The sequence below is a fragment of the Prevotella ihumii genome (assembly GCF_900155655.1).
Classification (GTDB): domain Bacteria; phylum Bacteroidota; class Bacteroidia; order Bacteroidales; family Bacteroidaceae; genus Prevotella; species Prevotella ihumii.
Genome location: NZ_LT706987.1, coordinates 2,002,522 through 2,060,192 on the forward strand (window position 1 = coordinate 2,002,522; position 57,671 = coordinate 2,060,192).

At 39.6% G+C, this 57,671-nt stretch carries 46 protein-coding genes and 1 pseudogene (1 of these 47 running past the window's edge); 11 read left to right on the forward strand and 36 right to left on the reverse strand.

Annotation, left to right across the window (positions count from 1 at the left end; genetic code table 11):
• From CZ367_RS08990 to CZ367_RS09005, 4 genes are all read left to right on the forward strand, one after another.
• A protein-coding gene (locus CZ367_RS08990; RefSeq protein WP_077196586.1) for a peptidylprolyl isomerase crosses the window boundary here: on the forward strand, nt 1–2,127 show its 3' portion. 21 nt of this gene lie to the left of the window's left edge; 2,127 of the gene's 2,148 nt are visible here — the last part of the coding sequence; the start codon falls outside the window, past its left edge; it ends in the stop codon at nt 2,125–2,127.
• Nucleotides 2,128–2,478: 351 nt separating this feature from the next.
• Nucleotides 2,479–3,588: a glycerate kinase gene (locus tag CZ367_RS08995; RefSeq protein WP_077196587.1), complete on the forward strand. Its 1,110-nt coding sequence runs from the start codon at nt 2,479–2,481 to the stop codon at nt 3,586–3,588.
• Between the two features lie 205 nt (nt 3,589–3,793).
• Nucleotides 3,794–4,822, forward strand: coding sequence for a hypothetical protein (locus tag CZ367_RS09000; RefSeq protein WP_077196588.1), 1,029 nt, complete (start codon nt 3,794–3,796; stop codon nt 4,820–4,822).
• A 131-nt stretch (nt 4,823–4,953) separates the two neighbouring features.
• Nucleotides 4,954–5,865 carry a DMT family transporter gene (locus CZ367_RS09005; RefSeq protein ID WP_077196589.1) on the forward strand — a complete coding sequence of 304 codons (912 nt, stop codon included), beginning with the start codon at nt 4,954–4,956 and terminating at the stop codon, nt 5,863–5,865.
• Between the two features lie 250 nt (nt 5,866–6,115).
• Here the strand turns inward: CZ367_RS09005 and CZ367_RS09010 are convergent, their stop codons facing one another.
• From CZ367_RS09010 to CZ367_RS09020, 4 genes are all read right to left on the reverse strand, one after another.
• Nucleotides 6,116–7,078, reverse strand: a complete 963-nt coding sequence (locus CZ367_RS09010; protein ID WP_237581788.1) for a bifunctional methionine sulfoxide reductase B/A protein — start codon at nt 7,076–7,078, stop codon at nt 6,116–6,118.
• Nucleotides 7,079–7,310: 232 nt separating this feature from the next.
• On the reverse strand, nt 7,311–7,484 hold the full coding sequence (locus tag CZ367_RS15530; protein WP_154669324.1) for a hypothetical protein: 174 nt from the start codon (nt 7,482–7,484) through the stop codon (nt 7,311–7,313).
• Nucleotides 7,462–8,166, reverse strand: coding sequence for an ABC transporter ATP-binding protein (locus tag CZ367_RS09015; RefSeq protein ID WP_077196591.1), 705 nt, complete (start codon nt 8,164–8,166; stop codon nt 7,462–7,464). The genes CZ367_RS15530 and CZ367_RS09015 overlap by 23 nt, the downstream gene beginning before the upstream one ends.
• Nucleotides 8,167–8,207: 41 nt before the next feature.
• Nucleotides 8,208–9,584, reverse strand: a complete 1,377-nt coding sequence (locus tag CZ367_RS09020) for a DUF5687 family protein (protein WP_077196592.1) — start codon at nt 9,582–9,584, stop codon at nt 8,208–8,210.
• A 154-nt stretch (nt 9,585–9,738) separates the two neighbouring features.
• Between CZ367_RS09020 and CZ367_RS09025 the strand changes: the two genes are divergently transcribed.
• The 4 genes from CZ367_RS09025 (at nt 9,739) to trxB (ending at nt 13,549) form a co-directional block, all read left to right on the forward strand.
• Entirely contained in the window at nt 9,739–11,205 is a 1,467-nt protein-coding gene (locus CZ367_RS09025; protein WP_077196593.1) for an alkaline phosphatase family protein, read from the forward strand.
• Nucleotides 11,206–11,220: 15 nt separating this feature from the next.
• The gene (locus CZ367_RS09030) at nt 11,221–11,835 is read left to right on the forward strand and encodes a deoxynucleoside kinase (RefSeq protein ID WP_077196594.1); all 615 of its coding nucleotides are present in this window, start codon (nt 11,221–11,223) and stop codon (nt 11,833–11,835) included.
• 36 nt (nt 11,836–11,871) lie between these two features.
• Entirely contained in the window at nt 11,872–12,492 is a 621-nt protein-coding gene (locus CZ367_RS09035) for a deoxynucleoside kinase (RefSeq protein ID WP_077196595.1), read from the forward strand.
• 115 nt (nt 12,493–12,607) lie between these two features.
• Entirely contained in the window at nt 12,608–13,549 is a 942-nt protein-coding gene (trxB, locus tag CZ367_RS09040) for a thioredoxin-disulfide reductase (RefSeq protein WP_077196596.1), read from the forward strand.
• 96 nt (nt 13,550–13,645) lie between these two features.
• Here the strand turns inward: trxB and CZ367_RS16480 are convergent, their stop codons facing one another.
• On the reverse strand, nt 13,646–13,768 hold the full coding sequence (locus CZ367_RS16480; protein ID WP_262500735.1) for a hypothetical protein: 123 nt from the start codon (nt 13,766–13,768) through the stop codon (nt 13,646–13,648).
• Between the two features lie 118 nt (nt 13,769–13,886).
• Here CZ367_RS16480 and CZ367_RS09045 point away from each other — a divergent pair, with 118 nt between their 5' ends.
• The 3 genes from CZ367_RS09045 to CZ367_RS09055 all read left to right on the forward strand — a co-directional run bounded on the left by CZ367_RS09045 (nt 13,887) and on the right by CZ367_RS09055 (nt 20,411).
• Nucleotides 13,887–16,190, forward strand: a complete 2,304-nt coding sequence (locus tag CZ367_RS09045) for a transglycosylase domain-containing protein (protein ID WP_077196597.1) — start codon at nt 13,887–13,889, stop codon at nt 16,188–16,190.
• Nucleotides 16,191–16,772: 582 nt separating this feature from the next.
• Nucleotides 16,773–19,292: a ribonucleoside-diphosphate reductase subunit alpha gene (locus CZ367_RS09050; RefSeq protein WP_077196598.1), complete on the forward strand. Its 2,520-nt coding sequence runs from the start codon at nt 16,773–16,775 to the stop codon at nt 19,290–19,292.
• Between the two features lie 69 nt (nt 19,293–19,361).
• Nucleotides 19,362–20,411: a ribonucleotide-diphosphate reductase subunit beta gene (locus CZ367_RS09055; RefSeq protein WP_077196599.1), complete on the forward strand. Its 1,050-nt coding sequence runs from the start codon at nt 19,362–19,364 to the stop codon at nt 20,409–20,411.
• 154 nt (nt 20,412–20,565) lie between these two features.
• Here CZ367_RS09055 and CZ367_RS09060 read toward each other — a convergent pair whose 3' ends face one another.
• The 31 genes and pseudogenes from CZ367_RS09060 to CZ367_RS09220 all read right to left on the reverse strand — a co-directional run bounded on the left by CZ367_RS09060 (nt 20,566) and on the right by CZ367_RS09220 (nt 56,540).
• Nucleotides 20,566–21,675 (reverse strand): nucleotidyltransferase family protein, encoded by a 1,110-nt coding sequence (locus tag CZ367_RS09060; RefSeq protein WP_077196600.1) that lies wholly within the window; start codon nt 21,673–21,675, stop codon nt 20,566–20,568.
• 14 nt (nt 21,676–21,689) lie between these two features.
• Nucleotides 21,690–23,063 (reverse strand): DegT/DnrJ/EryC1/StrS family aminotransferase, encoded by a 1,374-nt coding sequence (locus CZ367_RS09065; protein ID WP_077196601.1) that lies wholly within the window; start codon nt 23,061–23,063, stop codon nt 21,690–21,692.
• A 13-nt stretch (nt 23,064–23,076) separates the two neighbouring features.
• Nucleotides 23,077–23,769 carry a sugar transferase gene (locus CZ367_RS09070; protein WP_077196602.1) on the reverse strand — a complete coding sequence of 231 codons (693 nt, stop codon included), beginning with the start codon at nt 23,767–23,769 and terminating at the stop codon, nt 23,077–23,079.
• Between the two features lie 9 nt (nt 23,770–23,778).
• Nucleotides 23,779–24,369, reverse strand: a complete 591-nt coding sequence (locus CZ367_RS09075; protein WP_077196603.1) for a hypothetical protein — start codon at nt 24,367–24,369, stop codon at nt 23,779–23,781.
• A 3-nt stretch (nt 24,370–24,372) separates the two neighbouring features.
• A complete protein-coding gene (locus CZ367_RS09080) occupies nt 24,373–25,593 on the reverse strand; it encodes a glycosyltransferase family 4 protein (protein ID WP_077196604.1) in 1,221 nt (406 codons plus the stop codon).
• A gap of 76 nt (nt 25,594–25,669) precedes the next feature.
• Complete coding sequence (locus tag CZ367_RS09085; protein WP_077196605.1) at nt 25,670–26,782, reverse strand: glycosyltransferase; 1,113 nt, start codon at nt 26,780–26,782, stop codon at nt 25,670–25,672.
• Nucleotides 26,783–27,078: 296 nt separating this feature from the next.
• The gene (locus CZ367_RS09090; protein WP_077196606.1) at nt 27,079–27,969 is read right to left on the reverse strand and encodes a glycosyltransferase family 2 protein; all 891 of its coding nucleotides are present in this window, start codon (nt 27,967–27,969) and stop codon (nt 27,079–27,081) included.
• Entirely contained in the window at nt 27,963–29,030 is a 1,068-nt protein-coding gene (locus tag CZ367_RS09095; RefSeq protein WP_077196607.1) for a glycosyltransferase, read from the reverse strand. Before CZ367_RS09095 ends, CZ367_RS09090 begins: the two co-directional genes overlap by 7 nt.
• Entirely contained in the window at nt 29,030–30,535 is a 1,506-nt protein-coding gene (locus tag CZ367_RS09100; RefSeq protein WP_077196608.1) for a hypothetical protein, read from the reverse strand. Before CZ367_RS09100 ends, CZ367_RS09095 begins: the two co-directional genes overlap by 1 nt.
• Complete coding sequence (locus CZ367_RS09105; protein WP_077196609.1) at nt 30,535–31,497, reverse strand: glycosyltransferase; 963 nt, start codon at nt 31,495–31,497, stop codon at nt 30,535–30,537. The genes CZ367_RS09100 and CZ367_RS09105 overlap by 1 nt, the downstream gene beginning before the upstream one ends.
• A gap of 20 nt (nt 31,498–31,517) precedes the next feature.
• On the reverse strand, nt 31,518–32,489 hold the full coding sequence (locus CZ367_RS09110) for an acyltransferase family protein (protein ID WP_077196610.1): 972 nt from the start codon (nt 32,487–32,489) through the stop codon (nt 31,518–31,520).
• Nucleotides 32,490–32,874: 385 nt separating this feature from the next.
• Nucleotides 32,875–34,101, reverse strand: coding sequence for a transposase (locus CZ367_RS09120; RefSeq protein ID WP_077195879.1), 1,227 nt, complete (start codon nt 34,099–34,101; stop codon nt 32,875–32,877).
• A gap of 100 nt (nt 34,102–34,201) precedes the next feature.
• Nucleotides 34,202–34,915: an acyltransferase family protein gene (locus tag CZ367_RS09125; RefSeq protein ID WP_077196612.1), complete on the reverse strand. Its 714-nt coding sequence runs from the start codon at nt 34,913–34,915 to the stop codon at nt 34,202–34,204.
• Nucleotides 34,916–35,040: 125 nt separating this feature from the next.
• Nucleotides 35,041–36,198 carry an EpsG family protein gene (locus CZ367_RS09130; RefSeq protein ID WP_077196613.1) on the reverse strand — a complete coding sequence of 386 codons (1,158 nt, stop codon included), beginning with the start codon at nt 36,196–36,198 and terminating at the stop codon, nt 35,041–35,043.
• 320 nt (nt 36,199–36,518) lie between these two features.
• Complete coding sequence (locus tag CZ367_RS09135) at nt 36,519–37,484, reverse strand: glycosyltransferase family 2 protein (protein ID WP_077196614.1); 966 nt, start codon at nt 37,482–37,484, stop codon at nt 36,519–36,521.
• Nucleotides 37,485–37,490: 6 nt separating this feature from the next.
• Nucleotides 37,491–38,330: a glycosyltransferase family 2 protein gene (locus tag CZ367_RS09140; RefSeq protein ID WP_077196615.1), complete on the reverse strand. Its 840-nt coding sequence runs from the start codon at nt 38,328–38,330 to the stop codon at nt 37,491–37,493.
• A gap of 220 nt (nt 38,331–38,550) precedes the next feature.
• Complete coding sequence (locus tag CZ367_RS09145; protein WP_077196616.1) at nt 38,551–39,627, reverse strand: glycosyltransferase family 4 protein; 1,077 nt, start codon at nt 39,625–39,627, stop codon at nt 38,551–38,553.
• Between the two features lie 55 nt (nt 39,628–39,682).
• Nucleotides 39,683–40,630, reverse strand: a complete 948-nt coding sequence (locus CZ367_RS09150; RefSeq protein WP_077195399.1) for an IS30 family transposase — start codon at nt 40,628–40,630, stop codon at nt 39,683–39,685.
• A gap of 142 nt (nt 40,631–40,772) precedes the next feature.
• Complete coding sequence (locus tag CZ367_RS09155; RefSeq protein ID WP_077196617.1) at nt 40,773–41,726, reverse strand: glycosyltransferase family 2 protein; 954 nt, start codon at nt 41,724–41,726, stop codon at nt 40,773–40,775.
• Between the two features lie 238 nt (nt 41,727–41,964).
• The gene (locus CZ367_RS09165; RefSeq protein ID WP_077196619.1) at nt 41,965–43,053 is read right to left on the reverse strand and encodes an acyltransferase family protein; all 1,089 of its coding nucleotides are present in this window, start codon (nt 43,051–43,053) and stop codon (nt 41,965–41,967) included.
• 4 nt (nt 43,054–43,057) lie between these two features.
• The gene (locus CZ367_RS09170; protein ID WP_077196620.1) at nt 43,058–44,287 is read right to left on the reverse strand and encodes a hypothetical protein; all 1,230 of its coding nucleotides are present in this window, start codon (nt 44,285–44,287) and stop codon (nt 43,058–43,060) included.
• A complete protein-coding gene (locus tag CZ367_RS09175) occupies nt 44,284–45,720 on the reverse strand; it encodes a lipopolysaccharide biosynthesis protein (protein ID WP_077196621.1) in 1,437 nt (478 codons plus the stop codon). Before CZ367_RS09175 ends, CZ367_RS09170 begins: the two co-directional genes overlap by 4 nt.
• A gap of 628 nt (nt 45,721–46,348) precedes the next feature.
• A complete protein-coding gene (locus CZ367_RS09180) occupies nt 46,349–47,461 on the reverse strand; it encodes an ATP-grasp domain-containing protein (protein WP_077196622.1) in 1,113 nt (370 codons plus the stop codon).
• Between the two features lie 15 nt (nt 47,462–47,476).
• Nucleotides 47,477–48,694: an ATP-grasp domain-containing protein gene (locus CZ367_RS09185; RefSeq protein ID WP_077196623.1), complete on the reverse strand. Its 1,218-nt coding sequence runs from the start codon at nt 48,692–48,694 to the stop codon at nt 47,477–47,479.
• On the reverse strand, nt 48,687–49,796 hold the full coding sequence (locus CZ367_RS09190) for a DegT/DnrJ/EryC1/StrS family aminotransferase (protein WP_077196624.1): 1,110 nt from the start codon (nt 49,794–49,796) through the stop codon (nt 48,687–48,689). Before CZ367_RS09190 ends, CZ367_RS09185 begins: the two co-directional genes overlap by 8 nt.
• 43 nt (nt 49,797–49,839) lie before the next feature.
• Entirely contained in the window at nt 49,840–50,031 is a 192-nt protein-coding gene (locus CZ367_RS09195; protein ID WP_077196625.1) for a hypothetical protein, read from the reverse strand.
• 12 nt (nt 50,032–50,043) lie between these two features.
• Complete coding sequence (locus CZ367_RS09200; protein ID WP_077196626.1) at nt 50,044–51,231, reverse strand: hypothetical protein; 1,188 nt, start codon at nt 51,229–51,231, stop codon at nt 50,044–50,046.
• Between the two features lie 13 nt (nt 51,232–51,244).
• The gene (locus CZ367_RS09205) at nt 51,245–52,786 is read right to left on the reverse strand and encodes an ATP-binding protein (protein WP_077196627.1); all 1,542 of its coding nucleotides are present in this window, start codon (nt 52,784–52,786) and stop codon (nt 51,245–51,247) included.
• 14 nt (nt 52,787–52,800) lie between these two features.
• Nucleotides 52,801–53,412, reverse strand: a pseudogene (locus CZ367_RS09210) (AAA family ATPase); the annotation flags it as partial.
• A 19-nt stretch (nt 53,413–53,431) separates the two neighbouring features.
• Nucleotides 53,432–54,976 carry an ATP-binding protein gene (locus CZ367_RS09215; protein WP_077196628.1) on the reverse strand — a complete coding sequence of 515 codons (1,545 nt, stop codon included), beginning with the start codon at nt 54,974–54,976 and terminating at the stop codon, nt 53,432–53,434.
• 19 nt (nt 54,977–54,995) lie between these two features.
• On the reverse strand, nt 54,996–56,540 hold the full coding sequence (locus CZ367_RS09220; RefSeq protein WP_077196629.1) for an ATP-binding protein: 1,545 nt from the start codon (nt 56,538–56,540) through the stop codon (nt 54,996–54,998).
• Between the last annotated feature and the right edge of the window lie 1,131 nt (nt 56,541–57,671).

Genomic DNA, 57,671 nt, shown 5'->3' on the forward strand with positions numbered 1-57,671 from the left:
AGAGGCAGAGGAGTCGCGCTGATAGTTATTATCGGCTTGGGTCTTTTTGCGTTCATTGCCGAAGAAGCTTTCCGCTCTTGTAATGGTATCAAGGGCGAAGCACGCCAGCAAGTAGGCGAAATCTTGGGCGAAAAAATCAATGTTCAAGACTATCAGAAGATGGTTGACGAGTATCAAGATGCTATTAAGTTCACAATGCAACGTGACAACTTGTCTGAACAAGAGCTTAATCAAGTGAAAGACCAAGTGTGGCAACAGTTGGTAAGCAATCGCATACTTGAGGCAGAAGCTGAAGAAGTAGGCTTGAAGGTAACAGAACAAGAGGTGCAAAACGTGTTGAACGAGGGTACAAACCCAGCTTTGGCACAGACACCATTCGTTAATCAGCAGACAGGACGCTTTGATGTAAACGCATTGAAGCAATTCCTTGATGGTTACAACAAGGCTAAGACTGCTAATCCACAGCAGGCTGAACAGATGAAGAGCATCTACAACTATTGGATGTTTGTGGAGAAGAACCTCCGTGCACAATTGTTGGCACAGAAGTTCCAAGGTCTTTTGGCAAGCTGCGTATTGTCTAACAAGGCTGAAGCTAAGCTCGCTTTCAACGACGAAAACGAAGAAGCACAGGTGCAACTTGCAGCTCTTCCATACAGCAATATCAAAGATGCTGACATCAAGGTTACAGACGAAGACCTCAAGGCTAAGTATGAAGAAATGAAGCCTATGTTCCGTCAGACTGTTGAAACACGTGATATAAAGTATGTAGACTATCAAATCTTTGCAAGTCAAGCAGACCGTAACGCTATCGTAAAGGAAATGAACGAGCTTCAGAAGCAATTGGCTACAGCTGCCGACCCAACTTCTTTGATTAGTAAGAGCGGTAGTCAGATAGCATACCTTGGTCTTCCAGTAAGCAAGGACGCATATCGGGAATACCCAGACATCGCTGAGAAAATCGACTCGCTCGGTGTAGGTACAACAGGCGTTATAGAAAACAAGGAAGACAACACACTCAACATTATCCGTGTGATGAGCAAAGCACAGTTGGCAGATTCAATCCAATTCCGCCAAATACAAGTTGCTGCTAACACACCAGCTGAGTCAAAGGCTAAGGCAGACTCTATTCAGAAGGCTTTGGCTGGAGGTGCTGACTTCGAAGCATTGGCTAAGAAGTATGGACAGACAGGCGAAAAGACTTGGTTCACAGGTCAGCAGTACGAAATGTCTACAACGATGAACCAAGACAACCGCACCTATATCAACGCATTGTTGAATGGTGAGGTGAACAACGTTCAGAATGTAGCATTCACACAAGGCAACGTCATTCTTCAGGTAGTTGATAAGAAGGCTATGAAGACTAAGACCACAGCCGCTATCATCAAGAAAGTTATCGACTTCTCTAAGGATACTCGCTCAAGGGCATTCAATAAGTTCTCTGAGTATGTAGCTAAGGGTACAACCCTTGCCGACTTGGAAAAGAACGCTGCTAAGTATGGCTACAAGGTTCAAGAGCAGCAGAATATCACCACAGCACAACACGACATTATGGGCATTCGTGCTACTCGTGAGGCATTGAAGTGGCTCTTTGCAGCTAAGGAAGGCGATGTTTCTCCACTTTACGAATGTGGTAACAACGACCACTTTATGGTAGTTAGCCTTACAAAGATTCACCCACAAGGCTTCCGCGAATGGAACGATGAAGAGGTGAAAGAAATATTGAAGCGTGAAGTAATCAAGGATAAAAAGGCTGAAAAGTTGATACAACAACTCAAGGGTGTCAACACTATCGCTGCTGCACAAGGTAAGGGCGCAAAGGTTATCCCACTCAATCAGGTTACATTTGCTGCTCCAGCATTCGTAGCTGCTACAGGTGCAGCCGAGCCAGCTCTATCTGGTGCTATCGCTGCAACACCAGTTGGCAAGTTCTCAAAGAACCCTGTAAAGGGCAACGCTGGTGTTTACGTATTCCAAGTAGTAAGCAAGACTAAGCGTGCAGGTGCTAAGTATGACGAAAACACTCAGATGCAGATGTGTATGCAACAGAATATGCAGCTTGCAAGTGGCTTTATGCAAGACTTGGTATTGAAGGCTAATGTAGTAGACAACCGCTACTTGTTCTTCTAAACCACCAATTATAAAATATAAAAAGCTCCTCTCGCACGGTTTTCAAAGCTGTGTAAGAGGAGCTTTTGCGTATCATAATAGGCTGGTTCTATAAATTACCACCGCATATAGTCATTAAATTTTTATGAAATACGTTTTATTATCTTTTGGCTTCTTTTTATATAAAACAGGCTGCGCCTCAACAATTCAAACAAGTTTGATTGCATTCGGCTTGCTCCGTTTTTGGTTCAAAATGTAAGTTCGTTCAGTCGTGTAGCTCGCTACACTCCTTCACTCTCTTGCATTTTGACCTCAAAAATAAGCTCAAAATCTAACAAAGCTAATTTATAGAACCAGCCAAAAGTCTGTGAAATGAAAATTATCCTTGCTTTCGATTCGTTTAAGGGGTCTATATCGGCTGCCGAAGCTGTGGAAGCGGCTCGCTGTGGGGTGCAAAAGGTGTACCCCGAAGCCACGATTGTGGGTCTTCCGCTTGCTGATGGTGGCGAAGGCACAGTGGCAGCATTGAGCCATTACCTTTCCACAACCCGTGTATCGTGCAGCGTTCACGACCCACTGATGCGCCCCATTACAGCCTCTTATGCCCGAAGCATTGACGGACGCACAGCAATTATCGAAATGGCAGCTACAGCAGGCTTACCATTGCTTCGTAATGATGAGCGTAACCCACTGAAAACTACCACCTTTGGCGTGGGCGAAATGATGCTCTCTGCCCTCAATAGCGGTTGTCGTAACTTAAAAATAGCCATCGGAGGCAGTGCTACCAACGATGCAGGAATGGGAATGTTGGCAGCTTTAGGAGCACATTTTTATAATGCTAACGATGAAGAACTTCTCCCCATAGGCGAAAACCTTGAACAAATAGCACGAGTAGACACGAGCGCATTGACCCCATTTACCGATGTTCAGCTTGACGTCATCTGCGATGTTACCAATCCGCTCTTTGGCGTTAAGGGTGCAGCCTATGTGTATGCGCCACAAAAAGGTGCATCGCCCGAAGCTGTGGAACGATTGGACAGCGGTTTACGCCATTTCTCTCGCTTTTTTTCTGTCAACCCCTACGAGGTTGGAACAGGAGCTGCGGGTGGTTTAGGCTATGCCTTGAAAACCCTTGGCGCAAATCTTTGTCGTGGTGTAGATGTGGTTTTAGAAGCCTCGCAATTGACTTCCCATCTGCACAATGCCCATCTCGTTATCACAGGCGAAGGCAGTATTGATAGTCAAACCCTTAACGGAAAACTCCCCTTTGGCGTACTTCAGTGTGCTCTGCGTCAAGGTGTTAAGGTGGCAGCCTTTGCAGGCCGTATCAAAGACATCGACCCATTGTTGGCAGCAGGTTTCAGCAGTATTCGCTCTATCAATCCCCCTGACGAGCCAATTGCCGTAAGTATGCAAACAGGGGTTGCGAAACGAAACCTTCAAACAGCAATTTCCGATTATTTAGAAACTTATCCTTTGTAGATAATCAATCTACCCTTTGTTTTTTATATTAACCCTATAAAGCAGCTTATTTTGTACAAAATGTCTATTCTTTTTCTATTTTTATCAAATTATTTTTGCTGATACGAAATAAATAGTTATATTTGTTTCAGCTTCTTCTATCAATCAAATATAAATTAAATCACGAACGTTGGGGGCTAAAAATCCTCATTGTAATCGATAAAAAATGGTTTCATTACGAAGATTTTTAGCGGTTATTACCTTTACAGTTGTAAGTTTGGGCATTCAGGCTCAAATGAAACAAACCTACTATCCAGATTTTAAGCCCAACGAGAGTGCTGTTTACGAGTACACCTACACACAGCGTTGTACCAATATTGATGATGGAGAAGACAATTTTGCCATCAATGCCTACTCATTATTGCAGGTTGACAATATCAATAACATCTTTCAGAAAGCCAAGTCGGGCGAAACCTACACCAATAAGTTTCGTCTCACCCTCCTTGAAGCTACCGCTTACACCTATACTTTCGAACTTGACATTATAACACCCTGTAACATCACAAAAGAATCTACCGACCAAGACGTGTGGATGCTCGATGTTATTGCCCAATCGCTCGAAAAAGTAAAGCCCCAGATTACCTTTCCACGCGATATGAGCAGTTTTATGATTACCAACAAGCGCGAAATAATCAAGCAGGTTGGTAGCGATTTATGGGTAGCAATGTTGCGCGATAAGCACTTCCCAATGCAGATGGAAGCCGAAATGCCCACCGAAGAAGAGATGATAGACCAAGTAACCGAGGAGTTTAACAAGGGCAATGCGCTGTTCGACGATATAGACATTCTCTCCCCTGGCTTTCGTGCCTTTATGCTGTTCTATTGTCAACCTTATGTCTTAGGCGATTTTACATTGGGCACACCCTTAGATGGGTCAAATAGTGACGACATCTATTTGCACCAAGAGGCAGAAATGGGCGACGATGGAAGCCTAAATTTTAGCAGTTCTAACGATTTTTATCGCATTGTAAATACCGAAGCTATCGATGTAGACACTACCAGGAAGGCGAAAGAAGGCATGATTTTTGAGAACGACAAAATGTTCACCAGCCATACCGACAATGTGCTCTGTACGGTAGAAATAAATATGAAATCGGACGCAGATACTTGGATTAGAAGCTATCGCGTAGGGTCAATGGCACGCTTCAAGTCCGCCATTTGGACGGGTATAGAACACTTAAAGCGCATCAAGTAAACCAACACAAAGCAGCATACGACTACTGCTTCGCTCTACCACTTTTTATAACTATATAGACTTATAGAACCAGCTTGCATTTAATTCACGGATTATTTTCGCAATTCCTTGCCATTGCGTACCTTTGCACTATGAATATAGGAAACAAACTTGAGCGCACGGGTTCAGCAGGTTGGCTTAGTCACGTTGTGGCACTTACGGTGATAATGATATGGGGTGGAACATTTGTCAACACCCGCTTACTCATCAATCGTGGCATATCGCCCGAAGAAATCTTTGTACTTCGTTCTGCCTTAGCCTACGTTTGCCTGTGGTTCATTTCGCCTAAAAAGTTGAGATGCAACACTTGGAAAGATGAAGCCATAATGGTGCTACTTGGCATTTTCGGCAGTTCGCTTTATTTCCTTACCGAAAACTATGCTATCAAGCTCACTGTGGTCAACGATGTCAGCTTTATTGTCTGCACAGCCCCCTTGGTAACAGTTATTTTGGCACTCCTTTTTTTGAAAAGTGTCAAGGCAAGTGTGCCCCTTATCTTGGGCTCGGTATTGGCATTAGCTGGTGTGGCATTGGTTATTTTCAATGGTCATTTTGTACTCCATCTCGACCCACTTGGCGACTTGCTTGCCCTTGCAGCAGCTACCAGTTGGGCTATCTATTCGCTTGTGATGAAAAACTTTTCTGCCCATTACCCCCCTGTCTTCATCACTCGCAAAGTGTTTTTCTATGGTTTGGTTACCATTGCTCCCGTTTTTCATGTTCACCCTTGGCAGTTCGATTTTGCCGACTTGCTTATCCCTGAAGTAGGGCTCAATCTGCTCTATCTCAGTGTAGTAGCTTCTTTCGTGTGCTTTGCTGCTTGGGGTTGGGTTATCTCCAAACTTGGTGCATTGCGTGCTTCCAACTACATTTACTTCAATCCCGTTACTACGGTCATAATGAGTGCCCTCTTCTTAAATGAGCATCTCACTACCATCGGCCTTATTGGTAGTGCAATGATACTTGCAGGTGTGTTTGTGGCAAATAAGGCTAAGGGGATTTAGAAGCCTTTTCTGCCCCCTGAGTTGGGAGGGGAGTGCATATTTGCTGTGGGTTAGCAGCGTGTAGGGGGTCGGTTCACCGAGTTCCGCTTATTGAGGAGTTATAGTCAAATGTTTTGTGGGGCAGAATTGGCGAATTGGTCAGACAAGTCAGACAAGTCAGACAAGTCAGACCCGTCTGACTCGTCCGACCCGTCCGACCCGTCTGACGAAACTACAATTTTTGTAAAGTATTGTTTAAAGCGAGATGGGTCTATTTCTCCTTTTTTTGCTTTGCCTTACGTGCATACTCAAAGAGTGATGAAGGCAGGTGGCAATAACCCGATGGATTTTTGTCCAAGTAGTCTTGGTGGTATTCCTCGGCTGTGTAGAAATTCTTTAGCGGTAGCAGTTCCACCTCCAAAGGAACGTTGTGCTTGCGTTCCTCGTTGTCGAACACTTTACGGATAATGGCTTTGTCGGCAGGGTCGGTGTAGTAGACGCCTGTGCGATACTGCGTACCTCTGTCGTGTCCTTGCTGATTGAGACTTGTAGGGTCGATAGACACAAAGTAGAGACCGATGAGGAAATCGAGCGAAACCACTGATGGGTCGTAAGTGATGTGTACTGCTTCGGCAAAACCTGTGCGGTCGGTACACACTTGTTCGTAAGTAGGATTTTTGATGTTGCCGTTAGCATAGCCCACTTCGGTAGCCACTACGCCTTCTACCTGCTTGATGTAGTGTTCTGTACCCCAAAAACAACCACCTGCCACGTATATTTCCTTGGTCAGAAGATGCTTATACGCTCCGTAACCCTCCTTGTCCATATCCTTTAAAGGGATAAAGCGCAGCGACGCACTATTGATGCAATAGCGAGTTCCGCCCTTGTCGGCAGGTCCGTCATCAAACACGTGCCCAAGGTGTGCATTGCCCGTCTTGCTTCTTATTTCGGTGCGTACCATTCCGTGCGAACGGTCGGTGTGTTCTACGAGCAAATCGTTTGATATGGGTTTTGAGAATGCTGGCCACCCACACCCTGAGTCATATTTGTCTGTCGATACGAAGAGCGGTTCGCCTGTGGTAATGTCTACATAGATGCCCGAACGAAACTCCTTGTCGTAAGCATTGGTGAAGGGTCGCTCTGTGGCAGCCTCTTGGGTTACAGCATATTGTTCTGGTGTCAACATTTTGCGTAATGTTGCATCGTCCAACTTCTTAAATTGTTTCTTTTCCATTTTGTTTTTTGTTAAGACAGAGTCGCGCAAGGCTGCCGACTCATTGTTTGTTGATGAATTTCCGTTGCAAGCTACTGTTGCAAAAATGCCTAAAACGATGGCTAAAATTTTTGTTATCCTATTCATAGTGGTAATGTTTAAATTGAGGGGGGGCTTTGTCGGGTTTTGTGAGGCTTTGTCGGACTTGTCGGACTTGTCGGACTTGTCGGACGGGTCGGACGGGTCAGACGGGTCAGACGGGGTCGGACGGGTCGGACGGGTCGGACTTGTCCGACTTTGCTGTTTTCCCCCAACTTTTCTGCTTTGTCAGACCAGTCCGACCAGTCCGACTCGTCCGACAATCCTCCGACAATCCTCCGACAATCCTCCAACAAAATCCTCCCTTATCCCTCGGTGAAATATTCATTAAGTACAGCCTCCGCCGAGCCATTTTGGTTGTGCAGGTCGTGTACAATCTTTCCTTTCTCCATCAAGATGATGCGTGTGCATATTTCTGAAACGAAGTTGAGGTTATGGCTCGATATAAGCACTGTTGTTCCAAACTCTTTGTTGAGTTGTTGTATGGTTTTGGCAATATTGATTTGCGATGATGGGTCAAGGTAGTTGAAAGGTTCGTCAAGTATCAATACCTTTGGATTGACTATCATTGCCGCAATGATGCCTATTTTCTGTCGGTTGCCTTCAGAGAAGTTTTTGATGTATTTTCCTACACCCAATATTTCGTCACGCATCAGCGGTTTGTAACGTTCCAAACGTTCGGCAAGTGTGGCATCGTCAATGTTATACAATTTGGCAATAACACCAAAAAACTCTTCAGGCGAATAGAAATCTATCAAGAAGCCCTTGTCTACATACGACCCTGTGTAGGCTTTCCATTCGGTGCTCTGCGTAACAGGTTTGCCTCCCGACCACACCTGTCCATCGTTGGCACGGATAAGGTCGAGTATGAGGCGCATCAACGTGGTTTTTCCTGCTCCGTTGTTGCCTACAAGACCTATCAGTTCGCCCTCGTTCAGGGTGAGCTGGTCTATGTCTATTACTATTTTATCATCGTATTGCTTTTTCAGCTGTTCTATTTTTATTTCCATATCTTTCTTGTTTGTTACCTTAATATATATAGCGTGTCAGTCTATTTGCGGTAGGTTTCAAAATATTTGTGTCTGTTCTTTTCGTAGTGTTTGGCTATGGCTGCAAGGATAGGACGATGAAGAGCTACACCTAAGAGTCCAACGCCTGTGAAGAGCCAATAGAGAATTGTGGCATCTAAGAATGCAATCAGCACCATTGGTAACAACAGGACGGCAAATGTGAGTCCGAACGCCTGAGCAGAGAAGTTAGCCCCCTGCTGGTTGAACATCGACTTATCGAACAAGTCCATACGCTTTGCCAAAAATACGTACAGCATCATTAGCAGGTTGCAGAAACCTACAATGAGCAAGAACAAACTGCCGATGAACGCCAAAGGTATGCCAAAAATAAAGTGAGTAGGCAAGACTATCGCTGTAGAAACTATCGCCAAGAGCACACTGCAATAATATTGTCGGCGGAAAAGTTGGGCTACATCAAACGGACGTGTCCACATACCTTCTATATAGTTGCCTATTACGCTCAATGTGTTTTGAAGATAGACGATGGGCAAGATGATAATTCCAAATATAAAGTTGTCCAATAGACTGATGTCTTGACCATTTTCAGCATACGTAGAACCGTGCATATAGTTTGAAGCAGCGAGGAGCAGCAGCAATATCCATAAGAAGCGGAAACGTGGCGAACGCAAGAAGGGACGAAACTCTAAAGCGTACAATGTGCTAAGACTATTGCCCTTTACACGTTCGGTGTGGCTCTTGCTCTCGTTATATCCACGGAGCGTAGTCATATACTTTGTTATCGTCACCAAAGCCACTGCCGCCAAGCCACAGAAGCCCAAGACAAAAGGCAACACAGGTAAGGCAAAGAAATTGACAGCGTATGCCGCAGACACCACCCAATAGATAATCCACATGGCCAACGTAGGCAAGCGGTCAACCCAACGATTTACCTTGTGCATAGCCGAGATAAACATACTGTTGGTCAACGACAAAAGGAGAAATATAGCCCCATAACCCATTGCCACCCAAGGCGAAAGCAACGAAAAAGCAATGATGACCAACGGCACCACCCAACCTATGGTAAAAATGTCGAAAACATTAGAGATGACTACAAACCAGTGCCATGATGCGTCGTCGACAGGTCGGGTCTTGAAATAAGCTGGCATTAGCACGGGGTCGTCTTTGAAGAAGTATTTCATCACAAGGTCGAACCCTGCCACTGCCACTCCTGCCACGGCAAGCACCATGGTCCAGTCTACACCGCCCAACATTTGGTGCAGCTCCTCCTGCGCAACAATAGCCCCAACGGTGAGCGAACCCAAAATAAGCACATAGAAATAGGTGAAGAGAAAGAAATTCTTCCACTTAAAGTTGCGTTTCTTTTGCAGCAACCAATGGTTGATGAGAAGTTTTAACATAGAATATTTGTAAATAAAGTTTCGCAAAAGTAACAATAATATAAGAAAATGGCAAAGAATTGAACATTATTTAGTATCTTTGCAAGGCTCATAAACGTTATTTATCAATAGCCAAAGAGCAAAGAAAGCATAAGCAATTTACAATCAAAAGGATATGAAAAAACTATACACGACAGCTTTAATCCTCGCACTCGCTATTGCGGCACATGCACAAGTGGCACGACCAAAGTTGGTGGTGGGACTTGTGGTAGACCAAATGCGATGGGACTACCTTTATTATTATTACAACGAATACGGCACAGGCGGACTGCGTCGCTTGCTCGCCGAGGGTTTTTCGTACGAAAATACCCACATCAACTATGCCCCTACGGTAACAGCCATTGGACACGCCTCTATCTATTCAGGCTCTGTACCAGCCCTTCACGGCATTGCTGGCAATCATTTTTGGGAAAACGACAAGCTCGTTTACTGCTGCGATGACCCTAAGGTGCAGACCGTTGGATCTAACAGCAAGGAAGGGCAGATGAGCCCACACAGAATGTTGTCCACCACGATAGGCGACCAACTAAAGTTGGCTACTAACTTTCGTTCCAAAGTGATAGGCGTTGCGCTGAAAGACCGTGCATCTATTCTTCCTGCTGGACACTCGGCAGATGCGGCTTACTGGTGGGATACCTCGGCAGGCCATTTCGTTTCGTCTACCTTCTATATGGATAAACTGCCTAAATGGGTGGACGATTTCAATAAGAAGAACCATACCGAACCTAAGTTTAACATAAAGATGTCGAACCTCGGTGTAACGATGACGTTTAAAATGGCTGAGGCTGCATTAGAGAACGAACGCTTAGGACAGGGCGACGAAACCGATATGCTTGCTGTGAGCATCTCTTCAACAGACGCCATAGGGCACGAATACAGCACACGCGGAACAGAAAATCACGATGTGTATATGCAGTTGGACAAGGATTTGGCACACTTCCTCAACGCCTTAGACCAAAAGGTGGGACGTGGCAACTACCTTCTCTTTCTTTCTGCCGACCACGGAGCAGCCCACAACTACAATTTCTTGAACGGCAAACGCATACCCGCAGGAGCTTTCGAATATAAGAAAGCTGTGAAAGACCTCAATGCCTTTCTTCAGCAAAAGCACGGCATACAACCTGTTATGGGCGAGGACAACTACCAGTTCTACCTTAACGATAGCATTATAGCTCAAGCTGGCAAGAAGAAACAAGACGTGGTAAACGATGCTGTGGAATATTTGCGCCAAGACCCACAATACCTCTATGTGTTTGACGAGGAACAAATAAGCACTACAACGATGCCCGACTTCCTTAAAACACGTATGCAACACGGCTATATACGCCATCGTTCAGGCGAAATAGGGGTGGTGACACGCCCACAATTCTTCGGTGCTAAAAACTCGCCCGACTATCGTGGCACATCGCACGGACAGCCCTTTGCTTACGACAATCACATACCTTGGCTGATGTATGGTTGGAACATCAAGCACGGCGAAACCAACACAGAGACAACCATCAACGACATTGCAGCCACCGTGTGCGCAATGCTCAAAATACAAATGCCTAACGGCTGCATCGGAAAACCTATATTAAGATAAGATAAAACCCTACCTATGCACATAGCAATAGCAGGTAATATTGGGAGTGGAAAAACCACACTGACCACAATGTTGGCAAAGCGTTACAGCTGGAAGCCAAGATTTGAGTCGGTAGAATACAATCCTTATCTCGATGATTACTACAAGGACATAAAGCGATGGTCGTTCGCAATGGAAATATTCTTCCTCAAAGAACGATTTAAAGACCTATTGGAAATTAGCGAAGAGCAAGTAAACGTGATACAAGACCGCTCCATCTACGAGGGGGTGTACGTGTTTACAGCCAACAATTACGCTATGGGAAACCTCGATGAACGTGATTACGAAACCTATATGGAACTCTTTGAGGATATGACCGATGCTGTGAAATATCCCGACCTTATGATTTACCTGCGGTCGTCAGTGAGCCATCTTGTGGCAAACATAGAGAAACGAGGTAGAGACTACGAGCAGAAAATGCCCTTGGAATACCTCGAAAACATCAACAAACGCTATGAAGACTTTATACAAAATCAATATAAAGGGCGAGTTTTGATAATAGATGTAGACCAATTGGACTATCAGCACAATCCAAAAGACTTCGGCTTTATCACCGATAAGATAGACCGTGAGCTTTTCGGACTTTTCTAAACACAATCAAAAAAAATCATAGAACAACATACAACTATGCATATAGCAATAGCAGGAAACATTGGTGCGGGCAAAACCACATTGACCAAGATGCTCGCCAAAAGATATGGTTGGACGGCTCAATTCGAACCCGTAGACAACAATCCTTATTTGGAAGACTACTATGAGGATATGAACAGATGGGCTTTCAATCTGCAAATCTACTTCCTCAACAAGCGTTTTCGTGACGTGGTGGCTATCTCTCGTTCGGAAGATACCATCATTCAGGACCGTACCATATTTGAAGATGCACGCATCTTTGCACCCAATCTGCACGATATGGGACTGATGAGCGACCGCGACTTTGACAATTATACCCATCTTTTCGACTTGATGCTCTCGTTGGTGAAGCTGCCCGACTTGCTTATCTATATTCGCAGCTCGGTTCCTCACCTTATCGACCACATTCAGCAACGTGGTCGTGAGTACGAGCAGACAATGCGCATCGACTATCTCCGTGGTCTGAACGAAAGATACGAAGAATGGATAAAATCGTACGATGGACAATTGATGATTGTGGACGGCGACAATACCGACTTTGCCAAGAACCCACAAGATCTCCAACGCATTACGGATATGATAGACGAACGCTTGTTTGGTCTTTTTCCATCAGTATAAGTGCACCAACAGACCTGAGATGGAGAAGAACGGATAGCACCAAGGTGCAAAAAACCTACCAACTGACGAATTGACAGACTTAATTAAAGGCACAAATTTTGTTAATAAACATATTATGGAAAAAGTAAAAACATTGATTATAGGTAGCGGTCCTGCTGGTTATACAGCCGCTATTTATGCTGGTCGCTCTAACTTGCAGCCAGTGCTTTATTGTGGTTTGCAACCAGGTGGACAGCTCACAACCACAACAGTGATTGAAAATTACCCAGGTTTCAAGGAAGGTGTAGATGCCAACACATTGATGATAGAGATGCGCGAGCAAGCTGTCAATATGGGAGCAGAGGTTCGCGACGGTGCTATTGTTAAGGCAGACCTTAGCAAGCGTCCATTCGTGTTAGAGGACGACCACGGCAATGTAATCGAGGCGAATACTGTTATCATCGCCACAGGTGCAAGTGCTAAGTATTTGGGCTTGAGCGACGAAGAGAAATACCGTGGTCAGGGTGTAAGTGCTTGTGCTACTTGCGACGGCTTCTTCTATCGCAAACGCACCGTAGCCGTAGTAGGTGGTGGCGACACAGCTTGCGAAGAGGCAATGTATCTTTCAAGCCTTGCAAAGAAGGTGTATATGATTGTGCGTAAGCCATTCCTCCGTGCATCGGAGATTATGCAAAGGCGTGTAATGGAAAAGGAGAATATCGAGATTCTTTTCAATACCAACACACTGGGTCTCTATGGTGAAAACGGCGTTGAAGGTGCACACCTTGTACGCTTCAAGGGCGAAGAAAACGAGGAGAAATACGACATCGCAATCGATGGTTTCTTCCTTGGTATCGGTCATCAACCTAACACCGAACTCTTTAAGGGTCAGTTGGATATGGACGAGCAAGGCTTCCTCATCACCAATGGTATGTCGGCAGCTACCAGCGTAGAGGGTGTTTATGCAGCAGGCGATGTGGCAGACCCTATTTATCGTCAAGGTGTTGTAGCAGCAGGAAGTGGTGCTATTGCAGCTATCGAGGCAGAGCGTTTCCTCCAAGCTAAGGGCGAAAAGTAAAACAACGACCAAGTTTTTTTTAGATGCAATTGAGGCGAGAAGGCTTCTCGGTTTAAGAGAGGCAGTCGCGCCTTTTTTGGTTGGGGGGAGGGCAGACTATTCCGATTGGTAGGACAAGTCGGACCTGTCGGACCTGTCGGACAAGTCGGACGGGTCGGACAAGTCGGACGGGTCGGACCTGTCGGACGGGTCTGATGTGCTCCCCCCTTCCTCCCCCAAAAAACCTATTCATTTATTTTGAACATTCGTCTAATTAACGTACCTTTGCACGTAAAGCGAACGTAAGTTGCACAGCGACAGGCTCTACAGTGCGTTCTAAACAAAAGCAAAGCAAGATATGACAAGACATCTCGTACATATATTTTGGGGAATATTACTTTTTTGCGTAGGTTTTACCACCATTTTTTTTGTGTCTGTATGGAATGGGTGGATAGGCTATATGCCTGATATGGAGGAACTTTCAAACCCTATTGATAAATTTGCCTCACAGGTTTACTCTGCCGATGCTAAACTCATAGGCACATGGAATCAAGATAACGCCAATCGTGTAGCCGTAGATTATAACAGCCTTTCTCCACACCTTGTTCACGCCCTTGTAGCTACCGAGGACGAGCGATTTTACGAACATTCGGGAATAGACTTTATTGCCCTTGGTCGTGCGGTGGTGAAGCGTGGAATTATGGGGCACGACAATGCTGGTGGTGGGTCTACCATTACCCAACAGTTGGCTAAACAGGTGTATTCTGAAAAGGCACACAGCACCATAGAACGCCTTTTGCAAAAGCCCATAGAATGGATAATTGCTGTAAAATTGGAACGCTATTTCACCAAAGAAGAGATTATTGCGATGTATTTCAATTACTTCGACTTCCTTCACAATGCAGTGGGTATAAAGCGAGCTGCCAATATCTATTTCAATAAAGAACCTCGCCATCTGAATGTTACCGAGGCTGCCACCCTTGTGGGCTTGTGCAAAAACCCTTCTATGTTCAATCCGCTTCGCCACGAAGAACGTTGCCGCAATCGCCGCAACGTAGTGTTGATGCAGATGACAAAGTGTGGCTACATCACCAAAGAAGAATTTAACGAACTCATAGAACGTCCCTTGGCAATCAACTACTCTAAGGCGAAGTATATAAAGGGGTCGGGCGACTATTTTCAAGCCTTCCTCCGTCAGTATATGATGGCGAAGAAGCCTGAACGCAAACGCTATCAGGAGTGGCAGCAACGCGAGTTTGTGCTCGACTCTGTAGCTTGGGAAACTGACCCTCTCTATGGTTGGTGCAACAAAAACACCAAGCGCAATGGCGAAAACTATAACGTAAATACCGATGGATTGCGCATCTATACCACCATCGATACACGTATGCAGCAGTATGCCGAACAAGCTGTGCGCAAGCACGTTGGCGGTTATTTGCAAGCAGAATTTAATCGTGCCAACCGATACAAGAAGAATGCGCCTTTTTCTGCCAACCTTTCGCGTAGAACCATTAAGGCTATACTCAACAGAGCTTGTAAGCAAAGTCGACGTTACCTCGCCTTGAAAGCGCAAGGCGCATCGGGCGAAGAGATTAAACGAAGCTTTCGTACCCCTCACGAGATGACCCTCTTCACCTATCACGGCACTGTAGATACGGTGATGACACCTATCGACTCGATACGTTATTACAAGTCGTTCCTGCGCTCAGCCTTTATGAGTATGGAGGTAAAGACGGGTGCGGTAAAGGCGTATGTGGGCGGTATAGACTACGAACACTTCAAGTATGATATGGTAATGGGTGGTCGCCGTCAGGTGGGTTCTACCATCAAACCTTACCTTTATGCCCTTGCTATGCAAAACGGAATGACCCCTTGTACCACTGCCCCTAACGTGCAGCGCACTTACGGCGGCTGGACTCCTCGCAATGGGTCGCACGCTCGCTATGGACAGCAAGTGCCGTTAAGATGGGGATTGCAGCAGTCTAACAACTGGATTTCGGCTTACCTTATCAATCTGCTTGGCCCTTCGCAGTTTGTGAATATCCTTCACGATTTCGGTTTCCACAATCCCGATATTGACAAGAACACCTCGCCTGTGCTCTGTCTTGGTCCTTCCGAACTCTCTGTGGGCGAAATGTGTAGTGCTTACACCACCTTTGCCAACCATGGTGTGCGCTGTGCACCGCTATTTGTTACCAAGATAGAGGATAGCCACGGCAATGTTATTGCTAAGTTCCAACCACTGATGAACGAGGTTATTTCGGAAGAAAGTTCTTATCAAATGCTCGATATGCTTCAAGCCGTTATCGAAGGTGGTACAGGTGGTCGATTGCGCTATCGCTACAACCTACACAGCGATATTGGCGGTAAGACAGGTACAACCAACAACAACTCTGACGGTTGGTTTATGGGCATCACCCCCGAACTTGTAAATGGCTGTTGGGTAGGTGGTGAAGACCGCGACATTCACTTCGATAACACGGCTATGGGTCAGGGTGCTACGATGGCACTCCCTATTTGGGCTTACTATATGCAACTCGTATTTGCAGATAAGACCTTGCATTATAACGACAACGCTAAGTTTGACATTCCTCAAGGCTATAACCCTTGCCAATCGGCTGACACCATTTCGGTGAATGGCATACAGGAGATATATTTTTAGGAATTAGGGAGAGTTAAGCTTTTTAGGAGTTAAGTTTTTTAGGAGTTAAGCGGAGTTAAAAGGAGTTATGCGCGTTCCTCGCTCGGAGTTAAAGCCAAATGCTTTGTGGGGTAATGTAGGGGCTCGATTTATCGAGTTCCGCTTACTAACTTATGATGAGTGGAACTCGATAAATCGTGCCCCTACACGCCCCTTACACGCTGCAGACTTTTAGTAAATAGGGTTTGTCGTTTTGGCGAATTAATTGGACTTGTCGGACGAGTCTGACTGGTCCGACTAGTCCGACTGGTCTGACTGGTCTGATTTGTCCGACTGGTCCGATAAAACCACAGATAGCAAAAATATGCTCCCCCCTCCTAACGAATATTGAGAAGTCGCATAGCAAATAAAACTGATGAAAGGGTATCCATAAAAACACCTTGAAATAATTTCAAAAATTTTCCATTTTGGATAACTTTTTTTATTATCTTTGCATCAAGTTATCCAAAATAGAAAACTTACAAATCAATAATAATCATATAATATGTTGATATTCAGATATTAAACATTCTTATTTGAATAACAAAGGTCTAAATTTAAGGTATGAAAGTTTCCAAAAGAGATGGTAGTGTAGAAAACTACAATCAAGAAAAAATAGTTTCTGCCATTACAAAGAGCTTTGCTTCGACTAACAATCTTGGACATAAAGAAGAGATTGAGGTAATGGCTATGGAGGTGGGAAAGTATGTTGTACAGAACGAGGACAAACGTGATGTGGAAAGCATACAAGATAAGGTGGAAAAAACACTGATGGCACACGGCTTTTATGATGAGGCTAAGAGTTATATCCTTTTTCGTTGGCAGCGTAACGAGCAGCGTAAGTACATCAAGAACATAGCCTTCAACATTGGCGACAATGGCATTGAAGAGGTGCTGAATGGCATCAGACAAGAGTTTCGTGGTGCTGAATACAGCGTAACCCTATTGTCAGACAAGTTTGTGAGCTTTTCTAAGCCGCTGATGAGCCAAAAGGAGAAGATGGGCGCATTGATAAAAGCTGCTGTAGAACTGACCACAGCCGAGTGTCCAGAGTGGGAAATGATTTCAGGGCGATTGCTTAGTTTTCAGATAGATAGAAGCATTGACGAGATAGAACGCAAGCTCGGCATCGTAACCTTCTACGACAAATTACGCTATCTTACAGATGAAGGACTTTATGGCAAATATATTCTTGACAACTACACGAAGGACGAAATTCTTGAAGCCGAAGGACTGATGCGTACCGATCGCAACTACCTATTTAATTATAGTGGTCTCGACCTCCTCAACAAGCGTTATCTTATTCGCACCTACGATGGACGAGTGGTGGAGCGTGTGCAGGAAATGTATATGGGTATAGCCCTTCATTTGGCAATGCCCGAAACCACAGATCGAATGTGTTGGGTAGGCAAGATATACGACCTATTGAGCAAACTTGAAGTGACGATGGCAACACCTACATTGTCGAACGCTCGCAAACCCCATCATCAACTTTCAAGTTGTTTTATTGATACCGTTCCCGACAGCCTGATAGGCATTTACCGTAGCTTAGACAATTTTGCACAAGTTAGCAAGTTTGGTGGCGGTATGGGAATGTACTTCGGAAAGGTGCGTGCTACGGGGGGCAGTATTCGAGGGTTTAAGGGTGCAGCCGGAGGTGTAATTCGTTGGATGAAATTGGTAAACGATACCGCAGTGGCAGTAGACCAATTGGGAATGCGCCAAGGGGCAGTAGCGGTGTATCTTGATGCGTGGCACAAGGATATACCCGAGTTTTTACAACTTCGCACCAACAATGGCGACGACCGAATGAAGGCACACGACATATTTCCTGCTGTGTGTTATCCCGACTTGTTTTGGAAGATGGCAGAAGAAAGTTTGGAACAAGACTGGTATCTCTTTTGTCCCGATGAGGTGAAACGTGTGCGAGGTTACGCCCTTGAAGATGCTTATGGCGAGGAGTGGGAGCAAAAGTATAAAGAGTGTATAGCCGATGTGCGCCTCTCACGCCGTGTTATTAGCATTAAAGATTTGGTGCGCCTTGTCCTCCGTTCGGCAGTAGAGACAGGTACACCTTTCACCTTCAATCGTGATATTGTGAACCGTGCCAACCCTAACCCACACAAGGGAATGATTTACTGCTCTAACCTTTGTACCGAGATAGCACAAAATATGGCTGCTATTGAGGAAGTTAGCCAAGAAATAAAGAATGAAGATGGAGATACCATCGTGGTAACGAGCGTAAAAGCAGGCGAGTTTGTGGTGTGCAATCTTGCCAGTCTGTCGTTGGGCCGTTTGCCTTTGGAAGACCGTGAAGCTATGTGCGACAAGGTGGCTACCGTGGTGCGAGCATTAGACAATGTTATCGACCTGAACTTCTATCCCGTCCCTTACGCCAAGATTACCAATCGCCGCTATCGAAGCATAGGTCTTGGAGTGAGTGGATACCATCACGCTTTGGCCATTCGTGGCATAAAGTGGGAGAGCGATCGCCACTTGGAATTTATGGACGAGGTGTTTGAAACCATCAACTATGCTGCCATTGCAGCCAGCACACAGTTGGCAAAGGAAAAGGGAAGTTATGCCTATTGCGAAGGAAGCGACTGGCAGACAGGGGCTTACTTTGATAAACGCAATTACACATCTGCCGATTGGGCAGCACTCCGCACAAAGGTGGCACAGCAAGGTATGCGCAATGCGTACCTATTGGCAGTAGCTCCAACAAGTAGCACCTCAATACTTGCAGGTACAACGGCAGGACTTGACCCTATTATGCAGCGATTTTTCCTTGAAGAGAAGAAGGGGGCTATGCTTCCACGTGTTGCCCCAGCACTTTCGGACAAAACCTATTGGATTTACAAAGATGCTTACCACATCAACCAACAATGGAGTGTGCGTGCATCGGGTATTCGTCAGCGACATATCGACCAAGCACAGAGTATGAACCTCTACATCACTAACGAATATACTATGCGTCAGGTGCTTAATCTCTATCTGTTGGCGTGGAGGAATGGCGTAAAGACTATTTACTATGTGCGCAGCAAGTCGCTTGAGGTAGAGGAATGTGAAAGCTGTGCATCGTAGGGGTGGTCAGACTTGTCCGCCCCGTCCGCCCCGTCCGACATTTCTTAAGAACAATAAAAATCATCAACAATGAACAACGATAAACTACAACGCAACGCCCTCTTCAATCCACAGGGCGATACCGACCTCCGTCTTCGTCGTATGATAGGCGGAAATACCACCAATCTTAACGACTTCAACAATATGCGCTATGTGTGGGTGAGTGATTGGTACAGGCAAGCAATGAATAACTTTTGGATACCAGAGGAAATCAATCTTGCGCAAGACATCAAAGATTATCCCAAATTGCCACAGGCAGAGCGCACAGCATACGACAAAATACTGAGTTTCTTGGTATTCTTAGACTCGCTTCAGAGCAACAACTTGCCTACCATTAGCGAATATATTACTGCTAACGAGGTGAATCTCTGCTTGCATATCCAAACTTTTCAAGAGTGCATACATAGCCAAAGTTACAGCTATATGCTCGATAGTATTTGCTCGCCCGAGGAGCGTAATGATATACTTTATCAATGGAAAACCGATGAACACCTATTGCGTCGAAACACTTTCATAGGCGATTGCTACAACGAGTTTCAAGAAAAACGTGATAAGTTTGCATTGATGAAAGCGTGTGTGGCAAACTTCATTCTCGAAGGCATCTACTTTTACAGCGGGTTTATGTTCTTTTATAACCTTAGTAGAAATGGTAAAATGTCGGGGTCGGCACAAGAAATACGTTACATCAATCGTGACGAAAACACCCATCTTTGGCTGTTCCGTAACATTATTGTAGAGTTGAAACAAGAAGAACCCGACCTTTTCACACCCGAACGTATGGCGGTGTATGAGGAGATGATGCGTGAAGGCGTACGTCAAGAAATAGCTTGGGGACAATACGTTATAGGTGACAGCGTGCAGGGATTGACCCAAAAGATGGTGGCAGACTATATACATTATCTTGGCAATCTGCGCTGGCGAAGTCTCGGCTTTGGCAATCTCTACGATCACAACCAAGCCGAACCTGCCGATATGCAGTGGGTGGCACAATACTCGAACGCAAACAAGGTGAAGACCGATTTCTTTGAAGCCAAGAGTACAGCCTACGCCAAGAGTACAGCATTGATAGACGATTTGTAAACAGAGAAAGAACTCTGGAAACGATATGCCGAGAATAAACAAGCCATAAGTGAGCTGTCTCACGAATTTTCTGTATCAAGTTCCGCTTAGCAAAAAAGCAACGTTGTATAAAAAGCAAACAGCCCGAACGAGAAAATCGTTCGGGCTGTTCGCTTTATTTCAGTTTGTGTCTTAGCCAGGCTTTGTAGGCCATATGCCACCATCGGGATAGGGGTCTGCCCCATATAGTTTCGGATGGGAAATCGATGGCGAAGTGGAGATTGCGATAGATTTCGACAAAGTATTGCGAGTAGACTGACTTACCGCTGAAAGCGAAACGTGTGTCGTGGAAACCGAAATTGCCACTTAAAACGATTTCGCGTTCTAACATTTTTCCGATACGATGGTCGGGGGGCATAAGGAGATATTCGGGTGCGAGGCCTAAATCTTCTTGCATTACGTACATTACGGCTCGGGCAAACTTGTACATATTGACGTGTTTGAGCGTCTTTATGGCTTGGGTTTTCTCGGCAGCCGTAAACCCTTGGCGCAACAGATAGTAATAGTCTATCATTTGGCGTAGACCTATGCCCTCGAAAAAGAAGTGGTGCATAAGGTGAGAAAGCTGAAAGACGAGGTCGAAATCCTTGGTCAGTGCGTTGATATAGCCTAAACCGTTGGGGAGGGTCTTACGATTTTTAAACTGTGCTGCCTTGTTGAGACTGAAGAATTTGCGCAGTCGGTACTCGTAAAAGAGGTTGCCCATAAAGGAAGGGAAGTAATGCAGTTCGACGGGTGTTTTTAGGAAGTAGGCTTGTATATGGTGGTAGCCTATCTCTGCTTTAGGGTCTAAGGAGCGTGCTATCTTGATGGTGTTGATAGGCTTGGTATTGGTCCATAAGTCTATGTCCCCAGGGATACGTATCCAAGGGTCTGGGTACATCAGAGCGTTGGCTTGTCCCTTCATTACGCAGGTATCAATATGATATTTGGTTTTGAATAGCTCGGTGGCTTTGGTGGCATCGGTGTACACCTGCTTATTGAGAAGAACTATCTGTTGGTGAAGCGCATAAAACTTCATCACGATAGTTGTGTCAGGCTTGTGGGGGCTGTTGCTGAGCTTTTCTATGCCAAGGAAGAGCACGCCTGTAATGGCTTGCTCTTTGCCAAAGCGGTACAAGCCCTCCCAGTCTATATCCTTGAGCGATGCGGGTTCGGGCGCATCGTCAGCAAGGCAGAACTTTAGGAAGTCGAAATAGTGGTATACTTTAGGGTCAAACTGCATCTTTATAACCAATTTTAAAGAATATTTGACTTGATAGCTTCGATGATAAATTGTGCATCTTCGTCGCTAATCATTGGACCAGAAGGAAGACAAAGACCTGTCTTAAAGAGTTCTTCACTTATGCCATTAATGTAGGCTGGAGAGTTTTTATAAACTGGTTGTAAATGCATTGGTTTCCAAAGAGGGCGACTCTCTATACCTAACTTGTCTAATGCTATGCGCATTGCCTCGACATTGGCGTTGGGTTCGCAGTCGGTATGTACCTGTCCTGTAGTGTGTACCACGCCTGCTGCTCCGCCTACTGCTCCTACCACCGCTTCTTTGTACACGTCTTTCTGTCCTTTCACCTTTAGTTCTGCATCTAATGTGATGGTGTTGAGCCAGAAGTTGGAGTCGCAGGTTTCGTCAGGATTGCCGTGGAAGGTTATGCCCTCTATGGCCTTAAATCCTTCTGCATAGAGCTTTGCAAGGTGTTGATGGTGAGCGATATGCTCGTTAAGAACGGTCATTTGTCCACGACCTATGCCTGCACAGATGTTGCTGAGGCGATAGTTGTAGCCTATCTCCTCGTGTTGATAGTAAGGAAAGGCCTCGCGTGCCTGTGTGGCAAAGAACATAATTCGGTTTTTTGCCTCTTTGTTAGGACAAATCAGTGCGCCACCGCCCGAAGTTGTTATCATCTTGTTGCCATTGAAACTCATTACGCCGTATGCACCGAACGTGCCTACTACTTGTCCGTTGTAGCGACTTCCCAAACCTTCGGCAGCATCTTCCACCACTGGTATGTCGTAATGTTGGGCCACTTCCAATATTTCGTTGATTTTTGCAGGCATACCATAGAGATAAACCACGATGATGGCTTTAGGTTTTTTGCCTGTTTTGGCTATTCTGTCCTTGATGGATTCTTCCAACAGTTGGGGACACATATTCCACGTATCTCGTTCAGAATCAACGAATACAGGTGTTGCGCCAAGATAGGTAACGGGGTGCGAGCTGGCACAGAAGGTGAAGCTCTGGCAAATAACCTCATCGCCAGCCTTTACGCCTAAATTGATTAACGCCAAATGGATAGCCGATGTACCCGAACATAGGGCTACAATCTCTTTTTCTTGCAAGCCTTCCAACGATGCCGTCCACAATTTTTCTGGCTCATTTTCGTGCGCCTCAATGGTTTGTGGATAGGTTTCGTTAGGGTATAACACCTTTACGGGGTCATTACCGAGCTTGTTTGTAACCTCTCCCTTTGAACTTACAAATCGCTTCAAGTCTTCTTCGAATGCGTTGACATTCGGACCTAATGGCACTACCCAATTGGTGTCAAATGCCTCTTGAATATATTTCATCTCGTTGCCCGACATGTGGGCAAGGCATAAGTATTTTCTTTCCATAATAATTACTTGTTTATATTATTTCTCCTGCATACTCCATCTTTTTTCCTAACACTGTGCAAATTATCATTTGAATATCTTTTAAAAATGAATAATGCTGCTTGTAGTATAGGTTGAGTTTGATTTTATGTGGGTAAATGATTTTATCATTGTAGTCTTCTACTGATGTGATGTAGTTAGGAATATCAATCTGAATAGATGGTGTTGTTCCATTCAATTGCTGAGATACTGTCGAAAGAATGTCTTCTTCGTTTCTAAATTTTAGACTTGCTGGTCCTGTTATACCAGGTTTAAGTTTTAAGATTTCTCTTTCTATGCCTTCCAATTGGTCGGCATAACCAGGGACATCTGGGCGTGGTCCTACAAAACTCATCTCTCCTTTGAGTACATTCCATAGTTCAGGAAGTTCGTCTAATTTATATCTTCTTAGCTTTTCGCCTAAAGGGGTTATTCTACACTGTTCTTCTGAAGCTATGGAAGTAGCATTCGAGTTTCTACTGGCAGTAGCTGCTTCTTTCTTGACAGTCATTGAGCGAAATTTATATACAGTAAAAAGTTGTGCGTCTTTGCCTACACGTTGTTGTTTAAACAATATAGGACCGGGCATCTTTATCTTGATAAGCAAAGCCACAATGATAAGTATGGGACTAAGAAGAATTAATCCTGTGAGTGCCATTATTTTATCAAAAAACCATTTCAGTATCATAACTCTAAATTATTTTCTTGGTAAATACGCTACTAAGTAATCACCATTTGGCAATGTTTCTATAATTTTAATTTCATTGATTGCTTCGGCTGACTTCATAGAAGCTGCATTATTAGGAGAAATAGAACCAAACATACGAATGTTTAATAATACGGCAATCTCTGTTGCACAAATACCCATCAGTTTATTTATTCCCCTTCTTCTATGATTAACGTCGGTGATGTAGCCACGATAGCATTTTCCCATAAATGTGCACCTAAGGAAAAAATAGCCTACGATATTGTTTTCTTCTAAAACAATATAAGCTAAGAACGACTTATCGCATACCAACTGTTGTAAATCTTTGTTAGCAAATTTATGTGGTTTGAAGTAAGTGAAGGCTTCAATAGGTTGATTTATAAAGAATTGTTCTAATTTTTCACAATCATTCTTTTCTAATGCTTTAACAATGTATTTGTTGCTATTCTTTTGCAAGATTGTTGGGATTTCTCTAAGTTTAGAATTGTATCTCATCTTAAAGAATAAGGAATTGATAGCTCCTACTAATATCCATAGTAAAGGAAATTTATCTCTGAGAATGTGAGCAATTTTATAAAGCATAGCTTACTTTTTTTCTAATGATTTGTAGACTTCTAACAAAGCATTCCAAACGTTTACTTGTTCGTACCTTTCTTTTATCATAGCTCTTGCGTTGTTAGCCATTCTTTTTCCTTCAGCTGTGTGTTCTACAAACCATTTCATTGTTGTATAAAGTGCCTTGTCGTTGCGTGGCTGAATAATTTTACCATTTAGTCCATCTTTAATAATTTCATTGCAGCCATTAATATCTGTAACTATGGAAGGACGTTGCATTGCACCAGCTTGCATAGGTACGTTAGGAAATCCTTCGCGATAGGAAGGGAACACTAATGCGTCTGAAGCATAAAGAAAAGGACGTACATCTGTTTGCCAGCCTACAAATACGATGTTTTCTGATGTTGTCAGGAAATCTTTGTCCTCTTTCGATAGTGGGTCTCCGTTTTCAAAATGACCTACTAATAACAGTTTTACGTTTTTAAAAGTTGAAGAAAAGGTATCATTAGAAAGTTTTTTGATACTTTCTGCAAGTTCGTGCATACCTTTATCATTTACAATTCGTCCAATAAAGACAAACAAGAAGTCGTCTTGCGCTACGTTTAATGATTGTCTTAACTCCTGTCGTATAGCTTCTTTGCTGTCCCATTGCGTAATTTTAAATGCAACAGGGTTTTGCTGCAAATCCTCTATTAGTCTATCTTCGCTAAAATATGTTGTATCAATGCCGTTGATATTTCCATTGAGAACTATTTCGAGTGGCTTTTTAGTGATATTATTCTCTTGTAAAGCGTGCAATACTCCTTTTCCTTCTGGGATTACTTTTGTAGCAAAGAGACATGATAACCGTTCCATTGACATAAGTATGAACCGTAATAAGCCAGTAGCACCTTGGTATCTTAAGCCTGTAACAGTATAGATACGATGTGGAACTCTGCATATCCACGCTGCAATCATTGATAATAAGCTGCCTTTAGGCGTATTGGTATGGACAATAAAGGGCTTCTCCTTTATAAAGAGGGTTATAAGGAGATAAAGGCAATATAGGTCGGAGAGCAACGAAATTTCCCTGTGCATAGGAACTTCAATGGTTCGAATTCCCTCGCGTTCTCCTACCATTGCTAAAACTCCCGTATTGTTAGAAACGCCAATAACTTCAAATTCAGAACTTAGAAATTTAAGTTGTCCTTTGATAAGTGAATCTAAACTTATATCTGAAGTCGTAACTCTTATTAGTTTCTTTTTTGCCATCTTTTAATTCTTATGACATTATATGCTTGTAGATATCGCAATACCCCTCAACGGTTTTAGATTTATCAGTATCAGTTTATTCAAAATTTCCAATTACTTTTTGATAGACTTGATTATAACCGTTTACCATCTTGTTGATATCAAATTCTAGTGCTCGATTATAACAGCGGTTGGCAACGTCATCATAATATTCCTTATTTCCTGCCAATTGATTAATTTCATTTGCCAAAGCCTTGGCATCTTCATGCGGAAAGAGAATACCATATCCTTTTGTAACCTCTTGTAAGCCATTTACATCAGAAGCAATAAAAGGTTTATGTGCACTCATACCTTCCACATTACTAAGACTCAAACCCTCCCAATGAGAAGACATAACGATAATATCGGCTGCTTTCAAAACAGTCGGTATGTCTGTTCTTAATCCAAGAAACCGAACTCTATCATCTACACCTAAAGACTTAGACAACTGTTGAATTTCTTCCAATCGTTTGCCAATTCCAGCAAACCAAACTTCAAATTTTTCTTTATCCAAAGAGGATAAGGCTTTAATAACAGTGTCTTGGTCTTTAGCATCTCTAAAACCAGCAACCATTAAAATCGCTTTCCTATTTCCTTTAAGTGTTAGAAGCTCATTATTAGGAGTAGCGTTGCAGATGGCATCAACGTCCACACCATTATTAATGGTGGAAATATGCTTATAGCGAGGTTTTGTTTTATCTATCCAATCACTTCCCATATATTCCCTCAACTTTTCTTCTGCAACTCGACTTATGCAAATTACATGGTTGTATTGTCCATACATCCAACTTTCAATCGGAGCATACCACTTCCATTCACGTTTACGATTAGAAGTTGTGTGTTCTGTAGATACAAGTTTTCTGTCGCGATATAAGTTGGCAATTGCAACAAATAACTGTGGTGAAGAATTGTGTGTATGAACAATATCATATCCTTTCATTATCTTCATCAGCTTTAATATATAAAGAGGATTGTATACACTATGTCCCAATGCATATATCTTCGTTTGTGGACTTTCCACTTTCAATCTTTGCAGTAATGGTGTTTCCGTACCATTAAAGATACATAAATCCACAGTATGTCCTAATGCGCACAATCTTGGAATCAAGTTAACAACCAAGGTTTCTGCGCCTCCTATTTCTAATGATGTAATGACTTGAAGGATTTTCATCTACTCATATTAAGTTAAAGAATTTAAGCTTTAAATGTCTCTTCTTGAATAGTTTTAATAATGGAAGAAAGAAGTATATTTTGTAAAAAGAATTTTATCAAAATACAATAAATTCATTTTGACAATACAAAAGCGGCTGTTTTGCGATACAAAACCTACGCTTTTACCGTGTAAAACAGCCACTTTTAGGCTGCGAAACAATAGGTTTTACAATAATATTGATAGACAACAAGTTAAGCAATAGTTACGCTTGTGAAAAAAGATTTACAACTATCAAGCCTTTTTCCACTTGTAATCTACTTCTTATTAATTCTTATTCGGTCTTTTATATGAAAAGCCCAACCTATTGGTAATAGTCCTACCCATAAAAGGTTTATTCTTTTTCTTATTTTCGATTTATCTCCAATACAAAAATAGAATCTCCAATAATTTATAGCTGCTTTTATTTTACTTTTAATTGGAATATGTAAATCTAACATTTCCCCATAACATATTGTCGTTGCAATTGGACTCTTCATCCTGATTTTGATAATTTTATCTGTAAGTCCCCCCTCAAGGTAATCGCGGTAATAGACTATCTTATTAAAGCAATGCAATTTGTATTTTTGTGCTATTCTAAACCAGACTAACTGTTCTGGACAAAAGCGTTCTCCTTTAATTTCAGGAAAAGGAAATTCACGCATTACGTCGGTTCTAAATACTTCTAATAAATCTCCTATTACGTGATACTTAAATCGAAGTGAAATAGCATCAGTATCAATTATTTCTGTTGGTAATCCGCTTCCTATTTGTTGTCCATTGTGATGAGCCATTAAGCCACAAACGCCAGCAAACGAATTATCGTTTTCAATCTCTTTATATTTTTCAGATATGGTTTCTAAAGCGTAAGATGGTAATGAGTCGTCACTATCAAGAATTAAGAAGAGTTCTCCTTTAGCTTCTTTCACTCCTCGATTGATAGCCGTATGTTTTCCACCATTGCTTTTTTCTATATAGTTGATTTTAAAAGAATTTTTTGCTTCATTATTTTTAATAATCTCGGCTACTACTTCTTTTGTATTGTCTGTGCTTCCATCATCTACTATTACCCATTCAAACTCTTTAATGCTTTGATAGCATAAAGATTTATAGAGTTTTAGCAAGAATGTTGCCCTATTGTATGTAGGTGTAAAAATGGTGATTAGCATATTTTATTTTGCTGAGCTTTTTCTATTATTCTTTTTATAATAGCCTCTGGTTTAAGGTATTGTTCGTAGTATGTTCTTGCTCCTTTTTCAAGTTGTTGTCTATATGCTTCATCATTATTAATTTGTAGCACTGCATCGTAAATATCTTCCACTCGCTCTACAAAGTGTACATTCTTTCCGTGTATTAATCCTTCGCCGGGCATCTCGCGAGTGAGTGGGGTAGAGATGATAGCTTTACCCATACAAAGATATTCTGCTAACTTCCAGCCGTGACATTCGCAGACGCTTGGTGTATTGAATACAAGTACACTTTCCTTTGTTTTCTGGATATAGTCGTCCATTGATAGTCGTTTGTCGTAGATGAAATCGGCATACAGTTCCTTATACTTAGGATAGTCAGGCATTTCTGCTAACACATCTGCCCCTTCTATATAAAACAAACCTCCCTCTATTTCAATATTTGCTTTCTGACAAGCTTTTAAAAATTCGCCACGATACATATTTGTATTCGTATCGGCAAATTTGTTATACCACAAGGTTGAGGCGTGGAATATATAGTTTGGTCTTATTTTGTTTATGGGTTTATACCTGTCAATAGGACGTCTACGAATATTTGTGTACAAGTAATCGCGTAAATAATCTTTAAATGGAATATTACTATATTGTCGTCCTTTAAGAAACATTGTAATACACTTTACAACGTTTCTTAGTTTAGAAGAGAGCGTAATACCAAACTCTGGTCCAATGGGCATTAACTTTGCGTATTGCTGAGCTTGTTCATACGTAGGATTTACCATTCCGTACACATCGCACCAATTGTATCTGTCGTCGAATATTTTAGCAACATCTTCAGTGTCAATAAAGATTTTATGCTCAATATCGTTATTTTTATATATAAAGGCAAAACCGCTGTTATAATCACTTCTGCTTTTATACGATAAGGCAGCAAAAGGTTTTACATCGTATATTATGTCTTTCTTATCAAATAAGCATAGAATGCCATATAAGTAATAAGACGCATAATTATGTTTTAATCGAGGATCTAAAATTATTTTTGTCATTATTTGGCAATATATTTGAAGAAGAAAGAGTCTGGTTTTCCTTTAAAGCTATCGCACATCCAACCCCATGAACCACAATTGAATGTTGATTTCAAATCATCGTTACGAGTTTTAGTTTGTTGCATAATGTACATATTCTTTACGTCAACAACTTTCTGATATTGGTTCAGTACAACTTGATTTTGATGTGTGTAAACGAAATAAGTAGATATGTATCTTAAAAATGGATGAATTTGAGCAGGCACTCCTCCCAATAAAAGTAGTATTACGATTGTACATCTCATTCTTTTTGAGGTTTCTACATCGTAATACCTTTTAATAAGCAGTAATGCTAAAATAAAGATTAAAGGCATATTGGTACGAAAACAAAAATCGTTGTGTAGACCTACTTGAAACCATCCAAACAGAATTACACTTCCTAATGCTATCCACAAGATAGGCTTATTCTGACAAACCTTGTATCCAATTGCAAAGAATATTATAAATTCGAATATCATATAAATTGCAAAGCCATAAACATCGCCTATCAGATTTGTTATAGGTCTTATGCCTTTGTGCGAACCATTTATATTGGCTGAAAAATAGAATGCCACGATAATAATTACCAAGAGTGCAATGATATTTTCGAATGAGAATATCTTTATCCAACTTTCTTTATTACTAAAATACGAATTGTTTTTAAGAAAAAGATAAAAAACAATAGGCGTTAAACCTATGAATGGGAATGGAGCATATAAGAAAATAAGAGCATAGATGAAAGGGATGTATTTGCTTTTTAAATTGTTGAATATAAGCATCATACATAGGAACAATGGAATGGTTTGATTGAAAGGATCGTAAAGAAGCTGTACGATGGGACCTGCGTGAAACGAGGTAGGTGAAGAATTAGTAGCCAATACCTTGAACATATAACCCATCCAGCCACTATCACCAAAGATAGGCAGATAGAGCAAGCATTCTACAATTTTTAAACCTGCAAATAAGTAGATGAAAGCAAAATAAGTAAGGCGTGCCTTTTTCATATATCTACTTACTTCTAAGTATAATGCAACGCTACCCAATGTCATCCATATTAGCTGTGCAGCAAATCCTACATCTAAGGAATGGAAAAGTTTACCAAATAAGGCAGGAACTGTCCAAAATGCGAGATAATAACACATATATAGATTTTGAGTCTTATCATAAATGGGCCATTCGTAATTTACAATATCACTAAATATGGCATTGCGTCCGAAATGGTCATTAGGTTGTACCACATAACCACCAATTCCGCACAATAGGTTGAGCAATAAGGCGATAAATATTACAAAACCAATATGCTTATAAGACAGTTTGAGATCTTTTCTATCGGTATTATTTTTATATTGTTTAGCAATAATCCATATCATACCACACACCACAGGCAGTGCGTAATAAATTTTACAGAAGCCCAATAAAAAAACAATAGTACCCAATGCTAACCAAAGGGTAGAAAAAAGCTGTATAGTATTATATTTTAAGCTCATTATTCTTCGTTATTTAGCAACGTTTCTTGTATATTGAATAGCGGGCGATCCTTCACTTCAATGTAAATTTTACCGATATATTCTCCAACAATTCCTAACCCTATTAAAATACAACCGCCAATAAACCAGAGTGATAACATCAGTGAAGCCCAACCCTGAACATTATTCTTAACAATGAGAGAATGGAGAACATACACAAAGATAACCAATGCTATAAGCAGAAACACAACGCCCATACCGAAAACCATTCTTACAGGTTTTACACTGAATGAGGTAATTCCGTCAATAGCAAAATTGAGCATTTTGCTCAGTGGATATTTGCTTTCGCCTGCTAAGCGTTCTGAACGATTGTAATAAACGCAATCTGTTTTATATCCTATCAAAGGTACTAAGCCGCGTAGAAAAAGATTACGCTCTCTGAAATTGCATAGCTTTTCTACGGCACGTTTGCTCATAAGTCTGTAATCGGCATGGTTATACACAGACTTGACACCCAATCGTTTCATAACGGTGTAGAAAGCAAGGGCTGTATTGCGCTTAAACCACGTATCTGTTTTACGTTCCTTTCTTACTCCGTATACGATGTCACAATTGTTCTTGCTAAACTTTGTAACCATCTCAGGTATTACTTTGATGTCGTCTTGTAGGTCGGCATCAATCGAAATTGTGATGTCCGAAATTTCTTTTGCCACCGTAAGACCAGCTACAAGGGCATTTTGGTGTCCAGAGTTTTTTGCTAAATTTACTCCACAAACCTTAGGTTCCTCTTTGTGGAACAGAGAGATCAACTCCCAAGTTTTATCTTTTGAGCCATCGTTTACAAACAATATGCAGCTATCCTTGTTTATCAGTTGTGTGGCCTCCATATCTGCAAGCAATTGCAGAAGTTGTACCTTTGTACTTTCAATAACTTCTTCTTCGTTGTAGCAAGGCACTACAATTATAAGTTTAGGTATTCTCATAACGTATGTAATGTTTTTTTTTATTTGTTATTCTTATGCTTTACAATTAAAGTAGTGATTGGATTTATCAAAAAATCTAATATGTATGATGTTGCAACTGATACAATGATTAAAACCAAAAATATAATTGGTGGATATTCAAAACCATAGATGAAGTTTGAAAACAGATAATAGCAAAACCAAGTATGTATCATCCACATATTGGTGGAATGTTTGCCTAAAACAGACAATACCTTATCTAAAGCCTTAGGACGCTTTAATGTAAGAAATAGCATTATGACTGCAGCTGCATAGAATGTTATTACAGCTCCTGTATAAAAATAACACCTGATAACAACAATAAGCGTTATGAGTAGGTAAGGAACATACCAAGCATATTGGTTAAAGATGTTCTTTACCTTATTTATCCAGTCATATTTTGACATTGTTCTGCCTATAACAAACGGAAACAATAAATAGAAATATTGGAAAACATTTGCTTGAAAGAATGTATAACGATTCATATAGGCTGAAGCCATATAGATGAGATAACACCCTCCTAATCCTATGTAAACATTAGTTTTATCAAGGAGTTTGAATAAGAATGGAGCTGAAAGCATTAATAAAATATATGGAAGTATAAACCAGCATTCTTGATTAAAGCTTGTTTTGATGGCAAATATATTATAGAAAATGTTTTCTATACTAAATACCATTCTGTTATCGTCCAAAACGGCAGACAACAAGCAGAAGACACTTAATATAATCCAATAACGAATAAATAATTTTGCTAACCGTGAATATTTATTTAAGTCGTCCCCTTGTTTTTTAATAACCACATTTAGCCCATATCCACTTAAAATAAGGTAGAATGGAACAGGGTTGTTCGCTCTTGCTATGGTGAGCCAAATGGTATTGTCATAAATATGAGAGTTTCTTATTGAAAAAAGATGGAAGAAGAGCATAATACATATAGCTACTCCCTTGAGTAATAAAGATTCTTTTTTATCCATTCTTTGTGCTAAATTTGAAGTTGCTTTGTATACATTTCAAACCATAACAAAGCATAAGGGTAATACCAAATACAACAATGGTTTCAATAGAAGAAATATTTATATGCAATATTCTTTTTATAATGAGATTACAAATCCAAATGCACAAAATATGATATACATATATTTGTGTCGAAAATTCTTTTCCTATTGTATTAAGGAATGTATTTTTACCAAGGTCTGTTTTCTGAATACACATTACAAAACATAATATACATACAATGGGAGTAAGTATGGTGAGATTACCCCAATCTGCTTTATAATTAAGTTTATAAAGAATAAAGCTTTCGATATAATAACACACCATTGCTAATAAGCAATAGTTCGTTAAAATTTGAGATAATTGCTACGCAGCTTTCCTCTGCCAGCCAAAGAGTTCTTTGATAGTATGACTAATTAACTTTCGGTTCGGTATGCTCCGACACCTGTCGAAAATTAATTTTGCAATGTATGTGCTCGCTATGAGCTCCTTGAAAGAAGCCATGGAATACGGTAGCCCGTTTTCCTTCATCATCACCTTTGCCACATTCTGTGATGCGAATGATGCGTTGTAGGAGAAGTCCAACTGATTCTTGTGCCTTGCCTGGCAATGCGCGAGTCCGGTATACTGCTTGGCATCGCGGAAGCAAAACTCGATTTGGAATCTTGAGCGGTATGTGCGCAACACTTCCTCACCTGATATGGATGTCTTTGTAGAGAAGAAAAGTTTGTGCTTGCCGTTCGGCATCACCCAAATGACAAGACGCACTTTCTGCTTCAGTGCCTTTGAATAGGCGATGAGTGTGTAAGCTGTGCCTTCAAGTCCTTCGATATGCATCTTCGCCATACGCATGAGGTCGAGTTTCTTGTAATTGATTTTCCCGTCAAGTGTTTTGGGACGCCCGGGCTTATTGGAACGAGGTCCCGTGTACACATAGTATAGGCTCGCCGTATCCCTGAAACGGCTGACAAGATGAAAGCCTTGCTCCTTGATTCCCTCCACAAACGGACGGATAGAGAAGAAAGCATCAGCGACAACAATATCGGTGACCTTCAACAATTCTTTCCTGTAGCGTTTGATGACGGCAATGTAATGCTGCACAAGAGTCATGCTACGCAGTTTCAACTCTCTTGTAGAAGGGGTTTGATGGGCACGAAGCATCATACAGTTGTTGGCGTAGACATCGACAAGGGCAAGTCCCATGATTTCAAGTCCGTGTTTCATGGAACCTGCACAGCCGGACCAGAAAGTACCAACATGCGGAGTCTTCTTGCCTGACTTACTGATGTAGCTCGGATCTATGGCTATAGCCAGCAGTCCGTCCATGTTCAGATAACGCTGGGAAAGGTAGAGGTTGAACTTAACCCAGTTGATGCACTTAGCCCGGCTGCGGTTGAAATTCGTTCTGTAGGTCTGCTCGCAATGGGTGCCGTAACGCTCCATTTGAGTGAAATTTATCTTTCTTTGTATCGCCATGTACAATAAGAGTATTTCCAAGAGTAGATTCTCAAAAGTTTTGCCTAATTTTGCAGATGAGCTTTTGATGGCATCTCTGCAGATTTCTGTATATTGGTCGAGTGGTTCTGATGTCATTTGCTTTATGTTTTTGCTACTATAAAGTTACTGATAATCAGCCACTTGGCCAAATTTTATTAGTTATATTAAGTTAATTAACTCTCTCATTTTCAAACGATTACGTTGGAATTAACGAAGTATTGAATAAGAATATGCTATTAATATTTTTACCTAATTTGGAAAGTAAAAAATTGATATTCTTCTTTATCCACATTCCTATAATAATGAATTCTAATCCTGGAAAGATAAAATTGCAATACCATTCTATTTGAACTGGCGAGGTGTTTCCTAATAAGAAAGAGTATCTTCCAATAAGAATATTGAATAGAATTAAAATAGGTAAGCCTCTAAACAATAAATTTATTTTTTGGAAATAATCAAATATAGCGATGATGATCAATGCCAATATCATAGCTGTTAAGAACCACAAATGAGCAACAATACAATCACCTATAATGAATTGCATAAGCCAAAATTTCAGCGTTGTGATTTGATATAAATAAGGAACTCCAAATCCTAATTGCCAATTAAAAATATATGCAGGAATATCTATTAACAGATAAATAAGATTGCCTATAAAAAATAGTTTCCCTAATTTTTGTAATTGCTTTTTCAACTTATTTGATGTAATTATTCTGTTATCATCATTAAGAAGAAAGAATCCAGAAATCATAAAAAATAATGGTACTGCCATTGTTGCAATTGGCATTAAAAATCCTTTTCCAATCATATTGGTATGAAGAAGGACTACGAGAAATGCACATATACATTTCAAGTTAAACAAACTATAAATAGGTTTATTCCTTTTTTCTTTATTTAAATTTTGCATCATTTACCTCGTTTACCCAAATCGGTCGTCAGACCAGTCAGACCAGTCAGAATAGTCAGACAAGTCCGACTGGTCAGACTGGTCCGACTATTCTGACTGGTCTGACTGGTCGGACGACCGATTTGGGTTTAAAAATTATATAGTTTATCTTCATCATAAAGATGGTCGTATTCGTAGTGTTTCCATGCAAAATCTATATGTCGTTCTTTATGTAAGAATGTTTTGTATGGCATTAGTGCTTCACCCCAGCCATAAATGATTCTAAAATATAGCAAGGACAGCACACAAAACATAATAATGCGATAGCTATTTGCTTTATAATATATATGCCATAACTCGGAGCAAGCCCACGCTGGACCAATGATAAAGTACCACGATAATCGGCCACCATCGCTAAAGCGTACAAAGAATAGCAAAACAAAGATGAAACTCAGGAAAATATTCTTCATAGCCAAAGACATCTTGTCGTTAGGTAGTCGATAATATGAGCGATGGATAAGATAAATAAAGAAGACAGCTTCAATGATATAATCTATACGCGTTCCTTGTTCGTTTGCCGCATTAGCTGATAATTCAGCTTTTTGCTCGTTTACCGCACCACCGATAGTACTCATAAGAAACGAACCTAATGGTGTAAAACCTATTAATAGTGCCACAGCATATATTCGGTAAATCTGTTTTTGTGAGAAATTCTTATTTGCGATAAAATAAAAAAACGAAAACAACAATGCACTATTATGGAATGTTGCAGCTAAAGCCACAATGCTGAAAAATCGTAGAGGCTTTCTATATACAGCATACGGAATGGCAAACCACACTATCACCGTTGCCAACATTTGGCGAAGATAAGTAAAGGTAAAGAAATAGTAAAGGCAGAAGAAAAAGAAAAAGCAGAGATAAGGATGCCTGCAATACTTCAGAATATGGCGTGTCAACGCTATATAGTAAATGATAGCCGTAATTAGAAAGAAGATATAGCGATTTCTTGTTATATACCCAATCAGGATGTTGTACAGACCGTACCCATTTTCTTTAGGATTTATAATCCAAGCTGTAGTAGTGAAAGCAGGTTGTCCGTCTTTTAATCTTTCTGCTGTGGAATCAAAGATTTCGCCATATATATAGGAATCATATCCTCCAAGCATATCTCTAAGACCACAGGTTAATGCGGCAAAAGCCACTGCAAAATAAAAAAGAAGAATATTCTCTCTTTTATATTGTTTTTGCGGTGATATAGAGAGTGCTGTCAAAGCTACTGTGAGAAAAAGTAATATATATATCAACATACGTAAGCTTATTTTATTGTTTAACCCAAATCGGTCGTTAGAATGAGAATGTATTTTTTGAGCTTATTTTGTGATTTATTTTGCATATATCAAAGGAGCATAGCGGGCTATGTAACTGCAGATATAGGCAAGATAAAGCCAAAATAAGGTAAAAAGACATCTCATAAGTTTCGGTAAATAGATAGACAAGCCCTAAACTGGTCTAATGACCGATTTGGGTTTAATCCCACCCAATCATTTATTATTGAGTTGGGGTATTATTTGCATCAATATTTTTGTTGTTCTGTTTTTCTTTATCCCAAACCGGCCGTTATTGTATTTCAGCTGTGTATTCGACAAAGAAGTATGTATAACCTTTCTATATTGGCTAACGAAATAAATAGGTTTGCCCTCCTATTATGGCTTCGTTGTGCAGGGTAGAGGTTCATATCTTTCAGTTCTGACAGAATATTTTTTACTTTGTTAGCAGGATATTTGGTTTGATACATAGCATAAAGCAAGCCTGCAACATTAAGGTAGAGTAGCTGCTCTATGCTTTGTTTTAAATCCCTGTCTTCTATATTCTTAATGATATGTTGCAGCTCTTTTTCGGCTAAGACTGTATCGTTAAAATTTCGCTCTATCGATTTTAAGCTTCTGTTCCGCATTGTTGACAATGCATTGCTTTGGTAATAATTATATCCATAGATATTGGTTAGTAGTATATTCTGGCAAGGAATGATGGCGTATAAGTTGAAAAGATTGTCCTCTTGGTTTACCAGTCTGTCATTCATTCGTACATTGTGCTGTATCAAATGGCTGCGCTTGAAAACCTTATTCCATAGATAGCCACAGAATGACTCTTTTAGTAAATATTCTTTCCCTGTAATTTCCTTGACGGCAACAGTTCCAAACTCTAAGTCGCCATATTGTTCTTTATCGTCAAAGCGTTTGAACCCCATTGAGAGAATATCTATTTCGTTATGTGTGGCGATATGCCCCATAATCTGTTCGATAGCATTTTCGGCTATCATATCGTCAGCATCTACAAACCATACATATTTGCCCGTAGCCCTGTCAAGCAGGAAGTTACGTTCTGCACCAGCCCCCATATTCTTGTTATGGAAAATGTGAATAAAATCATATTTTTTAGCATATTCTTCGCATATCTTCCCGCTGTTATCAGGACTGCCATCAATACCAAGCAATATTTCTATGCCATCGGTGGGCTGGCAAAGTATTGCATCTAAGCATCTTGCAATATACTTTTCTACATTATATACCGGAATAAGAATTGATAGCTGCATAAAATATTATTTGAATATGTTGAGAATAGACTGTACTTCTGGATTTTTTAGTTGGTGGCGATTGGCAAATGCAAAATGATAATAGTAGTAGTATTTGGCTAATTTCAAAGTGAATTTATCCATATACTTCTCTAAAACATAGAAATGGCTTTCATACTTGATGCATTGCTTCTTTAATGAGGCACTCATACTTTGTCCTTCTAAATGTACTATTTTAGGCGAAGGTATAACACGTCTGAAAATATTTTGTTGTGCCATACGATACTGCCATTCACCCTCTTCGCCATAAAGAAAAATATTTTCATCAAACATTCCAACCTTTTCTATAATGTTTCGAGGTATAAACATATCTGCTCCACAGATACATTCTACATCGTGTTCTTGATAATCTATTTTAATATGCTTCTTTAATCGTAATTGGCGTAGCAAAAAATCTTTTATCGTAAAGGCTGGAAAATAGTGAAACGATGAAGCGTATTGTCCTTCTGCTGTTTGTAAGTAGCAACCTAATACGGTATTGGGATGAGCCTCTCCGTATGCGTAAAAGAGCGAAACAGCGTCATTGAGTAATATTGTGTCAGAGTTTAGAAGAAAAATATATTCTCCCACTGCCACCTTCATTCCAACATTATTTGCAGCTCCAAACCCTATATTCTTGTTATTGTAGATATATTTTATATTCTTATCTTTTGAGAAATATTCTTTTGAGCCGTCTGTTGACGCATTATCAACAACGATTATTTCATAACTTACTCCTTTTGTTTGCTGAAGAATGCTATCAATACATTGCTTTGTTAGCGTCTGCGTATTATAATTTACGATTATTATTGAAACCTGAATTTTCATTTATAAACGATGACTAATCTAAATTGGCTGGTTTTATAAATTACCACCGCATATGGTCATTAAATTTTTATGAAATACGTTTTGTTATCTTTTGGCTTCTTCTTGGTTCAAAATATAAGTTCGTTCAGTCGTGTAGCCCGCTACACTCCTTCACTCTCTTGCATTTTGACCTCAAAAATAAGCTCAAAATCTAACAAAGCTAATTTATAGAACCAACCAATTACGAATTATCTATTAGTGACTTGAATAGCTTGTATGAATTCTCAATATCAAATTGTTGTATATCTTGATTTCCTTGTTTTGCTAACTTAATGCGAAGCTCCTTATCTTCTATCAATTGAATAATATTTTTTGATAATCCTTCTGCATCTTCTATATCGCATAGCAACGCATTTCTGCCGTCTATTGCCATTTCCTTATAACCGTCATTGTTAGTACAGACTACTGCACAACCGCATTGCATAGCTTCTCCCACAGTAAGTCCCCAGCCTTCTTTCAAGCTTGTTCCAACAAAGATAGCTGCTGTATTATATATTTTATTGTGTGTAGCCTTATTGGGCTTTTGGAAGTATTGATACCATTGAGGCAAGTCTTTAGGTCTTTCTGGAGTTCCAAAAAGTGTAACTTGTAGGTTGGGGTATTTAGCTTTGACAATAGACAATGCCTCAATCCCATATTTTATGCCTTTACGTTTATCATTGTGATATAACATTATAATGGCTGTTGCATCTCTTTTTTCAATGGCTTTCTGTAATGAAAAAACATTAAAATCAAACCCATTGGGTACTAAATGGTAAGGTAAATTTTCTTTTGCAACAATATTCCCCAACCATTTAGAAACAACAATAAGGGTTAAGTCTAAATGATAACTATTTAGAACAGCTTGTTTGCTAACTTTCCAATCTTCAAAATCTTGTATAAAATAGAGCTTATTTTTTTTATCTCTCGGATACTGACTAACGAGCTTAGCTGTTTCTATTGCTGTTGCTACATATATGTGTGTATGTGGTAAATGGTTATAAGTGAGCGTACTAACGAAATGTTCTTTAATGTTTTTATGCAATTGAAACCAATTTTTTCCAGAGTAATGCAGGCTGATTTTAGCCCTAAAATATCTTGCAATTCTTCCAATACGCTCTTTAATGTTTTTACTTTTATGGTAAAGCATCGCATAAGCAATGTGCACATCGTATCCATCTTCTGCTAATCTGTTAGCATATTCGTACACCATTTTGAAACCTCCTACAGGTTGAAGTGAAGGTTGGTGGAAAACAAAGGTTATGCTTTTCTTATCCATTTGTATATCTTAAATAGTTTTTGCGCTATCGTGAATTCAACAAGCAAGTGCAAATTTACTTAATTAGTTCGTAAAAGCACTCATATGGTGTTCTAAATTCTAATTTCTTTCTTGGTCTCATGTTAATTTTCTTTGAATACTTTGTTATTTGTTGATGACTGACATGTTCAAACGTTTCTTTTTTTGGCACGTATTGTCTAATCAGTCCGTTAGCATTTTCTATAGCCCCTTTCTGCCATGAAGCGTATGGGTCAGCAAAATAGACGGTGACACCAAGGCTTTTGCTTATCATTTCATGGCAAGCGAATTCTGTGCCGTTGTCCGTTGTAATAGACTTGACATACTCTTTGAATGGAGATAGCAAATGTATTACAGTGCGTGCTAACTCCTTGGCATTCTTTCCCTTTTTAAGTTTTCTCATAAATAGCATATTTGTACTGCGTTCTATCAGTGTCACAATAGCACCATGATTTCCTCTTCCAACAATTGTATCCATCTCGAAGTCCCCAAAGCGTTTTCCGTCAACTTCAGTAGGTCTCTCGCTGATACTTGTTCTATTGGGTATGGATATACGTCTGCTACCAACAGGCTTGGCACGATGCTTTAGCTTGTGACGACAGTGTTTATATAGTGTTCCACCTTTTGCCTTGTCCTTACGTATCGTACGATATATGGTTTCATGGCTAATACGTTTACCTTCCTTAGCCAACACGCCAGATATTTGTTCAGGAGACCATTGTTCTGTAATAAGAAGACGTATCGCTTCATCCATAACATCCTTTTTGATTGAATGATTGCCTGGCTTTTTTCGCTTTGTGAGAGCTGCATTTGCTTGGGCAGTTTCCCAATTATACTGTCCTTTGGTCCCACTATTACGTTTTATTTCACGAGATACTGTACTTGGACATACTTTTATCGCTTTCGCAATATCTTTTAATTTAATTCCATTTTGGAGTAGCACAGAAATTGTGTACCTTTGCTCCGAGGTTAATTGTTTGTACATAACAATGCAAAATTAATTAATCTTTGGGAGACAGAGGTCTCCCTTTTTTATTTTTTAAGCATTGCTTGTTGATTTTCCACTCATGGGGGCTGCTCGCCCCCAAACCCCTCGGTGTTTTCTGGTATAGATTATTAAGCTAAACCTACACCTGAAATTGCAGTTCTATGTTGAACTTGTGTATGCTATAATGTCCTTTAAGTGCTAAGCTAACAGCATTTTGTAGTGGACGCTTGTCTTTTGGGAATAGGTGGTGATGTATGTATTCTGTATTGATTTCTTCAAATAGATGAATGAAATCAGTGGAATCTAAATAATCTCCAAAGAATACATCATCTTTGATGATTGCTTTCTTGTGATAGAGCAAGTCTTGATAAAGTTGTAAGTCTTTATTTAATATTTGTTCTAATCTTTGGACTACTTGGATACGCGAATTTATTTTTTTTAGCGATATTCCTTTAACAAGGCTTGCTTGATTAGAGTATTGGTCATAGTGATAAAAGGCTTTAGGCAGATATACTACTTTGATGCCTGTACTGATTAGCTCTATATTGAAAAGTAAATCTTCACAATAATTTACACAATGATTAAATCTAATTTTTGCGTTGTTGTAACAAGCTCGTTTCACGAGCTTGTTCCAACAACTACCATGTAGTTGTTGGAACAAAGCTCGTATCAACTCGCTTGTGCTTTTAAACTCAGCTTTTTGTGTAATGTATTTGCTTTCTTTTTCATATTCTTCAAAATAATCACATATCACCATATCAGCTTCTGAGCATTGAGCTTTTTCCCATAATTCTTGCAGCATAGATTTGTCTACCCAATCATCTGCATCGGCATGGATGGTGTATTCTCCCTGTGCTACTTCAATACCTTTTTGACGTGCGGCGGCTACTCCGCAATTGCTTTGATGATATACTTTTACTTTTGGGTCTTTTAACGCGTAGCCATCACACATTGCTCCAGATGCATCAGTACTGCCATCGTCTACAAGAATTATTTCAATATCTTGTAGTGTTTGACTTAAAAGGCTGTCTACACATCGCTGTAAGTAATGTCCTGCATTATAAACGGGGACGATTACAGAAACTTTGACCATTTATAATTAAGGTTGGTTCTATAAATTAGCTTTGTTAGATTTTGAACTTATTTTTGAGGTCAAAATGCAAGAGCGTGAAGGAGTGTAGCGAGCTACACGACTGAACGAACTTACATTTTGAACCCAAAAACGGAGCAAGCCGAATGCAATCAAACTTGTTTGAATTGTTGAGGCGCAGCCTGTTTTATATAAAAAGAAGCCAAAAGATAACAAAACGTATTTCATAAAAATTTAATGACTATATGCGGTGGTAATTTATAGAACCAACCTTAAGTATTATTTTTGTAGTGTTAGTGCATATATATTCTTCTATGTTGGATAAAAGAATAGCACGGCAATGCTCAATAGTTATAGAAACCAAATATATAGCGCAAGGAATAATTAAAAGGATTAACCATATTGGTGTATTCAGTTGTGTTTTAAGATAAAGTGATAAAGCAGAGATAAGCGGCATTACTGCTTTGTTAAAATGGATGATATAAACAGAAAATGAGTGCATAGCTAATTTGTTGACTAATTTATTATGAAAGTTCATTCTTTGAAAAGCTAAAAAGAATATAATTGAAGCCATGACTATAAATATTGAATTTAGATTCTGAAATGCTGTAAATGGAAATCCAAGTAATTTACTATAAATGATTTCAAGAATATTCATAATTGCTATACAAGTGAAAAATTGTAAGAAATATGCTGATGGGTTATTCTTACTTTTATAATGTATTTTTATATATCTGCCAATTAAATAAAGTATAGAAAAATTAACTATACCCCCCCCGAAATCTGCTTGTAATTGTCTGAAATTCAGTACGTAACAAAAAGTTGCCCAAATGTAAAATAAGCTTGTAGAGATGATAAGAAGCCGCTTGAACTGTCTTTTGTCAAGGCTATCTGTTAGTTTGTTTAATAATGGTGCGGTAATGCAGAGTACCATATAGGTTGATACGAACCAATATTCGCTTGATAAGGTAGGGAACAAGTAACTCACAGCGTGGGTAATGCCTTGATGTGAGAAAAGGAGATAAGCAAATATAGGTAGAGAATAACACAATACAAGAAATTCAATCTTTAGAAGTTTTTTAAGCTGAAACTTGATACTGAAATATCCTGATATGAGGATAAACACATTGACAGCTATGACAAAGATACTATATAAGACGTGTTGTAGGATATAATCTGTTCCTCCTAAAAAACAATCAGCATCGTATTCCGTTTTAAATCCGAACTTTATGATGTGTCCGCCTATGATAAAAAGCATACAGACTATGCGTAAAAGCTCAATGTTCGAGTTTCGCATACTACTCTTGTGGATTTTATTTAAATGGTTCATTTATTTAGTGCCTTTTTATCTTATGGATTATTTGTAGCAAGGAGGTAATTCTATGATAAGTCTTATTACCAAAGTATTGAAGAATAATCATCCAAAAGATGTCTTTCTTTGGATAAATTATTTGAGCAACATCATAATAGTTGTGTTGTTCTGGCATCTTTTTTATGAAATCCCAATGTTCTGTAAACTCTGGATCAGGAGTTATAGTAGCTTCTTCTTTTGTAAATTCTTTCTTTATCAGTACTTGTGTGAGTAGTTCTTCTATCTCAATAGGCGGCGTCTCTTTGCCACGAAAAAGACTATATGGACACGTTTTACGAAAAATACCAATCCCTTTATAATCTCTCCCGTCAATGGAAATTGTAGGAACTCCACAGTTATATGCAGCAGTGCAAGAGCCAGCTGAGGCTAAACACACATCTAATTGTCTTACCATTTCAATTGAGATGGGAAAAATTAAGCCTGTAAAAACGAAGTGTATATTAGGAATACCTTTTAGTTTGTTGATTACAGCTTTTTCTGATTCTTTGTCTTGTGATCCTCCTATATAAAGAAAATTGAATTGTAGTTTGGGATAATGATGAACAAATCGGATTACTGCGTCAATCATTGGCAGAACGTATTCTTTGTTTGTTCTGCCAATAGTTCCAATAGCGTAATCACATTTTGGAAGCCTAAACTTTTCGTTCAAAGGTATATTGCTTAATACATTTGAACAAGTTGCATTTAGAGCGCTTCCTTGGTTTAGTACACGATATGGCTTAAACATATCAGGAATGGTTTGCTTGGTCATTCCTACCAATTCGTGTCGAATATGTTTAAAATTGAAATAGTTAAATTCGCTTTTACTAATTCTATTGCTCTCTAATATCATATAAGCTAAATGCCTTGCCTTGATATGTGAGGCCAATAATTCTGCCCATTGTGCATCTATTACTTCGTGTGATTCAACAATACATTCACCTTCGTCATAATTAGGAATCCATTTTAATATCTTATGAATTAATCTATTTCTTATCCATTTGGGATATACACTGGGAGGGAGTCGAAACAGATTGCTATAGTTGTTGACGTATGGGCTTAGTTCGTCGATATAAATTTCAGAACCTATATTGAGGTGTATTACTACTGGAATAAAATTATTTTTTCGTGCTGATACAATTTTATTTCGTGTATACATTTCTTCTCCCCCTATACTTTTAATAGAGGGTTGAAAAATTATATAATATTTCATCGTTTCCTTATTAAATTAAGCCCATATTCTAATTCTTCAGAATGCATAAGGTAAGCAATGATACAATATGATATTATGGCAGAAATAACTCCAAACGTTAGTTTTAGAACATTATCTTTAAAGCATTCTGTGACGCTAAATGAAATGGCACCCATCAATAGGCTATTCAATAAAATGGGGGATAAATCTTTCATTTGTTTTAAAAAACCTACATTGATTAATTTACCTGTATAATGTGTATTAATGATGAGTGCAATTAAGGAATTGACAACCATTCCAATACTCATTGCTATTAAGTTGATATTTAGTGTTATGAAAAGAATCGTTACGCCTATAATTTTTTTATAAATTTCTAATTTAAGAAAAAGGTCTGTTCGCCCTTTTACTTGTAATAAGTCTAAATTGATGGCATGAATGGGATACCACATCATTGCAAAGCATATAATTTGTAGATATATCACGCAATTTGCCCATTTATGCGAAAGCAAAACTTCTATTAACGGGGAGGCTATGGCTGCTAATAATACCATAAGGGGGAAAATGACAAAAGCCCCCATACAAAGTAAGCGTCTATAATTGTTGCTTAATCTTTCGCTATCATCTTGTATAGTGCTTAACACAGGGAATGTAACACGTTGGAATACATTAGAGAGATTTGAAGAAGGCATTGCTGCTAATGATTGTGCTCTTGAGAACAAGCCTAAGTTGGCAGCAGAATAAAATTTTCCGATAATGAGCGGATATAAATTTTCATATATTGTTGCCATTAATCCTGAGGCTAAAAGTTTTGAACCAAAAGAAAATAAATGTTTGAAAGAGGTATAAGAGAATGCTTCTTTTGGTATCCATCTTACCCAAATAAAAAGAAGAACCATTCTGGATAATCCTGCTGCGAGGTTAAGCCCTACTAAAGCCCAAACACCATATCCCCAATAGGCCATTCCCACCCCAATAACTCCCGAAATAATTGTACTGATGAGTGAGATTTTTGCTTGCGACTTAAAATCTATTTTTATCATTAATATAGCCTGCTGTACAACACTTAGCGAACTGAAAATAACAGTAATTCCCATTGCTTTGGTCAATGGCGATAGAATGGGCATATTGTAAAAATCGGCTATGAATGGTGAAATTATCCACAAAAACAAGTAAGCTATTAGTCCAACTCCAATGTTAAAATAGAAAGTAGTAGATAAGTCTGTATCGGTTCTATCTTGCTTTTGTATAAGCGCATTGGAGAAACCGCTATCTATAAAAGCACTTGTCACTGAAAGAAATATAGTCAACATTGCAATCAACCCATAATCTTTGGGTTCAAGCAATCTTGCTAAAAATAAAGAAAATAGAAATCCTATTCCTTGGTTAGAGAAACGTTCTATACTGCTCCATAATAGCCCTTTGGCTGTTTTTGCTTTTAGCGAGTCGCTACTCATTGTTGTATTATTCGTTGGGTGTTATAAATTTAGAAACTTCTTTTTACGATTTGGAGCAACAGATAAACAGACCAAATTATAGAAAGGTGTAAAGTTTTGAAGGCGAATTTGTAAATAGCTGATAGTTAGAGCTTTATAGTGTAGTTCTAAGACATATATGTTTCAGCCTCTCATACATATATGTTTTACACCCTTAAAGTTGAACTTTGGGGAGGTCATACATATATGTTTTGCTTTTAAAGAGTTGATATTTCAAAAACTTTGGATTAGGTTTGGAAAAATAGAACAATATTTTTAAGTGGGTTCTAAAAATACCTCTAAAGTTTTAGTTCCATTAAAATAAGATTGTTTTTAACCCAGATCGGTCATTAGACAAGTTTAGGTGCTTACTTTATTCTTTTTGAAACTTATGAGCTGTCTTTTGCCTTATTTTGGCTTTATTTTACCTATATCTGCAGTCACATAGCCCGCTATGCTCCTTTGATATATGCAAAATAAATCTCAAAGAATTTACAAAAACTTTCTATTCTAAACTTTGGTATTTTCTTCTTCATTGGCAAGTTCTGTTATAAAATCTTTAAACAAGTTTGCCCAGTTATCTATGTCTTGTATTCTTTGTATACGCACTTTATTCTATTTTAGTTTTTTTATCTTTGCTCACAAATAGTATGTATCCATTCCGTTCATAGTTTGTGCGTTGTTCTATCAATGGGGTGCCGTCATATTTGTATTCTATGATTTCAGGATAATCTTTGGCATTGGTAGCATAATGGAGCAGATGTTTTGTTTGCTCACATAGGAAGCGAATACCACAAAAGGCTGTATTTGTTGTAGGTTTGTAAGTATACGAGCCTATTGAAATATTTATCAATTCTTTGATATAATCGCAATCCGTGCTTAATGTTACAAGCCTATTCGATATTTGGTCGCCTCCACCTCTTGGATTTATCTCTATGAGGTATATTCTATTATCTGGCGATATTTTCAATTCTATATGTGATGCACCATTTGTGAAATTTACTGCTGTTAATATTTCAGGAATCAATTTGCAGATTTGTTCTGAAATATGCTGTGGCAAGTCGGCTGGCTGATTGTGTCCTAATTCTGCAAAGTGTGGTGCACCTGTTGATATTTTATCCGTAATCTGGATAACATTATGTTGTCCTTCGTAAGATAAGGATTCTACTGACACTTCTCTTCCTTTTATGTATTCTTCTATTAGGAAATCGCTTTCTTTGAGTGCTTCGTCTATTTGCAGGGTGTTGAAGTCATTTTCTGAATTGAGGAAGTTTACCCCCACTTTTGCAGCCCCTGTGATGGGTTTTATCACACAAGGATAGAATATTTTTTCTTTGATGCGTTGGAAGTTTACTTTCTCAAACCTTATACTTGTCAGTCCAAGGATATTGTTTGTTTGCTGGCGCACCCAATTTTTATCCTTAATCTTTAACAGTTGGCTGTAAGGTGTTGTGTGTAGTCCTAATTTTTCGGCGACATAGGCAGTTGTCAGGGATGTCTTGTCCGAAGCATTACTAACTACTCCGTCTATCTTGAGTGCTTTACATCTGTCTACTATGGCATCTTTTTCCATAATAGATATAGGCACGAAATGGTCTACCAAGTCTTTGCATACAGCACCTTTTTCCCATGCAAAGCAGTATGTTTCTAAGTTTGGAATTTCTTTTGCCTTTTTACAGACTTCTATCTGACCGATGGAGGCACCTATGATTGCTAATTTCATTATGTTTTGTCTTTACTATTTTAAATTGACTTTGACAAGTTGTTCGTGGTTTTTGCAGAAGTATTCCATTTCCTCTATGGTGTTAAATTTAAGGAATATGATACCAATAGCTTTTCCTGCTCCATCAAAGAATTCTATTTTATCACCTTCTGTTTTATAAATTACTTTTCTATAAACAGATTTTTCAATTTCAGGTGCGATCTCTATTTTATCAAATTCGCCTTCTTCATAACTATGGAGTACGTAATGCATAAAACAACCTTCCTGTTCTTCCAAGGAAAGGTCGAAATGGATACCTAAGGCGGCAGCTATATTGGCTTTGACCAAGTCTACCTTAAAGATGTCGCTCAACTGGATGGGTATCATATTACCTCCTGCCCGTGGACCTATTTCTAAGAAATGTACTCTGTTTTGTTTATCAATAAGCAGTTCTATATTTAGTTCTCCAAAGCGGATATTAAGGGCGTTGATAATCCTTTGTAAATCCTTGTGTACAATTGTAACTTGCTGATTGTCAAGTCCAGAGGGCTTTTTTTTCCCAATTGGGATAAGTGCGCTGTTAGCATTGTCCCGTAGGCAGCTCATCTCTCCGAAGAGGATAATTTTGCCTTCTTTTACAAAAATATCCCCTCCTATTACATAGGGAAAGCCACGTTCTATAAATTCTTCTGCTATAAGAATTTGGTTATGTGAGTATTGACTCGCATACGTAATAGCCTCGTCTAAATTATGATGAATTGATTCTATCTTTGTTACTCCTTTCGAGCCTGAAGAGTCGGTAGGTTTAATGATAATTGGAAAGGAAAATTTAGAAATGAGTTCTTTTAGTTCTGTTTCGGAAGTTTTAGGAGTAAATGTTACATATTGGGGACAAGCAAAATTATTGTCTGATAAGAATTTTCTAAATTGATATTTTATTCCCAATATAGCAACAGAGCTTGAAGGATTTGTAGGAAGATTTAATCGTTCTGAAACGATTGCTGCTGGTAAAGCCGCTGGGTCGCTTGCATAGGCAAGTATTCCGTTTACTTTTTCTTGTTCGGCTACTTTGTATACGGCTTCAACATCGGTAGTACTTACGTTATAAAATTTATCTGCAACGAATTGTCCAGGATTATCTGGTAAGTAATCACATAAGATGGTATAAATGCCCATCTCTTTTGCTTTCTTGATGGCAATAACCTGCTGTGGCGATCCTCCTAATAAGAGAATACGTGGCTGTGTTTTATCCATTTATTAACTTTATAATGCGTGTAATACTTTCTTCTGTCAAGCTGTGATACATCGGCAGACAAATTACGCTGTTTGCTATGCTGTGTGCCACAGGTAGGTTTTCGGGATTTGCACTTCTAAGCCCACGATAGGTTGAGAACTCGCTGATGAGAGGGTAGAAGTAACGGCGTCCCCATATTCCTTGTTCTTTCATCTTAAAATAAAGTTCATCGCGAGTCATACCATACTTTTCTTTATCTATGAAAATTGGGAAATAGCTGTAATTGTGTCGTACACCTGGCATATCGTCCATAAAGCTAATACCTTCTACGTTGCGTAAGGCTTCACGATAAGTTTTGGCTACTTGTTGACGAGCAGCTATGGCATTATCTACTTGTTTTAAGTTCAGTAGACCATAGGCACTGCGTATTTCGTCCATCTTTCCATTGATACCTGGTCCAATTACAGTGGTTTCGCCTGCAAATCCAAAGTTTTTCAGATAATCTATGCGTTGTTTCGTCTTTTCATCATGGCAAACCAATGCTCCACCTTCTATTGTATTGTAAACCTTTGTGGCGTGGAAACTTAAGGTTGACATATCGCCAGCTTCAAGAATTGATTTTCCGTTCACTTCCACCCCAAAGGCGTGTGCTGCGTCGTAAATCACCTTCAGTCCGTATTTGTCGGCTATGGCTTGTATTCGTTCTGTGTCGCAGGGCTTTCCATACACGTGTACAGGCATTATGGCTGTGGTTTGTGGGGTGATGGCTGCCTCTATCTTGTCAGGGTCGATGTTGCAAGTTTCAGGATCGATGTCTACAAATACGGGTTTTATATTGTTCCACCATAGCGAGTGGGTTGTTGCCACAAAGCTATATGGAGTGGTGATTACTTCGCCTGTAATGCGTAGTGCCTGCAGAGCGCAGAGTAGGGGTAGTGTGCCATTGGTAAACAAGGCTACATAGGGTACTTTAAGATACTCTGCTAATGCCTTTTCTAATTGTTGATGGTATGCACCATTGTTGGTGAGCCATTTGTTGTTCCATATATCTTTGAGCATTTCGTGAAACTCATCAAGATTGGGAAGTAATGGCGATGTCACTGTTATTGGTTTGTTATCCATTTTCTAATACTTCGTTAGCTATAATATATTTTTGAGAAGTTATTTATTCTATTTCCTCTTCCCACTCCCCAAACTCTTCCTGTTTGGCATATGAATTACCTGCTCCACCTGTTAGGGGAGCGTTTGTTTCAATGTTTTTATCTTTTGTAATGCCTGCTTCTGAACCTGCCAACAAGCGATTAGGCGTGATTGGGATTGTATTTATGGTGGGGTGTATGTATTTGATATTTTTCATTTAGCTACAAGGTTATTGGATAAGTATTTTCTTGCCGTTTCTTATGTATATACCTTGTCTTAGATGAGGTGTATTTGTTATACGTTTACCATCAATGCTAAATACGTGAGAGGGTGTTTCGGAATTCTTTTGTAGGGGTGTCAGGACTGTCGTTTCTTGTTCAGTATCGATATTGTATTTGCCTTGTGATGTGTTTACGGCATCTTTTATTCTGAAAAATGCACGTAGGCCTCTTGTTGTTTTGTCGTTTTCGATGGGGTGATAGAGCTTGTTTTCCGCACCTAAGAAAAGTTCTGTGCCATCTGTTTTAAGGTCTGTGGGATTGTAATTCCCTATAAAGGCAAAGTTGCCTGTTGGGTCGGAAACGGTCTTTGGAGTTGGTGCGGTGCAAACAACATTGGTAAAAGTTGGGTTTGCGACTTCTGCTGATGGCATAATTATATAAGGTGTGCCTGCTTTTATCTCGGTGGCATCTCTGAATATCATAGTTGTGCCTTGTACCTCGCCTGTAAACTCTCTTAGTTGTGGATTTTTGAATGTTTCTTTTACGGTTGCTGCATCAACATCGAAAGGCAGACAGAACGTGTTCCAATGCTCGTGTGAGAGGGTGCGATTGAGGATAAACGACTTTGTTTTGGTAGGTTCTATTTGTGGTGTGTTGTCTTTACTCTCACCTAATGCCGTTAGTGCTTCCAGCGAGTAGATGTATATTGCCTTTGTTTGCGGCTTAGGATATTCTATTGTAAATTCTATTTTGCCACTTTTGTTCTCTGTTTGAAACAGATATATTGTTGCATCCTCCTTTGTTGCCTTTATGTTTTTTGTGATATTTAGCTCTCCAATTTTTAACGTAAACTTAAAATCGTTCTTTACATACAACAATATACGCACCATTTGGAGATTTTTAAATTCCTCTTTCGAAGCTATGGTTACTGTCTTTACTGTACGTCTTGATGTGCCTATATGCAATCCTGTATCCGTGCCAAACCAACCATTATATCCATCGGTTGTTAAGTTCCAATTATATCCATAAACTGGTTGTTTGGCTTGATAGGTCTGCATTTTTCCTTTTTCATTCTGCCAAGTCCCAAAAAACAATTTATCAAACAAGAATTGTTGTGCTTGTGCTGTGTGCATATTAGCTGCAATAGCTAAGAAGCATACAATAAGCCTTATTAGGAATTGTTTTTGGAATTTCATCGCAAGAGTGTTTTTATTTTATCTCCCAACTCTCAATATTCTTTGTTTCGCTGCTGAAGTTTACTCCTACCTTTGTGATGGGAAGTCCTGCGAGTGCAAAACGTTCAGGATATTGTTTCAAGTCTATTTGCTGCAATGCCTTTTCAGATGAAGCGTCTATCTTAAATTCTATAAGGTATAGACGTGTAGCAGTTCTTAACACCATATCCACTCTGCCCTGTGGTGTGCGTATTTCTATATCTACGTATTGCCCTAACAGACTGAATATAACGTAGAACAACGACTGATAATGTCCTTCGTATTGCGTGTTTTCGGTGTAAGGTACAGTGCCGAGAAACGTTTTAAGAAGGTTGAAAAACTCGTCCAAATCGTCTTTACACAATGCTTTGTATAGCCGTGTAACCATCAGTCTTGATGCATTCGTATTTTTCACATAGTTGGGTAATAACGCTTTCATCAATCCTACACGTACCTCTTGATTAGGAATACCAATGGTATAGAGATTTACTTCAGGGTCGTACCCTTTTATTGTGATATACCCACTTTGATAGAGTAGGGGAATGATAGATGTGATGGATTCTGTTGGAGCATCAAACTCATCTGCAAATGCTTCTGTTCGTTCTAATTGTTCAGGTTCTACTGCAAACTCTTTTAGCTTCTCAATTAAGAATGTCGGTGTACCCGATGCAAACCAATACGCCCCTATTGTTTTCTTAGAGAAACAAGTAAGCAGACTGAAAGGGTTGTATATATCTGGCGAGTTTGGACTGAAGTGATAGCCATCATAGTTTTCTTTTAATGCTTGTTTCACTTCCTGAGGTGTTTTTCCCACCTTCTCTCCCAATAGTGCCACTTCTTCCGTTAATGCAGTGTCAATTTCTTCTTGCGTTATGCCACATATTGCAGCAAAGGCATCGTCCATACTCACATTGTTCAAATTGTTGAGTTCTGAGAAAATGCTGAGTTGTGAGAACTTGGTGATACCTGTTAAGAAAACGAAGTGCAAGTATGGGTCGCACGCCTTGAGCGGACTATAAAAGTTTCGTATCGTATAGCGCAATTCTTCAAATACCTCTTGATTGTATGCCACATCGAGCAGTGGAGCATCGTATTCATCAATAAGTACAACCACCTGTTGCCCTGTCTTTTGCTGCACTTCTATAATAAGGTTAGCCAATCTTGTATTAGGCGATTTAGTACTTTTCTCTATGCCATACTGCTGTTCGTATCGTGTGAGAAAAAGGTCTAATAACTCATTAAGTCGTTCCACATCAGCGTGTTTCGCCAAACTCATATCAAAATGAAGCACAGGGCGTTGTATCCACTCTGTTTCCAATTTCTCTATGGCTAATCCCTTGAACAATTCTTTTTCGCCTTTGAAATAGCTTTCGAGGGTTGAAGTGAGCAATGATTTACCAAATCTGCGTGGTCGACTTAGGAATATATATTTTGAACTTTCGTTTGTAAGTTTATATATAATTTCTGTTTTATCAACATAAATACATTTTTTGTTGATAATCTCTGAAAATGTCTGTATTCCTATGGGATACTTCATATTGCTTCCTCCTTTAANTCTGAGAATATGCTGAGTTGTGAGAACTTGGTGATACCTGTTAAGAAAACGAAGTGCAAGTATGGGTCGCACGCCTTTAGCGGACTATAAAAGTTTCGTATCGTATAGCGCAATTCTTCAAATACCTCTTGATTGTATACCACATCGAGCAGTGGAGCATCGTATTCATCAATAAGTACAACCACCTGTTGCCCCGTTTGCTGATAAGCACGCTTAATTAAGCCAGCTAATCGTTGATTAGGCAGTTTTTCTTCCTCTTCTTTTCCGTATAGTTTTTCGTATTCAGATAGTTTTATGCCTAATTCTTCTCCAAGTTCTGAAACACTTTTATGCTTTGCTGTGCTCATATCAAAGTGGAGCACAGGGCGTTGTATCCACTCTGTTTCCAATTTCTCTATGGCTAATCCTTTAAACAGTTCTTTTTCGCCTTTGAAATAGCTTTCGAGGGTTGAAGTGAGCAATGATTTGCCAAATCTGCGTGGTCGACTTAGGAATATATATTTTGAACTTTCGTTTGTAAGTTTATATATAATTTCTGTTTTATCAACATAAATACATTTTTTGTTGATAATCTCTGAAAATGTCTGTATTCCTATGGGGTACTTCATATTGCTTCCTCCTTTAAAACTACTTGTTGGTTATCTCCCAACTCTCAATATTCTTTGTTTTGCTGCTGAAGTTTACTCCTACCTTTGTGATGGGAAGTCCTGCGAGTGCAAAACGTTCAGGATATTGTTTCAAGTCTATTTGCTGCAATGCCTTTTCAGATGAAGCGTCTATCTTAAATTCTATAAGGTATAGACGTGTAGCAGTTCTTAACACCATATCCACTCTGCCCTGTGGTGTGCGTATTTCTATATCTACGTATTGTCCTAACAGACTGAATATAACATAGAATAGCGACTGATAATGTCCTTCGTATTGCGTGTTTTCGGTGTAAGGTACAGTGCCGAGAAACGTTTTGAGGAGATTAAAAAACTCGTCCAAATCGTCTTTTAACAGCTTTGTATATAATTTCGCCACCGTTGTACTTGCTATCTGCGGTTGTTTCACATAGTTGTTTAGCAAGTTCTTCATCAATCCTATTCTCACCTCATTGTTAGGAATAGACAATGTGTATAAGCCTGTAATAGGTTCGTAATCTTTGATAGTGATATATCCACTTTGATAGAGCAGCGGCATAATGGAAGTCATCGTGTGCATTGGTGCATCGAAATAGTCGGCCGTTGCCTCTTGATTATCTATTTCCTCTGGACTTACATTAAATTTATTGAGCATTTCTATCAAATAGGTCGGTGTACCCGATGCAAACCAATACGCCCCTATTGTTTTCTTAGAGAAACAAGTAAGCAGGCTGAATGGATTGTATATATCTGGCGAGTTTGGGCTGAAGTGATAGCCATCATAGTTTTCTTTTAATGCTTGTTTCACTTCCTGAGGTGTTTTCCCCATCTTCTCTCCCAATAGTGCCACTTCTTCCGTTAATGCAGTGTCAATTTCTTCTTGCGTTATGCCACATATTGCAGCAAAGGCATCGTCCATACTCACATTGTTCAAGTTGTTGAGTTCTGAGAAAATGCTGAGTTGTGAGAACTTGGTGATACCTGTTAAGAAAACGAAGTGCAAGTATGGGTCGCACGCCTTGAGCGGACTATAAAAGTTTCGCATCGTATAGCGCAATTCTTCAAACACCTCTTGATTGTATGCCACATCGAGCAGTGGAGCATCGTATTCATCAATAAGTACAACTACCTGTTGCCCTGTCTTTTGCTGCACTTCTATAATAAGGTTAGCCAATCTTGTATTAGGCGATTTAGTACTTTTCTCTATGCCATACTGCTGTTCGTATCGTGTGAGAAAAAGGTCTAACAACTCATTAAGTCGTTCCACATCAGCGTGTTTCGCCAAACTCATATCAAAATGAAGCACAGGGCGTTGTATCCACTCTGTTTCCAATTTCTCTATGGCTAATCCCTTGAACAATTCTTTTTCGCCTTTGAAATAGCTTTCGAGGGTTGAAGTGAGCAATGATTTACCAAATCTGCGTGGTCGACTTAGGAATAGATACTGACTTTCGTGTGCGAGTTTATAAATAAGCTCAGTTTTATCTACATAGATAAAATTGTCTTTCCTGATTTTTTCAAACGTCTGTATTCCTATGGGGTACTTCATATTGCTTCCTCCTTTAAAACTACTTGTTGGTTATCTCCCAACTCTCAATATTCTTTGTTTTGCTGCTGAAGTTTACTCCTACCTTTGTGATGGGAAGTCCTGCGAGTGCAAAACGTTCAGGATATTGTTTCAAGTCTATTTGCTGCAATGCCTTTTCAGATGAAGCGTCTATCTTAAATTCTATAAGGTATAGACGTGTAGTAGTTCTTAACACCATATCCACTCTGCCCTGTGGTGTGCGTATTTCTATATCTACGTATTGCCCTAACAGACTGAATATAACATAGAATAGCGACTGATAATGCCCTTCGTATTGGGTGTTTTCGGTGTAAGGTACAGTGCCGAGAAACGTTTTGAGGAGATTAAAAAACTCGTCCAAATCGTCTTTTAACAGCTTTGTATATAATTTCGCCACCGTTGTACTTGCTATCTGCGGTTGTTTCACATAGTTGTTTAGCAAGTTCTTCATCAGTCCTATTCTCACCTCATTGTTAGGAATAGACAATGTGTATAAGCCTGTAATAGGTTCGTAATCTTTGATAGTGATATATCCACTTTGATAGAGCAGCGGCATAATGGAAGTCATCGTGTGCATTGGTGCATCGAAATAGTCGGCTGTTGCCTCTTGATTATCTATTTCCTCTGGACTTACATTAAATTTATTGAGCATTTCTATCAAATAGGTAGGTGTGCCCGATGCAAACCAATAGGCATCAACCTTTCTGTCTGCAAAAGCATTTAACAAGCTGAAAGGGTTGTAAATATCTGGTGATATTTCAGAAAAGTGATACCCGTCATAATTATGTTTCAATTCCTTGAATACACTTTCTGTCGATATGGACAGATTAGCAGCCATCTCTTCTATATCTTCTGCAAATACGGTCTTTAGTTCATCTTCTGTTATTCCACAAATAGCTGCATATTTGGGGAGCATACTTACATTGCGTATATTGTTGAGTTCTGAGAATATGCTGAGTTGTGAAAACTTGGTGATACCTGTTAGGAATACGAAATGGAGATAAGGGTCGCACGCCTTTAGCGGACTATAAAAGTTTCGCATCGTATAGCGCAATTCTTCAAATACCTCTTGATTGTATGCCACATCGAGTAGTGGTGCATCGTATTCATCAATAAGTACAACTACCTGTTGCCCCGTTTGCTGATAAGCACGCTTAATCAAGCCTGCTAATCGTTGATTAGGCAGTTTTTCTTCCTCTTCTTTTCCGTATAGTTTTTCGTATTCAGATAGTTTTATGCCTAATTCTTCTCCAAGTTCTGAAACACTTTTATGCTTTGCTGTGCTCATATCAAAGTGGAGCACAGGGCGTTGTATCCACTCTGTTTCCAACTTCTCTATGGCTAATCCTTTGAACAATTCTTTTTCGCCCTTGAAATAACTTTCCAATGTAGATAAGAGTAATGATTTGCCAAATCTACGTGGTCGACTAAGGAATAGATACTGACTTTCGTGTGCGAGTTTATAAATAAGCTCAGTTTTATCTACATAGATAAAATTGTCTTTCCTTATTTTTTTAAACGTCTGTATTCCTATGGGGTACTTCATATAGTCTTCCTTTGTTAAAACTATTTAACCCAAATCGGTCGTTAGAATGAGAATGTATTTTGCGATTATTTTGCGATTTATTTTGCATATATCAAAGGAGCATAGCGGGCTATGTGACTGCAGATATAGGTAAAATAAAGCCAAAATAAGACAAAAGACAGCTCATAAGTTTCAAAAATAATAAAGTAAGCACCTAAACTGGTCTAATGACCGATTTGGGTTTAATGAAAGCTCTTTGCGTGTTTGGGGGAATAATGATTACTCCGCTTGGGTCTTTTAAACAATGTGAAGATATTAACTTTTTAAAAGTTCACACTGCTTAATGTATGTGTTATAGGCTGGTTCTATAAATTACCACCGCATATCGTCATTAATTTTTTATGAAATACGTTTTGTTATCTTTTGGCTTCTTTTTATATAAAACAAGCTGCGCCTCAACAACTCAAACAAGTTTGATTGCATTCGGCTTGCTCCGTTTTTGGTTCAAAATCTAACAAAGCTAATTTATAGAACCAGCCTATAAACTATTCTTTTTGTTGTTGCTCGGTACAAAGGCTAAAGTTTTGGAAATACTTTCTCTCCTCCTTTTTTAGAACAAAAAGGAAGTTTGGAGTGAATTTCTAAACCCCAACCTCCGCATTTAGGACATTGTCCCGCAGAGCAATCGTGAGTCAGATTTTGATGTTATTTGTTGCAAAGGTACGATAAAAAACCGAACTAAGCAATTTTTACATCTATAATTGTTTAACCATTTAGCCGATTTTGTTCGGTTTCTCGACTACTTCGGTTATGCCTTAATTATCGTTGTTCGATTTGTAGGCTGGTTCTATAAATACGTTTTGTTATCTTTTGGCTTCTTTTTATATAAAACAGGCTGCGCCTCAACCATTCAAACAAGTTTGATTGCATTCGGCTTGCTCCGTTTTTGGTTCAAAATGTAAGTTCGTTCAGTCGTGTAGCTCGCTCCACTCCTTCACTCTCTTGCATTTTGACCTCAAAAATAAGCTCAAAATCTAACAAAGCTAATTTACAGAACTAGCCAGATGACTTTACATTATTTTGCGTCCTTAATACGCTTAGATTGATGTGGAATACAAAAATAGGAATAAAAAAAGGTAATTGCAAATAAAA

Excerpts from the sequence above, each read along its gene's own strand:
- CZ367_RS08995 (WP_077196587.1), top strand. The coding sequence starts at position 2,479 with ATGAAAATTATCCTTGCTTTCGATTCGTTTAAGGGGTCTATATCGGCT.
- CZ367_RS09000 (WP_077196588.1), top strand. The coding sequence starts at position 3,794 with ATGGTTTCATTACGAAGATTTTTAGCGGTTATTACCTTTACAGTTGTA.
- CZ367_RS09005 (WP_077196589.1), top strand. The coding sequence starts at position 4,954 with ATGAATATAGGAAACAAACTTGAGCGCACGGGTTCAGCAGGTTGGCTT.
- CZ367_RS09010 (WP_237581788.1), bottom strand. The coding sequence starts at position 7,078 with ATGGAAAAGAAACAATTTAAGAAGTTGGACGATGCAACATTACGCAAA.
- CZ367_RS15530 (WP_154669324.1), bottom strand. The coding sequence starts at position 7,484 with ATGAATATTTCACCGAGGGATAAGGGAGGATTTTGTTGGAGGATTGTC.
- CZ367_RS09015 (WP_077196591.1), bottom strand. The coding sequence starts at position 8,166 with ATGGAAATAAAAATAGAACAGCTGAAAAAGCAATACGATGATAAAATA.
- CZ367_RS09020 (WP_077196592.1), bottom strand. The coding sequence starts at position 9,584 with ATGTTAAAACTTCTCATCAACCATTGGTTGCTGCAAAAGAAACGCAAC.
- CZ367_RS09025 (WP_077196593.1), top strand. The coding sequence starts at position 9,739 with ATGAAAAAACTATACACGACAGCTTTAATCCTCGCACTCGCTATTGCG.
- CZ367_RS09030 (WP_077196594.1), top strand. The coding sequence starts at position 11,221 with ATGCACATAGCAATAGCAGGTAATATTGGGAGTGGAAAAACCACACTG.
- CZ367_RS09035 (WP_077196595.1), top strand. The coding sequence starts at position 11,872 with ATGCATATAGCAATAGCAGGAAACATTGGTGCGGGCAAAACCACATTG.
- trxB (WP_077196596.1), top strand. The coding sequence starts at position 12,608 with ATGGAAAAAGTAAAAACATTGATTATAGGTAGCGGTCCTGCTGGTTAT.
- CZ367_RS09045 (WP_077196597.1), top strand. The coding sequence starts at position 13,887 with ATGACAAGACATCTCGTACATATATTTTGGGGAATATTACTTTTTTGC.
- CZ367_RS09050 (WP_077196598.1), top strand. The coding sequence starts at position 16,773 with ATGAAAGTTTCCAAAAGAGATGGTAGTGTAGAAAACTACAATCAAGAA.
- CZ367_RS09055 (WP_077196599.1), top strand. The coding sequence starts at position 19,362 with ATGAACAACGATAAACTACAACGCAACGCCCTCTTCAATCCACAGGGC.
- CZ367_RS09060 (WP_077196600.1), bottom strand. The coding sequence starts at position 21,675 with ATGCAGTTTGACCCTAAAGTATACCACTATTTCGACTTCCTAAAGTTC.
- CZ367_RS09065 (WP_077196601.1), bottom strand. The coding sequence starts at position 23,063 with ATGGAAAGAAAATACTTATGCCTTGCCCACATGTCGGGCAACGAGATG.
- CZ367_RS09070 (WP_077196602.1), bottom strand. The coding sequence starts at position 23,769 with ATGATACTGAAATGGTTTTTTGATAAAATAATGGCACTCACAGGATTA.
- CZ367_RS09075 (WP_077196603.1), bottom strand. The coding sequence starts at position 24,369 with ATGCTTTATAAAATTGCTCACATTCTCAGAGATAAATTTCCTTTACTA.
- CZ367_RS09080 (WP_077196604.1), bottom strand. The coding sequence starts at position 25,593 with ATGGCAAAAAAGAAACTAATAAGAGTTACGACTTCAGATATAAGTTTA.
- CZ367_RS09085 (WP_077196605.1), bottom strand. The coding sequence starts at position 26,782 with ATGAAAATCCTTCAAGTCATTACATCATTAGAAATAGGAGGCGCAGAA.
- CZ367_RS09090 (WP_077196606.1), bottom strand. The coding sequence starts at position 27,969 with ATGCTAATCACCATTTTTACACCTACATACAATAGGGCAACATTCTTG.
- CZ367_RS09095 (WP_077196607.1), bottom strand. The coding sequence starts at position 29,030 with ATGACAAAAATAATTTTAGATCCTCGATTAAAACATAATTATGCGTCT.
- CZ367_RS09100 (WP_077196608.1), bottom strand. The coding sequence starts at position 30,535 with ATGAGCTTAAAATATAATACTATACAGCTTTTTTCTACCCTTTGGTTA.
- CZ367_RS09105 (WP_077196609.1), bottom strand. The coding sequence starts at position 31,497 with ATGAGAATACCTAAACTTATAATTGTAGTGCCTTGCTACAACGAAGAA.
- CZ367_RS09110 (WP_077196610.1), bottom strand. The coding sequence starts at position 32,489 with ATGGATAAAAAAGAATCTTTATTACTCAAGGGAGTAGCTATATGTATT.
- CZ367_RS09120 (WP_077195879.1), bottom strand. The coding sequence starts at position 34,101 with ATGACATCAGAACCACTCGACCAATATACAGAAATCTGCAGAGATGCC.
- CZ367_RS09125 (WP_077196612.1), bottom strand. The coding sequence starts at position 34,915 with ATGATGCAAAATTTAAATAAAGAAAAAAGGAATAAACCTATTTATAGT.
- CZ367_RS09130 (WP_077196613.1), bottom strand. The coding sequence starts at position 36,198 with ATGTTGATATATATATTACTTTTTCTCACAGTAGCTTTGACAGCACTC.
- CZ367_RS09135 (WP_077196614.1), bottom strand. The coding sequence starts at position 37,484 with ATGCAGCTATCAATTCTTATTCCGGTATATAATGTAGAAAAGTATATT.
- CZ367_RS09140 (WP_077196615.1), bottom strand. The coding sequence starts at position 38,330 with ATGAAAATTCAGGTTTCAATAATAATCGTAAATTATAATACGCAGACG.
- CZ367_RS09145 (WP_077196616.1), bottom strand. The coding sequence starts at position 39,627 with ATGGATAAGAAAAGCATAACCTTTGTTTTCCACCAACCTTCACTTCAA.
- CZ367_RS09150 (WP_077195399.1), bottom strand. The coding sequence starts at position 40,630 with ATGTACAAACAATTAACCTCGGAGCAAAGGTACACAATTTCTGTGCTA.
- CZ367_RS09155 (WP_077196617.1), bottom strand. The coding sequence starts at position 41,726 with ATGGTCAAAGTTTCTGTAATCGTCCCCGTTTATAATGCAGGACATTAC.
- CZ367_RS09165 (WP_077196619.1), bottom strand. The coding sequence starts at position 43,053 with ATGAACCATTTAAATAAAATCCACAAGAGTAGTATGCGAAACTCGAAC.
- CZ367_RS09170 (WP_077196620.1), bottom strand. The coding sequence starts at position 44,287 with ATGAAATATTATATAATTTTTCAACCCTCTATTAAAAGTATAGGGGGA.
- CZ367_RS09175 (WP_077196621.1), bottom strand. The coding sequence starts at position 45,720 with ATGAGTAGCGACTCGCTAAAAGCAAAAACAGCCAAAGGGCTATTATGG.
- CZ367_RS09180 (WP_077196622.1), bottom strand. The coding sequence starts at position 47,461 with ATGAAATTAGCAATCATAGGTGCCTCCATCGGTCAGATAGAAGTCTGT.
- CZ367_RS09185 (WP_077196623.1), bottom strand. The coding sequence starts at position 48,694 with ATGGATAAAACACAGCCACGTATTCTCTTATTAGGAGGATCGCCACAG.
- CZ367_RS09190 (WP_077196624.1), bottom strand. The coding sequence starts at position 49,796 with ATGGATAACAAACCAATAACAGTGACATCGCCATTACTTCCCAATCTT.
- CZ367_RS09195 (WP_077196625.1), bottom strand. The coding sequence starts at position 50,031 with ATGAAAAATATCAAATACATACACCCCACCATAAATACAATCCCAATC.
- CZ367_RS09200 (WP_077196626.1), bottom strand. The coding sequence starts at position 51,231 with ATGAAATTCCAAAAACAATTCCTAATAAGGCTTATTGTATGCTTCTTA.
- CZ367_RS09205 (WP_077196627.1), bottom strand. The coding sequence starts at position 52,786 with ATGAAGTATCCCATAGGAATACAGACATTTTCAGAGATTATCAACAAA.
- CZ367_RS09215 (WP_077196628.1), bottom strand. The coding sequence starts at position 54,976 with ATGAAGTACCCCATAGGAATACAGACGTTTGAAAAAATCAGGAAAGAC.
- CZ367_RS09220 (WP_077196629.1), bottom strand. The coding sequence starts at position 56,540 with ATGAAGTACCCCATAGGAATACAGACGTTTAAAAAAATAAGGAAAGAC.